Consider the following 57,671-nt stretch of genomic DNA (forward strand, 5'->3'; position numbering starts at 1 on the left):
AGCACACGTTGTGTTTAATGTGCTATTAGCGCTTCTGCTTGGGCTGCCTGAATTGCAGTTAAGGCGATTGTATATACAATATCATCCACTAATGCACCACGGCTCAAGTCGTTTACGGGTTTGCGCATACCTTGAAGCATAGGGCCGATACTTATTAAGTCGGCACTGCGTTGTACTGCTTTATATGTTGTATTACCTGTATTTAAATCTGGGAATATAAATACAGTCGCTTTACCAGCTACAGGGCTGTTAGGTGCTTTTTTAAGTGCTACATTTTCCATTATAGCGGCATCGTATTGTAGTGGGCCGTCGATAATTAAATCAGGACGTTTTTGTTTTGCTATTTTTGTGGCTTCACGTACCTTTTCAACATCGGCACCCGTACCTGATGTACCCGTGCTATAGCTTATCATTGCTACACGTGGCTCTATGCCAAATGCAGCTGCAGAGTCGGCAGATTGAATCGCTATATCAGCAAGTTGTTCAGCATTAGGGTCGGGGTTTATAGCACAGTCACCGTAAACTAACACTTGGTCAGGTAGCAGCATAAAAAATACGGAAGATACCAGCGATGATCCTGGCGCTGTTTTAATTAACTGCAGGGGCGGGCGAATTGTATTGGCAGTGGTATTAACCGCGCCCGATACTAAACCATCTACTTTACCTTGCTCAAGCATCATTGTGCCAAGTACGACGTTATCTTGTAGTTGCTCTTGTGCTACTACAGCAGTTAGGCCTTTGCTTTTACGAATTTCGACCATAGGCGCAATATAATCATTTATAATACTTTTTGGCTCGATGATACTTACATGTTCGTTTAGCTCAATACCTTGCTGCTGTGCAATACGCATTATTTCTTCGCGATCGCCAAGCAATATAGTTTTAGCAATGCCACGTTGACCACAAATAGCAGCCGCTTTAATTGTACGAGGTTCATTCCCTTCTGGTAATACTACGGTTTTATCTGCTTTACGTGCTTTATCGGTTAATAAATAACGAAATGCAGGTGGTGATAACTTACGCGTTTTGCCTACACTTTGAGCTAGAGTATCGAGCCAGCTTGAATTGATATGTTCTGCGTTGTGATCTTTTACTTTTTCAATGCGTTGGTCATCATCATTTGGTACTTCCATATTAAAGTTATGCAGTAATAGTGATGTGCGCCATGTGTCAGCATCGGTTGCGAGTATTGGTAAACCGGTTTGCATAGCTTGTTCACACAAAGCCATAATACGTGGCTCTGGCTCAAAGCCACCGGTGAGTAATATAGCGCCAAGTTTAGTGCCGTTCATAGCAGATAAACACGCAGCAACAAGTATGTCAGAGCGATCGCCCGGTGTTACTAATAAAGCACCTGGCGTAAAATAATTTAAAATATTAGAAACCGTACGAGCGCAAAAAGTGATACGACGCAGGCGACGATGAAGCATATCGCCTTCGTTAATTATTGTTGCTTTTAAATACGCGCTTAAGTCTTTTACGCGTGGCGCTACTAAGTCAAAATCCCACGGGATTGCGCCAAGCAACATAAACGGATTTTTTTTAAAAATAGGTAAAGACGCTAAACGATTTAACTCGTTTTCAAGCTCTTCGGGTTTGTAAGCGTCGACTAAATCGGCGCGTGCACGGCCTTCTTCATCAAGTGGCGCATTTACTTTATTAAAAATACAGCCCAGTACACGAGGATGATCGATTCCACCGTAATTACCTGCTGCAATTTCTAGGCGGTCTTCTATTTGAGTAATGGTGTAATTACCAGGGGTAAGTACAAATACAATTTCAGCGCCGAGTGTTTGCGCAATTTCGCGGTTTACACGCCCAGCATAAGGTTGGCGACGAGTAGGCACCATACCTTCAATAATAGCTACTTCATCGTCGTTTATTTTACTTTCAAAGCGTTCAACAATTTCCTCTAGTAGATCATCACCTTTACCGTCGCCAATCATTTGCTCAGCATAATCAAGAGCAAAAGGGGTGGGTGGGTTAATAGGTGAACCTTGAGTGACTATTTGTGTTGATTTTTCAGGACCTGTTTCGCCTGAACGAGGCTGAGCGATGGGTTTAAAAAAGTTAACTTTAACTGTTTTTTGCTCAAGAGCGCGAACTAAACCAACTGATACCGACGTTAAACCCACACCGGTAGACACAGGAATTAACATAATACGACGTGCCATATTAAAGCTCCTTTACGATGTTAGCGGCATCAAGTGCAATAACCCACTCTTCGTTGGTCGGCATTACTACCACTTTGGATGAAGTATTGGCTGAACTAATAATACCTTGATTACCAAAACGTGCATCAAGATTGCTCTTCTGGTCACAACTGAACCCTAAAAAAGCTAATTGATTAATGACATTTTCACGTATGATATCGGAGTTTTCGCCAATGCCGCCAGTGAATATAAGTGCATCTAAACGTTGTAATGGTACCATGTAAGCTGCAATTTGTTTGGCTAGTCGGTAGCAAAAAATATCCAGCGCTAAACGTGCTTGTTTATGTCCGGCAACAGCGGCTTCTTCAATCGTTCGACAATCGTTAGAGAGTTCGCTAATACCTAGTAGGCCGCTTTCTTGGTTTAATAAATTATCTATTTGCTGAGCGTTGTAACTAAGCTGTGTGGTTAAAAAATTAAATAAACCGGGGTCAATATCTCCACTGCGAGTACCCATAACAATACCAGCCAATGGCGTTAAACCCATACTGGTATCAACACTTTTACCATTCTTTATTGCAGTAACAGAGCAGCCATTACCTAAATGAGCACTAATGAAATTACTCTTCTCTATAGGCTGATTTAATAATTTAGCAGTTTGTCCTGCTACATAGTAATGACTTGTGCCGTGCATACCATAGCGTCTTACACCGTAGCCTGTATAAAGCTTATAGGGTAGGGCGTAAAGGTAGGCAACTTCATCCATAGTTTGATGAAATGCTGTGTCAAATACTGCTACTTGGGGTAAACCTATAAATGAAGCTTGTGCAGATGAAATACCTAACAAGTTCGCATGACCATGTAGCGGCGCTAAAGAAGACGCTTTAGTAATACCGTTAATTACATCTTCATCAATTAAGACTGACTTTGTGAAATGCTCTCCGCCATGAACAACACGGTGCCCAACAGCAATAAGGTGCTCATCAAGGTTATGATCCTTTATTAAGCTTACAAGCGTATTTATAGCCTCAGCATGTGCTTGATTAGCCGCTAAGTCGATAACCGTCTTAGTTCCATTAAATTTGTATTTAATGGAGGGGGCTTTGGCGCCCAAGCGTTCAGCAAGGCCTGATATAATTTCGTGACCGTCGTTTGCATCAATAATGGCAAACTTTAAACTAGAGCTACCACAGTTTAAAACTAAAACATGTTGGGATTCAGGGGAGGTTGTTGGCATAGATTCAATTTCCATAAACAAATTTAGTAAGTGAACGTTAATACGTGATAGTTACACTTACGGTATTAAATAAAGCTAAAACAATTAAATGTTCAACTGCAAAGTGGTTAACTCAATGTTAAATATTTTACCTTATTTATGATGTTTAAGTTAGGATTGTTCGCCATTAAAGGGGAAATTTAAGCTCTTTTACTGAGAAAGTGTAACTCCCTCATTTTGTGTTACACTTTGGGTATAGCTCGTTTTCTATTGTATTTAAAAGCAGTATCTGTGAGGAGTCATGATGCAAAAAAGTGTGATGTCACAACTACAAACAGGCCGTTTGTATGGTAAAAAATGGCCAATGCGTAAAGAGCTTGCGCCTTTGTTTTTAGAGTTTAGAGTGATTAGAGCGACTGAGCTTGCCATTACAGTAATGCCAATCTTGGCTATGCTAACGTTGTTTTTTCAGCTTAATTACTTAGGTTCTGATTTTTTACCGCAAGCTATTGCGAGTGCATTATTTTTTATATCGTTACCTTTACAAGGTTTATTTTGGTTAGGCAAACGAGCGCAAACGCCTTTAGATCCTGCAATGCAAAAATGGTACAACGAGCTGTACACTAAAATGGCGGCTAATGGATATCAAACGCAGTTAAGTGAGAACAAGCCCCGTTATATGGAGCTTGCTAACTTACTTAAAGATATGTTTGAAAAAATGGATAGAGCATTTACTAAAGAGCAGTTTTAGCGGGTTATACCATTATCTATTTTGGTAAACTGAGTAATATAAAATGATAAGGTGACATTGTGTTCACCTTTTTGTTCGAGTGCTGTCCAGTGCTCGGGTCTAAATTTCCATGCAAATGGCGTCATCATTATTAAATTTTTAATATCAGTAAAGCTAAGCGCTACATGCTCTGTTAAAAGAGTCTGTTCTGATTTTTGAAACCCTTTTGGCGTGGCTATTTCAGTATGTTCGTTTACTTCTGAATATATATACGATTTTAGCTCTTTTAAATGATAAGGGCCTGGGCTTGCTACCACTAATGTTGCGTTTTTATTAGCTAGACGTTCAAGTTCTTCCTCAAACAAAGGCGCAAATACACTAATAAGTACATCAGCAAATTGGCTTTCAAAAGGCGCTTGGCTAATTGATGCAACACTAAAATGGCACTTAGGATAGCGCTTTGCTGCATATTTAACGGCAGATTTTGAAATATCGACACCGTACACTATAGCGTCTGTTTTACTTGCTATTGCCTGGGTATAAAAACCTTCACCGCATCCTAAATCAATAACCGTATTCGCGCTTATTCGACCGACTAACTCGCTAAGATTTTGTTGTAAAAAGCGGTAGTACCCACGCTCTAAAAATGCGCGTCTAGCTTGCACCATTTCAAGGGAGTCGCCCGGTTGTTTTGAATTTTTTTGTTGTACTGGCAGTAAATTAACATAGCCTTCTTTGGCAAAATCAAAGCTGTGGTTGTTAGCACAACGAAGTGTTGAATCAGCTTTCAAAAGTGCGAGGTTACATAGCGGGCATTGATATTGTAGACTCATGAGTCTAGGTAGTCCTTATCGTAAAAAGTTTTTACCCAATGCGGGCGATAGGTGATCATAATTGTTATAGCCATGCCGTTGAGCATTGCTTCAGGAAACCAAATTATGGCACTTAAATAAACGTAGTTATCTGCAAGTTCTTGCCAATTGTATTGCCCTATAGCTAAGTAAAATAAAGCACCTAGGCTTATTTTTATACAGGCTATAAACCCTGCAGTTATAAACGCACAAACAAATATATAAACAAAAAAATGACGAGGTAAATACTGGTAACTAATTATAAAGCCAAGGTAGCTTAGTAAAATAGGAATAAACGCACCAATAAGCAGTTGTACTGGTAACAGTTCAAGTTCAATTTGACCAAATGCAGTTAGTAGCGCTGTGGCAAGTAGGCTACTTAAAATCGTTAATCGCCAGCCTAAAATTAATGTAGCGGCGGTAACACCTAGTATGTGTAAATCAAGGCCCGTTAAAATTCCTGCTTTTATTCGCCAAAGCACTGCAAACACTAACGCACATGCAAGAACTCCAGTTTGACGGGCTGGCGTATTAAGCAATGTTTTATATGTTTTTTTATCAAAGCTTAGTAGGGCAATAATAATTACAAGGGCCCAAAGTAGCCCTTGTATTGTTATGCTGAGCATAGTAATTACTTAAATGTTGACCATATAGGGGCATGATCTGAGGGTTTTTCAATACCGCGCAGTTCGTAGTCAATACCAGTATCTATACAGCGTGCTGCAAGCTCATTAGTTGCAAGTACTACATCTATTCGAAGCCCTCGGTTATCTACAAACCCTTTAGAGCGATAGTCAAACCACGAATATTGATCGTCTGTTACTGGGTTTTGTTCTCTAAAGGTGTCTTTAAAGCCCCAATTAAGTAATGTTGCAAGCCATTCACGCTCTACCGGTTGGAAAGAACATTTACCCGTTTTTAACCAACGCTTTGCATTAACTTCGCCAATACCAATATCTAAATCGGTGGGTGATATGTTGATATCGCCCATAACAATGACGTCTTGATCGGGGGTGTGGTTGGTTTCAAGGTGTGTCATTAAATCTTTATAAAATTGTCGTTTATAAGGGAATTTAGTTTCGTGATTAATATTATCACCTTGTGGGAAATAGCCATTCATGACTGTAAGGTCGCGACCGTTATCTTGTTCAACAGTGACGCTTATCATGCGTTTTTGCGATTCCTCTGTATCGGTAGCAAAGCCTTTTAAGACCGATTTAGGCTCTTTTTTGCATAACATAGCTACGCCATAATGGGCTTTTTGGCCATGAAAGTAGACGTGATATCCCATTTTTTGTACATCTTCTAGTGGGAATGCTTCGTCATGAACTTTAATCTCTTGCAAGCCAATAACGTCTGGTTGATGTTTGTCGATAATTGCTTGTAATTGGTGGAGACGAGCACGCAGACCATTGATATTGAAAGAAATCACTTTCATAAAATTTACCTTAAAATTGGATCTATTTAATGAATTAAATTGTATCAGTAAATACGCGTACATAACATGACTGAAATGAGAAAATAGCTGCACAAATGTTGATCAATTGGTGAGTAAAGTTTAAACATTGTAAATGCAGTATTAATTTTTTAAATAAATAAAAAATTCAATTGAACTTAACTTTATTGAATATATAATGCGCGAAATTCACTTGTTTAGCTCGTTCAAATAGGATCTCTCATGAAAACACAACTACTTTTAGCTACTGCTTTATTAGCATCTGCAACTGCTTCAGCACAAAGCAATACTTACTTCAGTCAAGATAATAAAATTGAGTCTAAGTTATGTGTACTAAGCGCAAACGAAGGCTTTAGTGTTGCTCGTAAAGAAGCTGCTCAGCACGGTGTTTACTTATCTCGTTTTTCTAAAAGCATTTTATGTAATGGTGAAGATATTCGCGATATTGCTAAAAAAACGACATTAAGCAACGTATCAGTTGAGAAAGTAGAAGTATTTGCAAAAGACGCTCAACAAGAAACTCAATTATGTATGACGGCTTTAAAACAAGGTTTAGCACCTGTTCGTCAAAAAATTGGTAACTTAAACTCATTAAAATGTAATGGTCAAAACGTTACTGAGTTTGTTAAACGCTACCAAAACGCAGCAATCTAATTATTAGCTGAACTATATAACTAAAATTGAGATACCTGGTTTTTTACCGGGTATTTTTTTGCAAAAATTACAAGGTTGTTTGCAAAGCTTGCAAGCTTAACTTATTGAAACTGTTCAATAAATGCACCAATCAAGATTAAGTTGTTGATTCTTATAAGTTAACTATTATTGGCATTGGATTTGTATTAGTTAAAGTGACATTTAATTAATTACGAAGGATACGTCTTATGAAAAAGTTAACATTAGCAGCCACTATTTTAGCATCATTAAGCCTAGCGGCTTGTTCATCTAATCAGGGTCTTGAAAGAATAGACAGTGACTTTGCAAGTTTAGATAATGACAGCGATGGCTACATCTCAAAAGTTGAAGCTGATGACGATAGCATTTGGGGCCATTTTTCAAATATTGATACCAATATGGATAACGAAATTAGCCGCAAAGAATTCAACACTTACATGAAGTTAAACAATGGTAAAGTAGCCACTGATTCTGAAGTAAGTGAGTCGGCATTTAAAGCTGAAATCGCTAAATTCGATAAAATTGAAAGCAGCTTTTCAAGCTTAGATAACGACAGTAATGGCTATATTTCGGTAGTTGAAGGTAACGATGATGATATTTCAAATCACTTTGGTTACATGGATAAAAACCAAGATAAGCGCATCAGTAAAAGCGAGTTTATGGGTTACATTAAAAAATACGGTAACGCAGTAGCTGAAGATGATGCATTAGAAGCCATTAAACACAGCTAATATTTGTTGTTTTAAAGAGTAAATTAGAAGCCAGTGATAATCACTGGCTTTTTTGTGTTTAAAATCTAGTTATTTAGTAGATATATTTTCCTAGTTTGGCGTTGTTCTGTCATAATAGATGGCTGTGTATTTTTATTTGTTAAGGGTGTGTATGGCGGGTCGGCGAATTAGTGATGAACAACTAGTTGAGATCATTGAAGCAGCTATTTTTGTTGCAGATAAGCCTGTGAGTAAACGCCACCTTAAAGATACTGTATTAATAGATTTAGCTATTTCTATGGCGCGAATAAACGACGCAATAGATACAATACAAGAACATTTTCAAACTCGTGGTATTCGCTTAGTTGAAGTTGGTAGTGGGTATCGTTTTCAGGCATGTAGTAGTTTAAGCCCTTGGTTAAATAACTTGTGGCAAGAACGCGCACCAAAATACTCACGTGCTTTACTGGAAACATTATCACTTATTGCATATAGGCAGCCCATTACGCGCGGTGAAATTGAGCAAGTAAGGGGTGTTACTACGGGTTCGAATATTATTAAAACCCTGCTCGAAAGAGAGTGGGTTAAAGTGGTAGGGCATAAAGAGGTGCCGGGTAAGCCGGCTTTATATGCAACTACTAAACAATTTTTAGATTATTTTTCGTTAACTGGACTTGAAAACTTACCTGCGCTGCCAACAGAGCAGCAAAGTAAAATTAACCAGTTATTGAGCGATCCTTCTGTGAGAGAACCATCCGAATGAGTATTATACAAGGTGAAAAGTTACAAAAAGTCTTAGCCCGTGCAGGCGTAGGCTCACGCCGTGAAATGGAAAAATACATTGATGCTAACCGCGTTAGTGTAAACGGTAAAGTGGCAAAGTTAGGTGACCGTGTTGAAGAAACCGATTTGATTCGTGTTGACGGGCACACTGTAAAGATTGAAGAAAAAGCAGATAGAATCTGTCGTGTGATTATGTATAACAAACCCGAAGGTGAGTTAAGCACACGTAAAGATCCAGAAGGGCGTCGTACAGTATTTGACCGACTTCCTCGTATTGATGGTGAGCGTTGGATTGCGGTTGGCCGATTAGACGTTAATACTTCGGGTTTGATGCTCTTTACTAATGATGGTGAATTAGCTAACCGCTTGATGCACCCGAGCTATGAAGTAGAGCGTGAATACTCTGCGCGTGTATTTGGTGAAGTAACCAATGAAACGGTTAAAAACTTACTACGTGGTGTTGAGCTTGAAGATGGTCCAGCCAAATTCACGACTGTAACCCCTATGGGTGGCGAAGGCGTTAACCGCTGGTTTAACGTAACGTTAAATGAAGGACGTAACCGTGAAGTACGTCGTTTATGGCAGTCTCAAGATGCTGAAGTATCTCGTCTTATTCGTATTCGTTACGGTAAACTAGAGCTTGATAAGCGCGTGCCACAAGGTGGTTGGATGGAGTATGATTTAGAAACAGTAAACTACTTACGCAAAACCGTTAAATTAGGGCGCGAGACACAAACTAAGCTTTCTGTTATGCCTGAAAAACGCAAAGATAAACGCGCTAAAATCAACCAGATCCGCAAAGCAGTTAAAAAACACAATCAACGTGTTAAGCCTACCAAACGTAAATAATAAATTAGTTATTTATTGCACACATTAAAAAAGCCGCTAATTGCGGCTTTTTTAATGTGTGTTGTATAAATTTTTTAAACTCTAAATTACTTTTTTACTTGAGCATCTAACGATTCGCCATTCACTTTACTAGAATCATCGCTCATCAAGTATAAGTAGGTTGGCATTAAATCTTCTGGTGTAGCAAGCGCGTCTCTATCTTCTCCTGGGTATGCAGCAGCGCGCATAGAAGTGCGAGTAGCGCCTGGATTAATACAGTTTATACGAATATTCGTTTTGCCTACTTCACATGCCCATGTTTGCATCATGCCTTCTACAGCAAATTTTGAGATGGCGTATGGCCCCCAAAACTCACGGCCTTTGCGGCCTACACCTGATGACGTAAATACTATCGATGCATTATCAGACTTACGAAGAACAGGAAAAAGCGCTTTAGTGATCATCGCTTGCGCGGTCACGTTTACTTTCATTATGTTTTCGAACGTAGATGAGCAAAAATGTTCAAGTGGACCAAGTGACCCTAAAATACCTGCATTATTAAGCAAGCCATCAAGGCGGCCAAATTGATATTCAATTGTTGCAGCAAGGTCACGGTAGTTTTGTTTAGTTGCGCCTTTTAAGTCCATGGGCACAATTGCAGGTTTAGGGTAACCCGCATTAACAATTTCATCGTAAACACATTCAAGTTTATTAGTTGTTTTTCCTAATAAGATAACTGTAGCGCCGTATTTTGCATACGTAATTGCTGCTACTCGGCCAATACCATCACCGGCGCCTGTTATTAAAATAATTTTATCTTTAAGTGCGTTTTCAGCCGCTTGATATGTGTGCATAAAAGTACCCATTCATCTATTTTTTTTGATTTTAACATAGCGAAACGTGAAGTAATCGAATTTATTGTAAAATTAGGTGGCGAAAATAGAAACTTTACGTTAAGTTTAACTGGTCTAATGTCTCATTAATAACCTGATTACATTGTTTTAACTTAATACACTGATTAAACACACTATAAAAATAAAATATGTGCGGAGCCAACAATATGAAAAAAATGCTACTTTCACTCTCTGTTACAGCTGCCTTGGCAGGTTGTGGCGGCGGAGAAACGTTAGAAGATGTTAAGAACGACACAGCAACCGTTATTCCAACAGCAACGGTTACATTTGACCCTGCTGCAGGTATCTTATCGGTACCTAATGATTTATTAATGAGTGGAACCCAAGACGGTACACTTAATATTCCAGGAGAATTAGATGACGACAATGTGTCTATTTCTCGAGCAGCTTATGCTGACCCTCAGCTTGCATTAGGTGCACTTGATGGTTGGTCTTCGCAGGTTCCTTATAAAATCGATTTAACATTTCCGCCAAATGTTAGCTTAGATGAAACGTCTGCTGGGACACCAGGTACAGTTCGCATTTTTGAAGTAGTAATGGGTGCAAGTTTAACTGACGCAGAATGTTCAGTTGTTGCTGCCGGTACAGCTTGTAAATTGGTCGGTGAGCTTACTTTTGGTGTTGATTTTGTTACTCAAGCTTCTGGTGATGCCGTTGCAATTATTCCTTTAAAACCATTTACGGCAGGTAGCTCATACATCAATGTACTAACTACTGGTCTTAAAGATTCATTAGGGCGTTCTATCGAGCCTTCTTCTACTTATGGGCTGGTTAAACAAGAAGCGCCATTAATTACAGAAGCCCAACTTGGTTTGCAGGGCGCTGTTAACAGTTACGAAAATGTAGTTGTAAGTTCAGGAAATATAACAAAAGAAGATATTATTTTTTCTAGCGCAATGACTATTCAGTCTGCGGGGCCAGTACTTGGGACAATTAAAAAATTGCTAGCTGCAAGTTTGCAACAGCCTGCGATGCCAACGCCTGCGCTTCAAGTTCCTGAACAACCGATGGTAAATGTACAACAGGTATTTGCTTCTCAGGGTGTAGAAGTGTCTGCTGCTTTCTCTGGTGTGCAATATCAAAAAGGTAGCATTATGCTACCAATGTATTTAGGTACACCAACGGGTACTGATATTAGTGATTTAAGTGATACATATTGGCAAGGTATGTGTGATAACGCGGTGGCAATAATCGGTTACAAGGCCGTTGCTGGTGATGCATTTCCGACAGATCCTATTAGTGAAAATGATGGTTTATGTTCTGCATTAAGTGACGGGCAATTACGTGACTTAGGACTAGATAGCACACGTCATTTAACAAAATATAACTCCATTCCAAAAGTACAAAGCATGGCAAATGTGCCAGTGCAAGTTACTAAGCCTATTTTACCAATAATTAATGGTGTACGTGCGCAGTTACAATTAGATCCTATCGCAATGCCTGATAGCGGATGGCCAGTTGTTATTATGCAACACGGTATTACAACACAAAAAGAAAGTATGCTTGCTTTAACGGCGCAGCTTTCTATTCAAGGCTTTGCAACAGTTGCTATTGACCATCCAAGACATGGTGAGCGTGGAATAGATGTTGATGGTGATGGAACAGACGACTTTAATGCAACAACGGGTTCTGTGCTTAGTTACATGAACTTAAGTTCATTACTTGTTGCGCGTGATAGCTTACGTCAATCAGCGGCTGATTTATTGGGTTTACGTTTAGGTCTAAACTTTATTAATGATGCAACGATTAATGCGCAAGATGTAACTTACATTGGTCATTCATTAGGCTCTATTGTAGCCCCTGCATTTATTGCACAAGCTAATAACCCATTAGCGCCAACCGTTGACCCATTATTTAATGTAAACACAGTAGCACTTGCAAGCGGCGGCGGCGGTATAGCTAGCTTCTTACTAGAATCAGCTGCATTTGGTCCATTTATCCAAGGTTCAGTACTTTCACAAGCAGGTACAACAGAAGCTGATGAGTTTAACGCGTATTTACAAGTTGATGCAGTGTCTAACTGTGGTGCAGTATTACCAGATATGGAAGCATATTTAACTTGTGGTTATAACGAGTATGTAGCTTCGTTAACTACAGCTGGTGAAACAAGTAAGCTTACTAATATTCAAGGAGTGTTTACTCAATTTGCATTTGCGGCGCAAACAGCGTTAGATAGCGGCGATCCAACTAATTACGCAGCCACTGTAAAAGCATTAGGTACTCCTGTTTATACTAATGTTGTTGTGGGCGATGGTGTTGATAACAAGCCTGACCAAGTGATACCACCAATGGCAGCAAATAATCCTATTTCAGGCACAATTCCATTAGCTAACTTGATGGGTCTTGAAACAGTAAGTACTTCGCAAGCATTGACTGAAACACCAACAAGCTACTTAGTTAAATTTACTAAAGGGCATCATGGTTCTATATTAACGCCAGCTCAAGATGATGCACAAGCTGCAACTGTTGAAGGCAGTGCTGCCGCTAATACAGAAATGCAGTTGCAAGTAGCTACTTACTTAGCTGCTCGCGGTCGAATGTTATTAGTTTCCAACCCTGAGGTTGTGACTGATTAATAGCCAATAAAATAATTAACCTTTAAAAGCCACTGAAAAGTGGCTTTTTTTTGCTTTAAAGCATGCTAAATTAGCTGAAATTTATAAATGGAGAAACCAGTTGGAATTTTTATACGAATACGGTTTGTTTTTTGCTAAAACAATTACTTTTGTTATCGCTATAGCAGTTATTCTAATGCTAATAGTTGGCGCTGCAGTTAAGCCTAAAGCCAAAAAAGGTGAAATACAAATTGACGACATATCAGAGCAATTAGTCGATCTTAAAGAAAGTTTTCTACAAAATACGCTGGGTAAAAAAGAGCTTAAAGCACACCAAAAGCAGCTTAAATCGCAAAGTAAAAAAGCAGATAAAGATGAGCTTAAACCTCGTTTATATGTAATTGACTTTGTGGGTAGTATGGACGCTCACGAAGTAGAAAGCTTACGAGAAGAAATAACAGCCATTATCTCTATTGCTAACCCAAGTAAAGACAAAGTACTTATTCGTTTAGAAAGTGGCGGCGGAGTAGTGCATGGCTATGGACTTGCTGCATCTCAGCTACAGCGTATTAAAAATGCCGGTATTCCTTTGAGTGTTGCAATTGATAAAGTAGCAGCGAGCGGTGGTTACATGATGGCGTGTGTAGCCGATGAGATACTAGCAGCCCCTTTTGCCATAGTTGGATCTATTGGTGTGATAGCTCAAATACCTAACTTTAATAAAATATTAAAGAAAAATGATGTGGAATTTGAGCAAATTACTGCAGGTGAGTTTAAACGTACGCTTACTTTATTTGGTGAAAACACAGATAAGGCCCGTGAAAAATTTCGTGAAGAAATTGAACAAACACATGATTTATTTAAAACGTTTGTAAGCACTCAACGCCCAAGCTTAGATATAAACTTAGTTGCGACAGGCGAGCATTGGTTTGCAACTCAAGCGATTGATAAAGGTTTGGTAGATGTTATAAAGACAAGTGATGATGCATTGCTGGAGCAGCAACATGAGCGCCAAATTTATAAGATTAAATACAAAATTAAAAAGGGATTAAGCGATAAGCTAGCTCTTGGCCTGAGTAGTGGTGTAAATAAAGTGGGGATAAACTTACTCTCTAAATTTAAATCCCTAAATCCTTAGATTAGAATTTTTTTACGATTCAGTTTAATTCTTTCTACTCGAAAAAAAACCTTGATGTATTGCATCAAGGTTTTTTTATAGCTGTATAAATGTAGCTTATGAGTCAATAGACTTATGATAATCTTCTAAGTCTTTAGCTGCATTAGGGTCGTTAAAGATGCTCTCATCAAGTTCACCTTCAGACTTGGCAACAACACAGGTAACCATACAATCACCGGTTACATTAACTGCTGTACGTGTCATATCAAGTAATCTATCTACACCGATAATAATTGCAATCCCTTCTACAGGTAAGCCAACTTGGTTAAGTACCATCGCGAGCATTATTAAGCCAACACCTGGTACGCCTGCTGTACCTACAGAGGCAAGTGTTGCTGTTAGTATAACCATTAGATAATCAGAAATTGTTAAATCTACACTAAACACTTGTGCAATGAATACGGTAGCCACACCTTGCATGATGGCAGTGCCATCCATGTTAATGGTAGCACCCAGTGGGATAGTAAATGAGGCAACCGAGTTATTAGCACCTAGTTTTTTAGTAGCAGTTTCAAGTGTAATAGGCATAGTTGCGCTTGAGCTCGAGGTACTAAATGCAAATAAGCATGTGTGCTTCATTTTTGCTAAGAAAATAAGCGGGTTTAAGCCCGTTAATATTTTTAAAAGCAATGTGTAGTTTACGAAAGCATGTAATAACAGTGCAAGCACTACAACGCCAAAGTATTTGGCTAGGCTAACAATTAAGTTAAGCTCAATTGTTGTAAATAGTTTTGCCATTAAAAAGAACACGCCATAAGGTGCAATGTTCATTAACAGCGTAACTAGTTTTAAGATTACTGTGTTTAAATCTTCAAAAACACTTGCTACGCGTTTGCCTGTTTTACCACTTAATGCCATTGCTACACCAAATAATAGTGCAAACACTATAACTTGAAGCATATTACCCTTGGCCATGGCTTCAAATGGGTTAGTAGGAAACATATCTATAATTACACGTGCAAGGGTAGGCGCTTCTTTGGCATCATAAGTTGCATTAGATGGCAAGCTTATACCTTCACCAGGGCTAAATAATAAGGCAAGTGTAATAGCCACCGTTATAGCAATAGCCGTAGTTAATAAATATAAACCAATAGATTTACCACCTAGGCGGCCTAGTTTTTTAGGGTCACTTAAGCTACAGGTACCACAAACGAGCGATACAAAAACAAGAGGCACAACTAACATTTTTAAGCTGGCAATAAATATTTGGCCACCAACATGGAAAATACCATCAACAAAAAAGGCTTTAATTGGCAAAGAGAATAACCCAAGTGGTATTAGATAATCGTCTTCACCAGCTAATATAGCCTGAAATATAAAACCTACTGCAACCCCAAGCGCCATACCAATCATGATGCGAGTGGTTAAACTCATTGAACGGATTTTTGACATATTCCCTGATCTACATTTTATAAATTTGCCATAGACTACCAGCAAGGAAATATTTACTACAGAAAAAATTAGTATTTATTTAAAATTATTTTGCGCAAAAAAGTAATAAAAAACTGAGATTTTAGACTAAGTTATAGGTTAATATTAAGTGAAAATTAATTTTGATTATAATAACAACGCTAGGGAGAGGTTCATGCCTTTAATGCGACTGCTCGGCATTTCATTGCTAAGTTTTTTACTCACAGCCTGTGGTGGCGGTGGGTCACTTGAAAAAGACGGCTCTATTAGTGATGGTGATTCCACGACGGAAACATCAACCTATACAATAAGTTTGAAAGGTTATTTGAAAGCGAGTGATACTGAGTCGAATAGTGTGACTGCTGATGCTCCTTTAGAATTAAGAGCTAGTTTAGTTAATGAAGATGGTGATGCAGTGTCTGGCGAGCGTATTACATTCACGTTAGCAGACTCTATTGGTTTACTTGACCCAGTCTCTGGCACGGTTTTAACTAACGCTGATGGTGTAGCATCGATCACTCTTACGGCAGGCGATACTGCGGGGGCGGGTATTATTACTGCTACCCATATTAACGGTGAAGACACCTACAGTGATTCGTTTGGATTTGCATCAGATGGTTCTGAGAATGATGACTCAAGTGTGAGTGGAAGTATTGAACTAGATATTTCAATTTTAGATATTACTGGTTCGCCATTTACAGCTGAAAATCCAGTCAGTAAAGATAATAAAGGGACGGTTACCGCTACCTTGTTAGATGAAGATGAACCTTTACAAGGCCAGCTAATTTCTTTTACAACTAACTACACAGGTAAAATCACACCTGTGTTAGGTACGGCATTAACAGACGCGAGTGGTAAAGCTTCCGTAACGCTCAGTAGCGGTGATTCAAAAGGTGCGGGTCAAGTCGTTGCCATCTATACGGATGATAGCGGTAATAGCATCACTAAAGTTGCAGGCTTTATTTCAAATGGTGATGATGCACCTGTGGAAAGTGCTGAAGCAGAGCTTGATATCAAGTTATTACAAGGCTGTGCAAGTGATTGGGATGCTAATCGCAACACAACATCCCTCGAAAGCACATATCTAGCATCTGGTTGTAATGTTGTAAATCAATTCTCTTCTGATGAACTTATTGACGTTATGATTAAAGTCACAGATACAAGTTCAGGTGATGGTATTGATGGCATTATAGCTGAGTTATCTACAGACCTTGGTGCCTTGTTACCAGAATCAGGTAAAGCACTAACAGATAACTTTGGTTTTGCAATTTTAAAATTACAGCCAGGGGCAAGCAGTGGTGCGGGAGAAGTATCTGTTACTGCTAAATCAGTTACTGCTTCAAAAGCATTTGAAATCGCTACAGCAGAATTAAGTGTTGAAATTTCAAATGGTTTATATAATAAATTAGATGATGCTGGCAATGTGATTGATAACGAATTTGTGCCGCTAGCAGCTGGAGCTACAACGGTTATTTCAGTAAATATTTATGATGCAAATGGAGATTTGTTTGTAACTCCACTAGATGTTGAATTTACATCTGGTTGTGTTGAATCTGATCTTGCGGTAATGGATGATACTGCAACGAGTATTAGTGGTATTGCAACAGCGACATACCGAAGTAATGGCTGTAACATATCACAAGGCGATACGGTTACAGCGACAGTGCTTACTGGTGGTACACCAAAAGTTGTTACAGTTAATGTACCTGTATCGGCTGCCGCAGTAAGCTCGATTGAATTTGTTGAAGCATCAGAAAATGTAATTGCACTAAAAGGGACTGGTGGAGTTTCTCGTAAAGAAATCAGCCAACTTACATTCAAATTAACAGATGAAATAGGTAATACTGCTAAGCAAAAGCGCTTAGACTTTCGTTTAAGCTCGACTAATGGTGGCATATCACTTTCTGAAGTTACAGATGCAACCGGTTATTCGCATGCTAGTGTTTCAACAGACTCTGAAGGTTTAGCACGTATTCAAGTGAACTCTGGTTTTGTTCCTAAGGCTGTGCGTGTGCAAGCTTGCTACATCCCAGATGAACTTATTCCAGCTGACCAAAACGACAACGTTACATGCTGGAAAGAACTTTATGATGAGTGTCTTCTTGATGATGCTGAGCGTGATGCCAATGTTTCATGTCCAACCGGAGAGCTTTCATTAGTTTCATTAGATGAGCAAGTAATTACAGTATCTGATTTAGTTTCGATTAGTTCGGGTTTACCAGATGGCAATAGTTTCACTGCTGCACCAACTAACTTCAATATTGAAGCGTTAAGTTATACCGGTGATATTGAAGAAGTTAATGTTTATTTAGCTGATCATTTTAACAACCCTGTTCCTGATGGTACATCGGTATACTTAACAACTGAAGGTGGTGCTATTGGTACCATTGATGGTACAGAGTTTAATCCGCAGCTTGAGTGTAATACAGTCGACGGTCAATGCGTTGCTCAATGGCGTTCACAAAACCCAAAACCATTCACAGATGCAAAATGGGGCAATAAGATTAACAGCATTAACCCTAAAAGTGAAACTAATGAACTTAACTGTGATCTTTACTTTGGTTCTGCAGCACCTTGTATGGCCGGTATTTTAAATGCTGCTTTCAATGAAAATGGCGTCCCGCTTGGTGGTCGTGCAACAGTGCTTGTTACCGCTAAAGGTCAAGAATCGTTCATTGACATTAACGGAAATGGGCGTTTTGATACCAACGAATATTATAGTGGCTATGATCTAACAGAAGCATTTATCGATCACAATGAAAACGGTGTTTATGATGGCTTAGCTGGTATTTATGATCCTGATACAGCGACAGTGATAAAAGCCGCTGATAACTGTCAAGAAGGCGATAGTGATGATCCATGTAGCCCAGAGAATACAAATGCTGGACATTTTGAAGAAAACTGGGATATTGACCTCAATGGTATGCACACGCTAGCTGATGGAAAATATAATGGTTTAGTATGTAAAGCGGAAGCAACAACACCAACTGATGGTGACACATTTGAAAGCCTTTGTACTAAAGAATTAGTTGATATTCGAGATTCGTTTGAAATTATTATGTCTGGCAGTACTGCTTACAGCCGATTTGTAGTAACAAAAGATGAGCTACGTAATCGATTCGCTGATGCACTAGCTGAAACCACTGAGGATGATCCTGACGTTTTCACAGAGAATGCTATGCAACTTGCTAGAGATATTGAGGAATGTAATTTAATCCGACGTTTTCCTGCAGCTGAAGAAAATTTAAAAGGTCCGCGTGTACTAGACCTAGAGGAAACAGCTGATACTAGTTATTGTGACGTGAGAAATATAAATCTTACAACTGCTGATTCTGGTGTTGAATTAGCCGCCTTAACTTTCGCTGTTTATTACTCTGATATATATAATAACCCAATGCCTGCAGGTACCAGCGTAGCTATATCTGCTGATAATGGTGAATACAGCGGTACAGACGGTTTTGATATTCGCAATTCAAATGCAACGTTTGCATTTGGTGAAGCTCTATCAATTAGCCGCGAAGCAGAAGGAAATGATAAAACGGAAGGCTTCTTAACCGTTGAGTTTACGACTGGTAAAGGCAACATTTCAACAGCTCAAATTGCAATAAGTGATGATAGTTGATTGCTAATGAGTAGTTTAAAATAAAAAATGCCAACCTTTAGGTTGGCATTTTTGTTTCTGTTCTATATATTCCACATCAATTAATCTAAAAACACCTGTTTGTTTAATTTAACGACAAAAATTGTTCGTTTATTCAGTAAATACTGAAAAGTTTGTATTAAAAGCTTGTAACAACTAGTGTTTGTAGATATACCTATAAATATTCGCGCCGCTTATGTCGGCAAAACACATTTTTAATATTTGGTTAGAAATAGGCAACTATGGGCAAATCGCTAGTAATTGTAGAGTCACCTGCTAAGGCTAAAACAATTAATAAATATTTAGGTAATGACTTCATCGTAAAGTCCAGTATTGGGCATGTACGTGATTTACCTACTTCAGGTTCGAGCAAAGCTAAAGTGCCGGCAACTAAAACGCCAGCAGAAGTTCGCAAAATGGAGCCTGAAGAGAAAGCAGCGTATAAAAAGCAACGAGATTATACTAACCTGGTCGCGCGTATGGGTATTGATCCTGAGCAAGGTTGGGAGCCGCATTATGAAATCCTGCCAGGTAAAGAGAAGGTTGTTCAAGAATTACAAAAGCTGGCTGAAAATGCAGATCAAATATACCTCGCAACGGATTTGGATAGAGAAGGGGAAGCAATTGCTTGGCACCTTCAAGAAATCATTGGCGGTGAACCTGAAAAGTATAAGCGCGTAGTTTTTAACGAGATTACCAAAAACGCAATACAACAAGCCTTCGAAACGCCAGGTGAGCTCAATACAGACATGGTTTACGCTCAGCAAACACGACGCTTTTTAGACCGTGTTGTAGGCTTTATGGTTTCTCCTTTGTTGTGGGCAAAAGTTGCACGTGGTCTATCTGCAGGACGAGTTCAGTCTGTTGCGGTACGCTTATTAGTTGAGCGTGAACGTGAAATTAAGGCATTTATCCCTGAAGAGTTTTGGGATATTCACGCTGATGTTAAGAATACTGAGTCTGAGTTACGCTTAGAAGTAACCAAACAAGCAGGAAAGGCATTTAAGCCTGTAAATGAAGCTCAGGCTAGCGCAGCTGTTAAAAGCCTTGAGAATGCAGAATACAAAGTAATTAGCGTTGAAGAAAAACCAAGTAAAAGTCGCCCAAGTGCGCCATTAATTACTTCAACCATGCAACAAGCGGCAAGTACACGCCTAGGTTATGGCGTTAAAAAGACTATGATGCTCGCTCAGCGTTTGTATGAAGGCGGTTATATTACTTATATGCGTACCGATTCAACCAATCTTTCAAAAGATGCGGTTGAAATGTGTCGTGAGTATGTAACGAACGAGTTTGGTGCTAAATATTTACCAAAAGATCCAATTAACTATAGCTCTAAAGGCAATGCACAAGAAGCGCATGAGGCAATTCGTCCTTCAAGCGTTACAGTGTTGTCTGGTCATATCGAAGGCGTAGATGCCGATGCTAAAAAGCTGTATGAGCTAATTTGGCGTCAGTTTGTAGCGTGTCAAATGGTACCTGCTGAATACGACTTAACAACACTGACTGTTGCAGCTAACGATTTCCAGCTCAAAGCAAAAGGCCGCGTGCTTCGCTTTGATGGTTGGACAAAAGTACAACCTGCGGTGCGTAAAAAGAACGAAGAAGATCAATCACTGCCAGCTGTTAAAGAAGGTGAAATACTTACTTTAATAGAACTTGATCCTAAGCAGCATTTTACCAAGCCGCCAGCTCGCTTTAGTGAAGCTAGTTTAGTAAAAGAGCTTGAAAAGCGTGGTATTGGTCGTCCATCTACTTATGCGTCGATTATATCAACAATTCAAGATCGTGGTTATGTACGTGTAGAAAATCGCCGTTTCTTTGCTGAAAAAATGGGTGAAATTGTTACTGACCGCTTAGTTGAAAACTTCACTGATTTAATGAACTTTGATTTTACAGCTAAAATGGAAGGCCGTTTAGATGACATTGCTGAAGGCGAGCGTGTATGGACTCAAGTTTTAGATAAGTTTTATGCTGATTTTTCAACGCAATTAACTGTCGCTAAAGACGAGCCTGAGAATGGCGGCATGCGTCTTAATGAGATGGTTGAAACCGATATAGAATGTCCTACATGTAGCCGCAAAATGGGCATACGTACGGCTTCAACCGGTGTTTTCTTAGGGTGTACTGGTTACAGCCTTCCGCCAAAAGAGCGTTGTACTACAACAATGAACTTAGTGTCGGGCGATGAAGCGGTTGCTGCTGATGTCGAAGACGTAGAAACCGAAAAATTAATGCAGATGAAGCGTTGTCCTATTTGTGAAACTGCAATGGACTCATACCTAATTGACGAAACCCGTAAACTACATGTGTGTGGTAATAACCCAGCATGTAAAGGGCATATAGTTGAAGAAGGTACCTTTAAAATTAAAGGCTACGACGGACCAATTATCGAATGTGATAAGTGCGGTTCTGACATGGAGCTTAAATCGGGTCGCTTTGGTAAGTACTTTGGTTGCAATAACGAAGAGTGTAAGAACACACGTAAGTTACTTAAAAATGGTGAGGCTGCTCCACCAAAAGAAGATCCTGTTCACATTACTGAATTAGAGTGTGAGAAGTCAGATGCGTATTTTGTTTTACGTGATGGCGCTGCGGGTATATTTTTAGCCGCAAATACTTTTCCTAAGTCACGTGAAACACGTGCACCTAAGGTTGAAGAACTAAAACGCTTTAGAGACCGCATTTCGCCTAAGTTTTATTATTTAGCAGATGCACCAGCTAAAGATCCTGATGGTAATCTTGCTGTTGTACGCTATAGCCGTAAAAATAAATCTCAGTATGTTATGACTGAAGTTGACGGTAAAGCTACCGGCTGGACTGCTCATTATGAGGCAGGTAAATGGACAGAAGAAGCGAAGAAAAAAGCAGCGCCTAAAAAGAAAGCAGCTGCAAAAAAGGCACCAGCTAAAGCTAAGCCTAAAGCGAAAGCTAAAAAAGATGATGAATAAGCTCGTTATTGCTTATTCATAGCTTTTGTAGATTTAAAAAGTCATAAAAAAACCGGAATGCACAGCTTGTGTCTATTCCGGTTTTTTTGTGCCTAGTTGAATGCTTTCGCAACGGCTTTATTAGCAGTACATTCACCTAAGCGTGTTACCAATTTGATTAAAAACATGGTCATTTTAGCGTATTAAATAACTCAGTTACTGCGTTAAAAACTATTCATATATGACTGCATAGATGCAGACAGTAGGCATTGCAGGGAGCAGCTGCCGAGAACAAATATATGTCATGCTTTTTCGCTTAGCTATTGAGCTTTATTCTTAGCGCTATAATTGATCACTAATTAAATGTAATTGGTATAATTAAATCTTAACAGAAGATACTTTTTTATAGCCTTCAGATTCAAGCTCATCATTTACGCATTTTAATACGTAGGCATTTAGCTCTTCATTGCTTACGTCATCATCTTTAGCCCAGTTAACACACATTTCTGTGTATTCTTTTATCATTTCGGCTGAAGCTGTTGGCGCATCGTCTGCAACCGCGTAAGTCGCAGATACTGCAAATAGTGGTGCTACGATTAGTGCTAGCAATGCTTTTTTCATTCGTTTATTCCTAAAAAAATGGTGTGATGACTGATTTATCCAGTTTAAAGTTAGGTATAAATCAGTAGTGCCCAATCCAGAACAACTCTGTTGGTATGTTGATTTTTAATCGAAATTGAAATAAAAGATAACGAAATTTTTTTATCGTGAGGATGAGTAATTTACTTGTCGGTTTTTAAACTTTAGTAAGTACAGCATTATCAGCTGGAGTAATATATTTAGTAGCTAAGAAAACTTGATTCTGCGCTTTATATTAATAACCTTTAGATTGTTTTAGGAAAAGTGATTTTTTAGGTTCAAAAATGAAATGGATAAGCGCCATTGTATATTTCTGCTATGAGGATATTTTAAATTTGTAATATCAGCCGTATTATTTGCTTTAACTGAATGTCTAAATGTTGAAACTAAAAGTCACTAGAATGCGTTAAATAAAAAAAGCCCAAGTGAATAGCTTGGGCTTTTTCGTGTGTAACGCGCTTACGTATACACTAAACGTAACTTTTGAGTCATTAACACTGAGCGTAAAAACATGCGTAAGGCTCAAGTATTGTGGTGCCTCGGTCTAACTTTGCGCTGTGGTGGCTAAGCTCGGTGTATTCTTTAACGATTGATGTTGGCATATCAATACTTGTTTGCTTAGCGCTGAGATTGAACATACAAAGCATTCTTTGCTTTCCAAGCGTTCTATAAAAAGCAAGCACAGGCTCTGGCGTTTCTATAAATTCAATATCACCTTCAAGTAAAACTGTTTGGCTTTTTCGCCATGCCATAAACTCACGGTAGGCATTTAAAATTGAGTTGTTATCATCTGTTTGTATAGCTACTGATTGCTGCTTATGTGCATTATCAACGGGTAGCCAAGGTTTTACTTCACTAAAACCTGCATGAGATGAATCAGCTAGATCCCAAGGCATTGGTGTTCTACAGCCATCACGCCCTTTAAAATTAGGCCAAAATGTAATGCCGTATGGGTCTTGTAAATCTTCAAATGCCACACTTGCTTCACCTAAACCTAGCTCTTCACCTTGATACATACACACGCTGCCGCGAAGAGAAGCTAATAGGGCGGTTAGCATTTTACATTGTTGAGGGTTTACTTCGCCATTTTCGCTCCAGCGGCTCGCTACGCGCTCTACATCATGATTACTAAATGCCCAGCATGGCCAGCCTTCAGTCATACGTTGTTCTAGAGTTTGAACCGTAGTTCTAATATATTCACTTGAGTAATCATTTGTTAATAGCTCAAAGCTATAACCCATGTGCAGTTTGTCGCCACCTTGGGTGTACTGCGCCATTGTAGCTAATGAATCTTCTGATGAGATTTCGCCAAGCGATACAGTACCTGGGTATTTATTAAGTAATGTGCGAATATCTTGCATAAACTCAATATTTTCAGGCTGAGTATTATTGTAGTAATGGTACTGAAATGCATACGGATTATCTTCACTAAAACCACGACCCTGGCGCTTATCTTTTGGTTTAGCCGGATTATCACGTAATTGCGCGTCGTGATAGCAAAAATTAATTGCATCAAGCCTAAAACCATCAACGCCTTTTTTAAGCCAAAACTCAACATTATCAAGCACAGCTTTTCGAACATCTGGGTTATGAAAGTTAAGATCCGGTTGTTCGGTTAAAAAATTATGTAGGTAGTATTGCCCGCGACGAGGCTCCCACTGCCAAGCACCACCACCAAAAATAGATAGCCAGTTGTTTGGGGCTGTTCCATCATCTTTTGCGTCAGCCCAAACATACCAGTCGGCTTTACTGTTATTTTGATTTTCACGGCTATCAGTAAACCATTGGTGTTGATCTGATGTATGGCTTAACACCTGATCAATAATTATTTTAATATTACGAGTGTGGGCTTCGCTTATTAGCTCATCAAAATCATTTAGGTCACCAAAAAGCGGGTCAATGTCACGATAGTCGCTAATATCATAGCCAAAGTCTTTCATTGGCGATTTGAAAAAAGGTGAAATCCAAATAGCATCAACGCCTAAGCTTTTAATGTAATCAATACGATTAATAATCCCTCTTAAATCACCAATGCCATCGTTGTTGCTATCTTGAAAGCTACGCGGATAAACTTGATAAATAACCGCACCTTTATACCACTGCTTTTGGGTCATGCTTTTCTCCGTCATTCCACACAGTATTTAGACTATTTTTATTTGTGATTACGATTAATCACGTTATTTGCAAAAAGCATACGTGAAGCCTTGTACACTGTAAAAAGTCTGCATACGTATGCACTAAAATTAACGCAATTAAATTATTAAAAATAAGTACTTATAGCTAGCTTAAAGGTGTTTTATTTATGTGTTGGATTTTTACCAATTATGGTGCTCACTTACTTTCTGACTTTTATTAAACATAACAGTTTGTCATACAAGAGAAAATATATTTTATGTTTTGAATTTAATGGTCTGACCAATTAAACATTTGAATTGTGTCTAATATTTCTTATTTTGAATAGCGATACTAATTAGTTTCACTTTGTTTACATTGCGTCCTGTTAACTTTTAGTTTTTGATACAGTAGATTTTACATGTAATGTTGATTGCGTCATTTTCAATAATTTTATTTACAACAAAATCAATAGTTTAATGTTTGTTTGGCAAGGTTTTTATTAATCTGAAGTCGTGCTATAACTGTTGAATACGTATGCATAAAGTTGTTAATAAAATAAAGCTGGCGTTAATATTCATCCTGACAACAAAATTAGCTCGCCTGTTTGACTATCACTCAAATAAAGAAGCGAGTATCACAATATGGGTAACGGGAAAAACATCATGTCTATGTTCAAACCAAGTATATTAACGTTGGCAATGGCTACTGCAGGATTAGCAAGCTTTGCCTCTGTAGCAGCACAAGAAGATACAGCTAAAAATGATGACGTTGAGGTTATCGAAGTAAAAGGCTTTCGTGGCAGTGTTGTAGAATCAATCAACACAAAGCGTTTTTCTACTCAAGTCGTTGAGTCAATTTCAGCAGAAGATATAGGTAAGCTACCTGATTCATCTATTGCTGAGTCTATTGCACGTTTACCAGGTTTAACAGCGCAACGCCTAGATGGTCGCGCAAGTAGAGTATCAATTCGTGGTTTTGGTGAAAACGAAAGTGGCACCACATTTAATGGCCGCGAGCAAGTATCTATTAGTGATAACCGCGGCGTAGAATTTGACCTTTACCCATCAGAAATTATGAGCGGTGTAACTGTTTATAAAACACCAAGTGCAAATTTAGATGCAGAGGGTATTGCGGGCATAATTAACATGCAAACAGTTCGCCCACTAAGTAAAGGTGAACGTGTTGTTCAAGTAAATGGACAGTATGAGCAAACAAGCTTTGATAAATTAAACCCTGACGGCAACGACGACGGTTACCGTGGCACTTTCTCATACATCGACCAGTTTGCTGATGACACCATTGGTATTGCATTTGCACTAAACACCATGAGCTCGCCAAACCAAGAAAAACGTTGGAATTCATGGGGGTACCCTGAATTCACTGCTGAAGATGGTAACTCGTATTCAATTTTAGGCGGTGCTAAACCATATGTTCGTTCATCAACGCTTGAACGTGATTCAGCAATGCTTGTTCTAGAGGCTGCGCCTACAGATAAACTAAATATGACGTTTGATGCGTTGTATGTAGACTTTACAGACGAGCAAATTTTGCGCGGCATTGAAGTTCCTTTTGCTTGGGGTCAAGGTAGCATTGATGCAAGCAGTGCTATAGTAGATGCAGAAAGTGGATTTATAACAAGTGCTGTAACACAAGGCCAACGTGTTGTTGTGCGTAACGATTACCAAGAGCGTGATGCTGAACTAACTGCATTTGGATTTAACACTAAATACGATATTGATGATTCATGGTCAGTAGAATTTGACGCAAGCTACTCGCAAGTTGACCGTAAAATTTGGAGTATAGAAAGCTACTCAGGTACAGGGCGTGGTGATTCTCGCGGTGTTGCAGATAACTTAGGTTATGCTTTTAATGGTGGCAATACTGGCGCTACTTTTTCACATGACTTAGATTACAGCGATTATGATCTAATTCAATTAGGTGGGCCGCTTTCGTGGGGTGCAAGTTCTGCACTAAATGATGCATATGGATTAACTGGCACAGAGTATGAGAACCAAGCTCAAGACGGTTTTATTAATGCTCCAACTATTGAAGATGAATTAGTTACATTAAAACTTGCAGCGTCTAAAGTACTAGAAAACGAATACATTAGTTCAATTGAACTTGGCTTAGGTTATAAAGAGCGTGAAAAGTCTAAATCTTCGCAAGGTTACTTCTTGACTTTAACTGATTTTTCTCTTGAAAACCCAGGAATGTTTAGTGTACCTGAGCAATACCGTTTAGGCAGTGTTGGCCTTGACTTTATTGGGCTAGGCGACATGATAGCCTACGATGTAAATGGTTTAGTTAATGATGGTTACTATGAAACCCTTGACGAAAGTTTAACTAGCTCAACTCATGCAACTAAGTCGTGGACAGTAAAAGAAGAAATCACCTCAGCATTTGCACAAGCTAATATTAATGCAGAGGTAAGTGGTCTTCCATTAACTGGTAATGTTGGGGTGCGCTATGTTCATACAGATCAATCCTCTCAAGGTAATGCTTTTGGTGTAGATGGGAATACTGGTCTAGTCATTACTTCACCTACAGATATTGGTCACGATTATTCTCACGTTTTACCAAGCTTAAATTTATCACTTGCGATTGATGAGCAGCAAACAATACGTTTTGGCGCAGCTAAAACAATCTCACGTGCGCGTATAGATGAAATGAACGCCTCTGTTAATGCATCATATAATGATACACCGGATGAAAACGGTAACTTTTGGTCTGTATCGGGTGGTAACCCTAATCTAGAACCTAAAGAAGCAACAGGCTACGATTTATCTTATGAAAACTACTTTAGTGATGAAGGTTACTTCTCTGCTGCATTTTTCTATAAAGACTTAACCCAGTGGATTTTTGACGGTACTTACGCGATTGATATGTCGGGTGTTGCGGACCCATCAACAGGTGAAGTCCCAGCTACGTCAGAAGGTACTGGCAGTGGCAAAGTAAATGGCGGCGGCGGTGACCTATACGGTTACGAGATATCTCTAGCGTTACCATTTAAAATTTTCCACCCGTCTCTTGAAGGCTTTGGCTTAATTGCTAGTCATACAGGTATTGAATCTGATATTGAAGATGGAAATGGCAATGAGTACGAACTACCGGGTCTATCAGATAAAATTCAAAGCTTAACGGTTTACTACGAGATGAATGGCATGCAATTACGAACCAGCATGCGTAAGCGTAGTGACTTCAAAGGTGATGTTTACGGATTAGGCTTTAATACAGAGCAAGTGAATATTATCGGCGAAACAATTTGGGATATTCAGGCAGGTTATGACTTCTCTGAAGCAGGGGTTGAGAGCCTTGAAGGTTTATCAATTCAGTTCCAAGTTCAAAACTTAACAGAAGAGCCGTTCACATCGCTTTCTGGCAATAACGCGCTACAAGTTCGTGACTACCAAGATTACGGTCGCACTTACTTGTTAGGCTTTAGCTACCAGCTATAATAAAGGTTGTGTGTAGGAGCCCTTGTAATTTGTTTTACAAGGGCTTTTTTATAGCTACTTTATCAAACTTAACAAAGCTTTAAACTGTAAACGTGGACAATAATATGAAACCAATAAAACACGTCGTAATCGCAGGCGGGGGCACAGCAGGGTGGATAACAGCCGCCTTGCTTAATAAAGTGTTAGGTAAAGTAATCAAAATAACCCTTATTGAGTCAAGTGCTATTGGCACTATAGGCGTGGGTGAAGCAACAATTCCGCCTATTATTCAGCTTAATAACGCACTGGGTATAAACGAGCAAGAGTTTATAAACGCTACTAATGCATCTATAAAACTAGGAATTGAGTTCGAAAATTGGAAAACCACCTCTCATAGCTACATGCATGCTTTTGGCTCATTTGGAAAAGACTTCCCCTTTTGCGATTTTTACAATTTTTGGGTAAAAGGGCACATTAGCGGTACAGAAGAAAGCTTATGGGATTTTTCTCTTAACTTCCAAGCAGCTAAACAGCATAAGTTTGCACCATTAAATACCATACCTAACACGCAATTACCTGGCTTAAGCTATGCGTACCATTTTGACGCAACTTTATATGCCGAGTTTTTAAAAAAGCTCGCAATGTCACGCGGTGTTGATCATATTGATGCCAAAATAGAGCAGGTTGAACAATGCCCTCTATCAGGGAATATAAAATCATTAACCCTTGATAACACACAGCAGATAAATGGCGATCTTTTTATTGACGCTACAGGGCAGCGCGCCTTACTCATAGAGCAAACCCTTAATACAGGTTTTGTAGATTGGTCTCATTACTTACCATGCGACAGCGCCGTTGCAGTGCAATCTCAAGGTACTAGCGAGCTAAAACCTTATACGCGTTCAATTGCACACAGCGCAGGGTGGCAGTGGCAAATACCGCTGCAAAGCCGAATAGGTAATGGCTTGGTGTACCGTAGCCGTTATTTATCTGACGATGCAGCAACGCAGTTATTATTAAATAATTTACCCGCTGAGCCCATTACGGCGCCACGTGTTATAAAATTTAAAACAGGACGGCGCTTAAAGCAGTGGCATAAAAACGTGGTGTCGGTTGGTCTTGCTAGTGGCTTTTTAGAGCCGTTAGAGTCAACTAGTATCCACTTAATACAAAGTGCAGTAACCCGTTTAATAAAGCTGTTTCCACACAATGGCATAAGCGAAACTTTAGTTACTGAATTTAATAAGCAAAGCGTGATAGAAATAGAGCACATACGCGATTTTATTATTTTGCATTACAAACTGACGGAGCGAGAAGATTCTGCTTTTTGGCGACAATGCAAGCAAATGGACATTCCTCACTCATTGGCCCACAAGCTCAAATTATTTAAGGAAACTGGCAAAGTAGTGCGCGAAAACGATGAACTATTTGCCGAAGTTGCTTGGCAACAGGTATTTATTGGCCAAGGCCTCATCCCCGATGATTACAACAGTATTGTTGACTCATTAAGCAGTGAACAACTAAACGACTTATTTTCTACATTAAAAACGCTTATTACCTCAACAGTAGATCAATTACCCACTCATAAAGATTTTTTAGCAAAAATTAAAAAGGCCTGATGATGCGATTTTTAAACACACTTTTACTTGTAAGTGCCTGTACTTTACCAACCATTAGCTACGCACTTAACGTTGAGCCTGCTAATTGGTGGGTTGGCATGAACAAAAATACCATAACCATCATGGTGCATGAGCAAAATATTGCAAACGAGCAAATTAAATTAGCTAAATACAATGGTGTTAAGTTAAATAAAGTAACCCGTACAGATAACCCAAATTATGTATTTTTAAATATTACTATTACTGATACCGCTAAAGCAGGAACGCTTGTGTTTAACAGCAGCGAAGCGAGTCAAAATTTTGAGTTTTCACTACTTGAACGTAATAAAAACAGCGCAAACCGCCAAGGGTTTACATCAGCTGATACGCTTTATTTAATTAACCCAGATCGCTTTGCTAATGGTGATGAGCAAAACGATACTGTCCCTAGCATGCTAGAAGTCGCTGATCCTACTACAAAGGGCGGGCGCCACGGTGGTGATATACAAGGCGTTATAAACGCACTTCCATATTTAAACGATTTAGGCGTAACACAGCTTTGGCTAACCCCAGTGCTTGAAAACAATATGCCTAATTATTCTTACCATGGTTATGCAATTACTGATTTTTATAAGGTTGACCCACGTATGGGCTCAAACCAGTTATATAAAACGCTCTCGGTAAAAGCAAAAGAGCAGGGCATAGGCCTGGTAATGGATATGGTTCTTAACCATTTTGGCTCTGAGCATACTTGGGTTAAAGATAAGCCAACTAAAGATTGGATTAACTTTAATGGCGAGTTTAAAAAAGGTAAAAACGCCACAAGCCATGCGCGCCAAACTATACAAGACCCACACGCGAGTGAATACGACAAGCGCCAGTTTAACGATGGTTGGTTTGTAGAAACCATGCCCGATTTAAATCAGCGCCAGCCACTGTTAAGTGAATACTTAATTCAAAATGCTACTTGGTGGATAGAATACGCCGATTTAAGTGGTATTCGTGTTGATACCTACTCTTACTCAGATAAAGCATTTTTGAGTGATTGGACAAAAGCCATAATGCAAGAGTACCCAAATTTTAATATTGTTGGAGAAGAGTGGACGTCTAACCCTGCTATTGCCTCTTACTGGCAACGTGGCAAACATAACCAAGATGGCTATACATCAAGCTTACCAAGCGTGATGGACTTTTCGTTGCAAGAGTCGGTAATTCAAGCACTAAATGAAGATGAAAGCTGGAATACCGGTTGGGTTAAAGTATATGAATCGTTAGCTAATGACTTTTTATACCCAGATACAGATAACATTATGGTATTTGCAGATAACCACGATATGAGCCGTGTTTATACTGAACTTGGCCAAGACGTAGCTAAAACAAAAATGGCGATGACGTTATTTTTAACCACACGTGGTATAGCCCAAATGTACTACGGTACGGAAGTGCTATTAGATAACACCCCAAGTAAAGACCATGGCGATATTAGAATAGACTTCCCTGGTGGATTTAAAGGCCAAACTCGGAACGCCTTTACGGGCGAGGGGCTAACAAAACAGCAAAAAGTGATGCATAACACCATCAGTACCTTGCTTAATTTTAGAAAAAGCAGCCCAGCACTTGATAAAGGAAAACTTGTGCACTTTACGCCTCAACAAGGCGTGTATAGTTACGCGCGTATTAGCGACGAGCAAACTGTGTTGGTATTTATGAATAAAAACACAAAAGAGCTAACTAAGAATATTGAGTATATGCAGGAAGTAATACCAAAAAATACCAAAGCACTTAACTTATTCACCCACAAAACACAGGTGTTGGGTAATACAGTTGCTTTACCGGCAATGAGTGCAACGGTATTAATTATAAATACCTCTCAATAGTTTACCTGAATACGTATGCAGCAACTGTATGGTTGCTGCAGTAATCTTTAGTATAAAGTTAATAACAATACTGACAAAAAAGACACACAATGAAAAAATCAGTTTATGTACCCGCAGTACTTTGTAGTGCACTTATTGCTACAGGGTGTTCAGAAAATAACAAACCTGAACAACAGCAACCACCTGCACACACGCAAAATGAGCTTACCAAGCCGGTTGTATATCAAGTATTTACTCGCTTGTTTGGTAATACCGAAACAGCCAATGTTTCATGGGGCACTAAAGAGCAAAACGGCGTAGGTAAATTTGCCGACTTTAACGATGCAGCCCTAAAAGGCATTAAAGAGTTAGGCACCACACATGTTTGGTATACCGGTGTGTTACACCATGCGTTAGTGGGCGATTATACCGACTACGGCATTTCGCAAGATGACCCCGATGTAGTAAAAGGCCGTGCAGGTTCACCGTACTCAATTAAGGATTACTACGATGTTAACCCCGACTTAGCCGTTAATGTGACGAACCGCATGGGAGAGTTTAGCCAGCTTATTGAACGTACACATAGCCACGGCATGAAAGTCATTATTGATATAGTGCCTAACCATGTTGCCCGCAATTATCAATCACTTGGAAAGCCTAAAGGCGTTAAAGACTTTGGCGCACAAGACGACACGACTAAAGCGTACGATAAAAACAATAACTTTTACTACGTACCAGGGCAGTCTTTTCAGGTGCCAACATCGCCAGAGTACAAAGTATTAGGGGGTAATGAAAGCCCATTAGCTGATGGCTTTTTTGATGAAACACCCGCTAAATGGACAGGTAACGGTGCCCGTGCACCAAAACCCGATATAAACGATTGGTACGAAACAGTAAAAGTAAATTATGGCGTAAAGCCAGATGGTAGCTACGATTTTGTTCAATTGCCAAGTGAATACAAAAATAAAGACTACCGTGCTCATTATGCATTTTGGCAAGATAAAGAACTTCCTAACAGCTGGTACAAATTTAGAGACATAGCACTTTTTTGGCTCGATAAAGGCGTTGATGGCTTTAGATACGACATGGCCGAAATGGTGCCAGTAGAGTTTTGGAGTTTTTTAAATTCGTCGATAAAAATGCAAAAAAGCGACGCCTTTTTGTTAGCCGAAGTGTATAACCCGCTAATGTACCGTGCGTATATTCACCAAGGTAAAATGGACTACCTTTACGACAAAGTCGGCTTTTACGATACCTTAAAAGCGATAATGCAACTTAAACAACCTGCCAATAGTATTTTTGATGCGCATCAAAGTGTGCTCGATATAGAGCAACACATGTTGCATTTTTTAGAAAATCACGACGAGCAACGAATCGCAAGCCCGGATTTTGCGGGTAATGCCCAGTGGGGTAAACCTGCTTTAGTTGTTTCTAATTTAATTAGCCGCGCGCCAACACTTTTATATTTTGCTCAAGATGTGGGAGAAGATGGCTCAGAAAACGCAGGATTTGGCACAGCTACACGCACCAGTATTTTTGACTACATTGGCGTGCCAGCGCACCAAGCATGGATGAATAATGGCAAGTTTGACGGTGCTAATTTAACACAAGAGCAAGTAGCACTTCGTGACTACTACAAAGCGATTATGTCACTAAATAGTTTACCTGCTGTGGTAGGCGGTGAAATGACTGAGCTTAGCGTTACAGGAAGTGAGCGAGTTGTAGGTTTTACGCGCAAACTTGGCCAACAAGCGCTGTACGTATTAAGTAACTTTAGTGAACAACCTCAAACAATTACGGTTAATTTATCAAAGGCACAATTAGGAGCAATGAGTGAAAATACGCTATTAAATGATTTACTTGAAAATCACACCACCCAGCTTAAAGCTCACCCGCAAGGCGCTACATTTAACCTCACACTTGATGCATTTAGCAGCGCAGTTTTAACTAATAAGGCTAATCATGAATAATCAAAATAATAATTATGACAGCAACAAACCAAACCTGAGTTTTTGGCAAATATGGAATATGTGCTTTGGTTTTTTAGGTATTCAATTTGGCTTTGCACTACAAAACGGCAATGTGAGCCGAATATTTCAAACATTAGGCGCACAAGTTGATGATATTCCCATTTTATGGGTTGCAGCCCCACTTACAGGCTTAATTGTTCAGCCTATTATAGGTTATTGGAGCGATAAAACGTGGGGGCGCTTTGGCCGTCGTCGTCCGTTCTTTTTTATAGGCGCAGTGTTAACAACGCTTTCACTATTTATTATGCCGCATTCACCAACGCTTTGGATTGCCGCGGGTATGTTATGGATCATGGATGCGTCAATCAACGTAACCATGGAACCGTTTAGAGCACTTGTTGGTGATAACTTGCCAGAAAAACAACGCGCGACAGGTTACGGTTTACAAAGCTTTTTTATTGGTATTGGTGCTGTACTAGCCTCAGCATTACCATGGATGATGACTAATTGGTTTGATGTAAGCAATACCGCAGCCCCAGGGCAAATTCCTGAATCTGTTAAATACTCATTTTATTGGGGCGGGGTGGTGTTACTTGTTGCCGTGCTTTGGACCGTGGCACGTACTAAAGAATATAGCCCTGAGCAATTAGCGGCTTTTGAAAAGCAAAGCGCTCAACCTACTACAAGCAAACTGGTTAATATTAACTTTAATAAAGGTGCCATTATTTTGGTGGTACTGGGTTTAGCAACTCTTGCATTAGTCATGGGCTTATCCCTTGAAAAAGAATTATACCTACTTGCTGGTGGTTTATTAGCGTTTGGTATTGTGCAGTGGATTGCAGCGGCGCTTAAAAGTGCGAATAAAACCCAAGGTGGTTTTTACCAAGTAGTACAAGATGTATTTACTATGCCAGAGGCCATGAAGCAGCTTGCTTGGGTGCAGTTTTTTAGCTGGTTTACTTTATTTGCTATGTGGATTTATACCACCGCTGCAGTAACAAGCTTTCATTATGGTAGTAGCGATGCAACCTCTAAAGCATTTAACGATGGTGCTGACTGGGTGGGTATTTTATTTGCCGCCTACAATGGATTTGCCGCAATTGCAGCTATGTGTATTCCATTTTTAGTAAAAAAAATGGGATTAAAAAGCGCGCATTGCTTTAATTTATTGCTGGGCGCGTTAGGTCTTGCAAGCTTTATGTTTATTCGAGACCCTAAAATGTTACTTATACCTATGATAGGCGTAGGGTTTGCGTGGGCGTCTATTTTATCACTCCCGTATGCCATGTTAAGTAACGCACTACCGAGTAACAAAATGGGCGTTTATATGGGGATTTTTAATTTTTTTATAGTTATACCTCAGTTACTTGCCGCCAGCATTTTAGGGCTCATTTTACGCCACGTATTTTCTAATCAGCCTATTTACGCATTGTTAATTGGTGCAGCCTCGTTCGTTGTCGCTGCCGTTGCGGTAATGCGCGTTAAAAATTCAAATTAAGGACACACAATGAAAAAATATAACCTTATAACCGCCTCACTTTTAACGTTAGGTTTAACGGCTTGCGGCGCTCAAAACACAAGCACAACTAACGAAAGTACCACAGCACTGGTTACATCAGCCCCAGGCGCCCCAGGCGCAGAGCCTTTTTGGGCTTATGCGGGTAAAACAGGTATTGGCACGTCATACGAGCAATACCAAAACGGCCAATACAGTGATTCAGCTGCAACGGGCGATGTATCTAAGGTGTGGTTTTCAATTGCTAAAGGTATGATCACCGAAACCATGTTTGGGCTTATTCACCAAGCTCAAATAAAAGACATGCAATTTATAGTAACAGGTAAAGACTTTACCGTTAGTGAAGCTGATGATTTAGATGTCACCATTGATTACTTACATAAAGATGCACAAGGTCGCCCGTTATCGCTGGCTTATAAAGTAACAAGCACTGATAAACAAGGCCGCTTTAGCCTAGAAAAACACATATTTACTGACCCAGGTGGGCAAACCCTGTTTGTACGCAGTGTATTTAACACTGAGCTTGAAGGGCTAAAAGCATATGTGTCTGTTAATCCGTATATTAATAATAACGGGCTAGGTGACTTCGCTAAAACGACTGAGCAAGGCCTTGTCGCATGGGAAGACGATAACTATTTATCACTTCAATCAGCGACCTCATTTAAAGATAAAACAGTGGGCTTTACCGGTGAAAGCGATGGTATTAACGCACTTAAAACTACGCAATCTATAAATACACAATACACAAATACCGGCGATACAGCAGGTAATGTAAGCATGCTTGCAGAGCTTGGCGACATAAGCGCGAATACCACCTTTGATTTAGCACTTAGTTTTGGTAAAACGCAGCAGCAAAGTATAAAGCAAGGCGAAAAAAGCTTAGCAAAAGGGTACCAAGCGGTGCTTGATCACTATAACGGTAAAGGTGAAGCGCTAGGCTGGGAAGATTACCTACAAAGTCTCAAACCGCTCAATAAAATGATTGAACAAACAGCCGATAACGGTAAGCTTTTATACACCAGCGCCATGGTTCTAAAAGCACAAGAAGATAAAACACACGCAGGGGCATTAATTGCTTCTCTATCTAATCCATGGGGCGAAACGGTTTCGGCTAAAGAGGGCTCTACTGGCTATAAAGCAGTATGGGTGCGCGACTTTTATCAAGTAGCCATGGCCTTTATGGCACTCGGCGATACAGCCACAGCAAAAACAGCGTTTGAATACCTTGAAAAAGTGCAAGTAAATAGCAAAACACCAGGTAATAAAGGCGATACAGGCTGGTTTTTACAAAAAACGCACGTAGATGGTGAGCTTGAATGGGTCGGCGTACAGCTTGACCAAACAGCTATGCCTATTATGCTTGCTTGGAAGTTACATAAAGCCAATGTACTTAGTGATGAAGAGCTAAAAAGCTGGTACGGAAAAATGTTAAAACCCGCGGCTGATTTTTTGGTTGATGGCGGCCTTGCTAAAATTTTATGGAACGACACGCAAATTACACCACCGGCAACCCAACAAGAGCGTTGGGAAGAGCAAAGCGGTTATTCGCCTTCGACTACTGCAGCAATAGTAGCTGGCCTTATTACAGCCAGTGATATTGCAACACTAAGTGGCGATGATACAAACGCAAAGCGCTACTTAGATACAGCTAAAAAATACAGCAGCGATATTGAATCGCAAATGTTTACCACTAAAGGTAACTTAAAAGGCGAGAATAGCGATGGCGAATACTTTATTCGTATAGGCCAAGATACCGATGCAAACTCAAACACTAAAATTAACGCTAATAATGGCCGCGAAGGGTTTAATAAAAAGCAAATTTTAGATGGCGGTTTTTTAGAGCTAGTACGCTATGGCGTACGCGGTGCAAATGATGAAAGCATCGTTAAAACACTACCTGAGTACGATGACGAAACACTAGAAGATAACCTACAAGTTAAATACAGCTTTAGCTTTGACGACGGCAGCGGCACATTTGCAGGCTACCGCCGCTATGGTAATGATGGCTACGGCGAAGATGAAGTAACGGGCACAAACTATGCCGAGGGTGGCAGTAATACACCAGGCCAACGTGGTCGTGTATGGCCGTTTTTCACAGGTGAACGTGGCCACTATGAAATAGCAGCAGCTAACGCAAACAACGCCTTTGATGATGCTAAACAAGCGCAAATTAAAAATAGTTATGTTAAAGGTTTGGAGCAATTTGCCAATAAAGGGCTAATGCTACCAGAGCAAGTATGGGATGGTGTAGGTGTAAATAAAGCTGGTCATGCGTTAGGCGAGGGCACAAACTCAGCAACGCCACTTGCATGGACACATGCAGAATACATTAAGCTTGTACGCTCACTCAGTGATAAACAAGTATGGGATTATTATCCAGTGGTTGGCGAGTCACTTAAAGACTAATATAAAGCAAGCTGCAGTTATTAAAAAGGCTTCTAAATAAATTTAGAAGCCTTTTTTACTATTCAGTTATTCTGTATTTAAACTAATATGAATCAGCAATAATACTTAATTATTTGTTGGTAATAACTAGATAACGAAATTTTTATCTTGTTATCAGTACGATTTTCTTACCTCAAAATAGATCACCTAATTAGGCGATTTGATATGAAGGGTGCTCTTCATATGAAATGAATGCCACCCTTTTATTACATTATTTGAGGCCACATTTATTATCAAACCAAGATAACAACTCTGTATAAAACTCTTTTTTATGATCGTAGAAAAGCGTATCAGAAAAGTGATCAGCATCTTCTAGCTCAATATATTTAAAGTCTTTTTTGTACTTTTCAAGCTCAGATACAAAGTCTCTACTGTGTTTTACTGGAACACGACTGTCGATATCGCCATGTACAACCAGTATAGGAATATTTACTTTATTTACTTGCTCTACAGGAGAGACACCAGTAATAGTAGGGCGTTGTAAGATACTTAAAAAGCGATTTTCGTTAAGAGTTGCATTGATACGACTTAAATCACTTACACCCGCACCGGCAACAACACATTTATATATGTTGTTTTCACGCATAGATGCAGCAAATGCAGCATAACCACCATAACTCCAACCAAATAAAGCAAGCTTATCTTTTGTTGCTAAACCTTTATCTATTAAATATTGTGCGGCGTCATCTAAATCATCTTGTTTTTTCAAGCCCCAGTTATTATCACCGGCTACCCAATGCTCCAAACCGTAACCTGTAGAACCTCGGTAGTTTGGTTGAATAACTACGTAACCATGATAGGCGAGTAACTGTGCCCAGTCATCAAATACAACAGAGTCACGAACCCAAGGACCACCGTGAGGGAGTACTATTGCGGGGTAAGGACCTTTAGTTGCAGGAATAGTTACGTATGCTTTTATTTTACGTCCATCTCTTGCTTTATAAGAGATATATTTAACGGTTCCTAATTTACTTTTATCAATAAACGGAAGGCGATCACCAATCTTAGTTAACTTCTGTTTATTAGTAACAATGTAATAGCTGCCAGGGTTATCGTCAGCAGATACTCTCACTACTAATACATTATCGTTATCAGAGCTACTGATGATTTGTACAAATTTACCTTTAAATAAAGACGCAACAGATTCGTTAAGTGCTTGTAGGTTAGGATCTGTGAAATAAAACTTAGGTTGCTTAGTTGTATAGCGAAAGCCTTGTAAGGTGCCGTCGGTATCAAGTATAACACCATCGGTATCTACAGACTTAAGACCAAATTGACGTTCAGAATACTGACCTGTTTTAATATTATAAATATAAATGCCAGTCGTATTTTCGCCTAAGTTGGCATTAACATAAACTTCGTTAGGGTTACCTTTCGCAAACCCTAAAATCTCAAAGTTTTCACGCTTTTTAGGACTAACTTGCTTAATTACTTTCCAATCATCATTACCTTTATCTCGGGCATAATAATCGATTGCGTTATCAGACTTATTCCAACCTTGGGCTATTCTTATTTCACCGTCGTAGTCAGAAACGAATGAGCCTGATACTTTTTCATTTCCGCGCATTACAGTAACGCTTCGTCCAGTATTAATATTAAAGCGCACTACATCTGGAATGTAGTTATTATTAATATCAACCTCTACTAATACTTCATCTTTTTTGTCAGGAAGTATATTTATTATATTAAATTGAACATTTCGTTTTTTCTTAAATGGTAATAGCCAGTCGCCTTTACCATCTGCATCGGTTATTGCAAACTTATTAACCCAGTATTTGCGACTTCCATCTTCTAATATTTGCCTAAACATAACGCCAAGTTTTTCATCGTTTAACCAGACGATTGAAGATATCAGCATTTTATCAGCGCCTAATCTTACAGGCTCTGCATCTAGGTTATTTGGATCTCTTATCTCAATTATATAGTCACCATTTTTAGTAGTCGCTCTTAAAATAGCAAGCTTCTTACCATCAGGTGATGCTACAACACTGCGTATAGCAGATGACATTGAGAAAGCATCAATACTGCTTACTTGTGCCGCATCTTCAGTTTCGCTATTAGCAAAAGAAGATAGGCCTAGTAGGGTTAATCCTACTAATATTCTTTTTTTAAATTTCATTTTTATTCCCTCAAAAAAAATGGCCTAAAATTTTAGGCCATCTGGATTGAATATTTACTCAGCCAATTCTAATTAAAAAGAAGCTGTAAAACTGATGTATGGGCTACGACCTGAAGTGTCATAACCAACACCTAGAGGGATATTAGTGTTTGAAAAAGAACCACTTGGATCTACTTTAGGAGGAGCTTCATTAAACACGTTACGAACACCAAAGTTCACTTTATAAGCATCGTTAGACCAAGTCATACCGATATTATGTACAAAGTAATCATCGGTGAAGCCAACTGGGCGACATTTAAGTGCTTCACCGTTAGCGTCAGTTAAACCACGACAACCTGCAGTGCCTTCTTCAAATTCACCTAAATCATCCTCATCTTCACGACCTTTACCGATGAAACGCGTTTCCCAGTTAAATCTAAAATCAGAGTATTTAAGTTGTAAGCGAGCGGTACCACGCCATTCCGGAGAATCTGGCTCGCCCATATTGTCATCAATAGTACCAAGCACGTCAAAAACTTGCTCTGTCATGCGAGTAGCTTGAAGATCTAGTGTAATACCTAGGTTTTCTTCTGCGATTACTGTATCTGTTTCAAAGTAGATATTGTAATCAAAACCTTTAGATGAGATTAAACCAATATTGATAAAGCTAGCATCAACTAAATCAATTTGACCATTTTCGTCACGTCCGATACGGCTACAGAAAGCATCATTACCATCAGCAGAATAACACTGACCAATACTGTAACCAGCGCTTGGCTCTGCAATACTATTCGTTACTTCAATATCAAAGCGGGTTAATGACATTGTTAAATCAAATGCATCAGTGAACGGTTGTTCAAAGATAAAACCGTATGTTTTAGCCACTGATGTTTCAGCACTAAGCTCAGTTGTACCGCCAGTTTCAATCTCAGCGCTGTAAGCTGCAGTGTATGAGTCAGTTCCATTTTGACCTAAACCAAGAGTAGTTGGATCAATACCTGATGCTTGACAAGCGTTTAGTACAGCTGTATCACGTGTTTCTTCTGCTGCATTATATGTAGCTGCTGAACCTGGGTTCAATGGGTCGATATTACGAGCATCTTCCGGAACAACACATGGATCGGCAACTGTATTAAAACCAGACGTACCGTTTAAGAAACGCTCGCGTAGGTTAGGTGCTCTGTACGAAGTACCTTTTGTTGCACGTAGAGTAAACCACTCAACAGGACGGTAAATTGTTTTAAGACTATAAGTTGATTCTGCATCGTAGAAAGATTCTTCAGAAACACGGCCAGAAGCTGTAAATGTAAGTTCTTCAGCGCCTTTAACACCTTTAAGTAAAGGGAATTCAACTTCTGTGAATATTTCCTTTAAGTTACGTGAGCCATCAGCGCCTTGGTCAGCAAAATAGCCCCATAGTAAGCCTTGAGATGCAGCAGCATTTGGATTTGATTCAATTTCATCACGACGATATTCAACCCCAACGATACCTGCAACAGTTTCGTTGTTCCATGGTAATGCGAAGAAATCACCACCCATGAATGCATTGAAAACAAACTGGTTTACTTTAGTTTCGATATCGCGGTCGATAAACAAGTAAGCAGCTTCTTCAGGTGAAAGCGTACCGCCACCTTCTTGATAAATACTATCTGCAAATAAATTAACAGGAACACATCCATCAGAACCGGTACCACAGGTAACAGTACCATCATCATTAAGAACAGCGGTTTCTAATGAGTTAATTAAGCGCTCTTCATCAATACCAACACGGTGGTCAGTACCTTTTGATGCGCTGTACGATACAGATGCGTCGTAGTACCAATTGTCTAAGCCGATGTTTTCAAACATACCAAGATTACCAGTAACACCAGTAACTAAGCGATATTGTGAAACTTCAACCTCAGTTTGATCACGGTCACCACGAATATTGATGATTGGCTGAACGGCTTCTGGTCCACCAGGGCCCACACCTAACACGCCAAAACAGTCAATACCGTTTGTTCCACAAGGGTTATATGGGTTTGATGCCGCTACTTGTTGGAATATCTGTGCACCTGGACTAAAAATTGGTGATTTACGACTAGCGTATAAACCTTCGTAGTAGAAAGTTGTATCGTTATCATCTTGGAAGTTATATTCACCATTAAGCATTAGTGAAATACGTTCATTTTTACTTCTGTAATCACCGCTTTTGTAGTAATCAGATTGTTGGAAAGCGTATAGAGGGTCTTGGAAATCAACGTCACGGAAACCATCGCCGTTACCATCTACAAATACACCATCGTTGATACCATCGCCATCAAAATCGCCCGCTACCCATGAAGGTAAAAATCCTTCAAGACTTGATGGTACAGTTGATTCACTGAAGTTTGGAATACCAGTGTTTGTAAAGTCAGGTGTATAATAAACACTACCAAAGAAAGATGGTACGCTAATACGGTTTGTTAGAGGGAAAATGTCACATGAATCTTCACCGCTTGCTACAGGACCATAGCCACTGTTTCGGGTTACGATACTGCCATCTTCAGCTTCCCAAATACGCTCTTCACACCCTTTAACAAAAGGGTTGCCAGCTAAAGATTGAGATTTCTGTTCTGAATATTCAACACCAACGGTGATAAAACCATTATCCATGGTTTTGCCCCACATACCCGAAAGTACAGTTTCTTCACCGCCTTCACCTTTAGGTTGACGGTAAGATGCATCAAAAATAAAGCCTTCAACATCTTTTTTTAATATTACGTTAGCTACACCCGCTACCGCATCAGAACCATAAACGGTTGATGCGCCATCAAATAAATTCTCTACACGCTCAATCATTACACCTGGTATCAAGTTCAAATCAGGTGAAGTTGGCGCACCACCTACACCTGCGGGAGCCATTCTTCGACCGTTGATAAGTACAAGAGTACGCTCAGCACCTAAACCACGAAATCCGATTGTTGCGGCGCCTGGACCGTTATCTAGTACAAAACCACCAAATGTATTATCTATTTGAGCACCAGCCGCTTGGCTGGTTGACTGGAGCATTGAACCTGCATCAAATAAACCCATTTCACGAGATAAGTCACCGTTGATAATTTGAATTGGCGATGCATTTGAAAATTCAGCTTTTCTTATACGCGAACCTGTTACAACAATTCGCTCTGGCGCTTCTTCTTCTAGTTCAACGTCTGAGTTTAAGTCATTTTCCTGGGCTAGCGCGTTAGGCGCTAAGGCTACAGATCCTAGCAATAAAGAATATCTTATTGCATTTGATAGTGCTTTAGTTTTAAACATATGTAAATCCCTGAGATATTATTGTTATTTAAGCTATAAATCATAAATTAAACAAAGTGAAATATAGCATCACAATAAATTTACATTATTGAAACTAAATAGTAAATGCGGTTAATGGTGAGTAACTACGCAATAGGTGCTGAAACAGTCAGTTTTGGGCCTTAAAAGTGATTTTTTTCGCTAATTTTTTTTTAATTGTCTGTTTTTAAATGGTTTTCTTGTTTGTAAACGAATGTGAATGGATGTAATCGGCATATACATGGAAAGAGAAGGCTCAGCTTGACTTTCTAGGAATGAGAATAGGAGGCAACAGGGTGCTTTGAACTTCTTCACCACGTATCAGTTTTAATAGGTTCTCTACTAACATTTGCCCAGCAATAGTGGTGTTTTGTTCTATTGTAGTTAGGGGGGGGTTTACATAACTTGCAATGGCTATATTATCAAAGCCGACTACCGCAACATCTTTCGGCACGTTGATATTTGCTTCTTTAAGTGCGCGTATAGCCCCAATAGCAATTAAGTCACTTGCAGCAAATAAGGCGTTAAATTTAATATTATTAGCAATTAGTGAGCGTGTTGCGTGATAGCCAGATTCTTCAGTAGAGATAGCATTAGCCATTTTACGCTCATTTATTTTAACGTTGTTAGCCAATAGCTCATCTTTAAAACCCTGAAAACGACTAAAAAATTCGGGGCTGTGATCAGAGGCGTCACCAATAAAAGCGCAATCAGTTCTGCTATGCGCAATAAAGTGCTCAGCGGCGAGCTTACCGCCACCGTAGTTATCACAACAAACAGTTAAATCGGGACGGTTATCTACCGTTGCACCCCAGCAAACAAACTTAGTATTTTGTTCAAGTAAGGTGTTAAATTTTGGTTGGTAATCAATGTAATCGCCATACCCGAGTAAAATAATGCCATCAGCTCTGTGGCTATCTTCATAGTCTGCTTGCCAATCAGCACTGGCCGATTGAAATGAAACTAATAAATCGTAACCTTCTTTAGCGCAAGCACGGGTAATACTGCCAAGCATGGCTAAAAAGAAAGGATTTATTTGGGACTCGTCAGAAGTAGGATCTTCAAACAACAATAATGCAAGCGTACTACTTTGTTGAGTGCGAAGGTTACTCGCATTTTTATCAACTTTATAATTAAGCTTTTTGGCTATATCGAAAACACGCTTGCGTGTTTCTTCATTAACAAGGTGGCTGTTACGTAAAGCGCGAGATACAGTCGATTGAGATACCCCTGCATAGTGGGCAATATCAAATGAGGTAGCTTTACCTTTCATTGTTACAACTTAATTAAATTGATAAATAATTGTGTCATTTTCGTTTATTGATGAATAATTTCAAGCTTTTTGTGAATTAACGTATATTTTTATTGATAAATTCCTGACACCGGTGTCATAATGTCAGTGTTTTATCATTTTGTTGTCAAAACGTATTCGCTGTCTATATCTTTATAGGCAGCATTTTTTACTGTGATAGCTACTTTGAGGTGATAGCTCAAAGTATAAATAACAATGGTACACCATTGTAAAATAATAAGCATGAGTCGCTTAACAAAAGAGATAATACTATGAGCCCAAACGCTTCTGCCCAATTTGATCCCATCTTAGTTGCTGATGTCGGCGGCACTAATGCCCGCTTTGCTTTAATAACTGCTTTTAATGAACAGACTAACCAATTTATAATAGAGCACATTAATATTTTTCCTAGTGCCAATTTTGGTTCTCTTGAAAGTGCGCTCGAGCAATACTTACAAACAGTCCCACATATTGCACCCAAACGCGCATGTTTAGCCGTTGCAGGGCCAATAAAAGCCGGGCAAGTGCATTTAACCAATTTAGGTTGGCATTTTAGCGTCAGTGAATTTAAAACTCATTTTGATTTACAACAACTTGAAGTCATTAATGATTTTGCTGCCTTTGCTTACGCTGCCCCTTACTTAGATCCTAAACAAAATGTCATTGTTAAATCAGGTCAAGCTGATGATAACGCAAACATTGGTGTTATAGGTCCAGGTACTGGTTTTGGTGCCGCGTGCTTAGTTAGAACGTCTCAATCTACCGCAGTGCTAAGTTCAGAAGGGGGGCATATATCACTTGCACCTGTTAATGAACTCGATACTTTATTATTAAATGAGTTACGTAAAGATCATCCCCATGTTTCTATCGAAACAGTTTTTTCAGGTCCTGGCATAACGCATTTATACAAAGCAATGTCTGCGGTTAAGGGTGTAACAGCTAAAAATTTAGATGCCGCACAAATTAGCAGCCTTGCAAATAGTGGTGAATGTGATGTGTGTGATGCAACCTTAAACCAGTTTTGTGATTGGATTGGCAGTGTTGCCGGTGATTTAGCGGTTGTTTATGGCGCGTTAGGTGGATTATTTATTGGCGGTGGAATACTACCTCGAATGCAAGCGAGACTTCTTGAGAGTCGTTTTGTTGAACGATTTTCGCAAAAGGGTATTATGTCGCAGTACGCAGGACAAATCCCTGTAACACTCGTAACACAAGACAACATACCGCTTATTGGCGCTGCTGCGTGTTTACACAATAGCAAATAGGGCTTTGGTCTTACAGGTTGTATTTGGATAATGGACAGATGAAAAAAGTAACCATAAATAGTGTAGCAAGCCATGCAGGGGTTTCTAAAAAAACCGTCTCACGCGTGTTAAACAATGAGCCTAATGTAAGTGCCGCCACCCGAGAAAAGGTGCTTGCGGTATTTAAAGAGCTTGATTACACCCCAAATCCAATTGCACGAGGTCTTGCTCAAAATCGTAGCTTTATTATTGGCTGTTTATACGATAACCCAAGTAAAAGTTATATTACCCGAGTGCAAACGGGCGCCTTAGAAGCGTGTAAAGAAAACAACTATAATTTATTGATACACCCTTGTGAGTTTCGTGGTGAAGCACTTATAAATAATATTGAGCAATTACTACAAACTTCTCGATTAGATGGCATTGTGCTAACACCTCCTTTTGGTGATTTTGCTGAGCTTGCTTCTTTTTTAAAATCTAAAAAAATTCCTTATGCAAGAGTTGCTTCAGCTTTACTACAAGATGATTCAATTTCAGTGCGTAGTAACGACGAGCAAGGCGCATTTGAGATTACCGAGCATTTAATTAACCTCGGTCATAAATCTATAGCCTTTATTAAAGGGCACCCGGATCACAGTGCCACGCAACAACGTTTTAAAGGTTACAGGCGTTCACTTGCAAGCCATGGTATAGAATTTGATGAGCGCTTAGTCGAGGAGGGTAACTTTAGTTATCACTCAGGTGTAGATAGTGCACGCAGCATATTAGATTTATCCCCTAGGCCAACCGCTGTATTTGCATCAAACGATTACATGGCGGCTGCCGTACTTAAATTAGCAACTCAGCGCCAATTAAAAGTGCCTGATGACATTTCAATAGCTGGGTTTGATAATGCGCCCATTGCACGTCATATTTGGCCTGGGTTAACAACGATTGCACAGCCCGTTGAAGAAATGACTAAACAAGCCGTAACGCAACTTATTTCACACATAGCTCAACCACAAGAGCAGCCGTATCAGGTAACGCTTGAGTCGCGCTTGATTACACGCGAGTCTACCTCAGCAATAAAATAGTGAGTTTAAAACACTTTCACAGTAGCCCGAATATGAGTGACGCTTATTCGGGCTTTTTTTACTCTGAACTTGCTAAAACATGGTTTGTGCCTAAAAATCAATTAGGTCATTATTCGGTCATGTTAAAATATTAAACTATTTTTGTTACCCGGGGTTGACACCGGTGTCATTGCTATGCGTTAATACAGTGACACCGGTGTCAGGGTTGTTGTGAGAGGCTCCCTGGTAGCGTACCTTTGAACGGGTAAATCAAAGATGCTCAGTACAGTTATTTACGTGGAGTCTGTAGTTGCTACTGAGCCTTTATCCTCTAACTAATAGAGATGAGTTAAATTATGTTACATCCTCGTATTCAAGAAGTTACCCAGCGCGTTATCGAACGCAGTAAAAATACCCGTCAAGATTATTTAGATCGCATTTCGCACGCAAAAAAACAAACAAGAGTTCGTGCCGGTTTAGGTTGCGGAAATATAGCCCATGTTATGGCTGCATGTAGCAGTGATGACAAAGCGCGCTTAAAGGCTGATGAGCAACCAAATCTTGCTATTATCAACTCATACAACGACATGTTATCGGCTCATGTGCCATACAAAGACTACCCAGATTTAATTAAAGACATTGCAACAAAATACGATGCTACAGCTCAAGTTGCTGGTGGCGTGCCTGCAATGTGTGATGGTGTTACGCAAGGGCGTGACGGCATGGAACTTTCACTTTTTTCTCGCGATGTAATTGCTATGTCTACGGCAATTTCCCTTTCGCACGATGTGTTTGATGGCGTTTTTTGTTTAGGCGTTTGCGACAAAATCGTCCCGGGTTTATTAATTGGTGCATTGTCGTTTGGTCATTTACCTGTGTTCTTTTTACCAGCAGGTCCAATGCAATCAGGTATTCCAAATAAAGAAAAAGCACGTATTCGCCAAAAGTTTGCACAAGGTTTAGTGAGCCGCGAAGACTTACTCGAAGCTGAAAGTGCGTCTTATCACAGCGCTGGTACATGTACGTTCTACGGTACTGCCAATTCAAACCAAATGTTAATGGAAATAATGGGCTTACACCTTCCAGGTAGCTCGTTTATTAACCCTTACACTGAGCTTCGCGATGGCCTTACAGGTAATGCTGTAGAGACAATGCTTAAGCAGCTTACGGATGATAAAGAAAGCCCGTGTTTAGCCGATGTGATCAGCGAAAAAACGATTATAAACGGTTTAGTAGGCCTGCTTTCTACAGGTGGTTCTACTAATCATGCAATCCATATTGTTGCGATAGCAAAAGCTGCCGGCATTCAGGTTACGTGGAAAGATATGTCTGACTTATCAGAAGTTGTACCACTTCTTACACGTATTTACCCTAACGGCTCAGCTGATGTAAACCACTTTCAAGCAGCAGGCGGTATGGGTTTCTTAATGCGAGAACTAGCAAGCGCTGGTTACTTACATACAGACGTTAAAACAATGCTTGGCGATGGTTTAGCACCATACATGACAGAGCCTCGTTTGGATAAAGACGATAGCTTGATCATGAGCGACTCAACTGGCCCAACTAAAGTTAAATGGGTAGATTGCCCAGCAAACTCGCACGATGAAGAAGTACTTCGCCCAGTGAGTAACCCATTTAGTAAGCAAGGTGGTCTGCAACTTCTAACTGGCAACTTAGGTAAAGCTGTTATCAAAGTGTCAGCTGTTGCTGAAGAACATCAAACCGTTACTGCTCCTGCAAAAGTATTTAGTTCACAAAGTGCTCTGCAAGATGCATACACTCGTGGCGAATTAAACCAAGACTTTATTGCCGTGCTAAAAGAGCAAGGCCCTAAAGCGAAAGGTATGCCAGAGCTACACAAGTTAACGCCAGTAATGGCAACGCTTCAAGATGAAGGCTTTAAAGTAGCCATTGTTACTGACGGTCGTATGTCGGGTGCATCAGGTAAAGTACCTGCTGCTATTCACTTAGCACCAGAGGCAGTAGAAGGCGGCATTATTGCTAAAATCCGAGAAGGCGATTTAGTGACGCTTGATGCGCCAAACGGAATATTAAAAGTACACGTTAGCGACGAAGAACTTGCTAAGCGTGAAGCAGAGCTTAGCCTGCCAAGTGCAACATTTGGTACAGGTCGTGAATTATTTACTGGATTTAGAAATATCGTAAGCAGTGCCGATTTAGGCGCGAGTGCTTTTGGGCTTGAATAAATATTAGCCATACTGGGTAATGAGGAACAAGTAATGAGTATTGAAAAAATCTTAGCATCGGCACCCGTAGTGCCAGTGGTTGTAATCGAAAAATTAGAAGATGCAGCACCACTTGCAAGAGCTTTATACAACGGTGGCTTAAAAGCCTTAGAAATAACACTACGTACACCCATTGCTGCAGAAGCTGTAAAGCTAATGAAAGCAGAAGTACCTGAAGCCTATGTAGGTACTGGTACGGTAGTAGATAAGGCAAGTTTTGATCTTTCGGTTGCCGCTGGTGCTGATTTTATGGTGAGTCCAGGTGTTAGTGATGAGCTTATTGCTTTAGCTAAAACATCAGATATACCATTTTTACCAGGCGCTGCAACTGCAAGTGAAGTTATGCAACTTGCGTCGCATGGTTTTAAGTATTTAAAATTCTTCCCAGCAGAAGCTGCAGGCGGAACAGCTATGCTTAAATCAATCGGTGGCCCATTACCACATATTACTTTTTGCCCAACTGGCGGCATTAGCCTAGCAACTGCTCCTAATTATTTAGCGCTTAACAACGTTATTTGTGTTGGTGGTACGTGGATGCTAGATAAACAACTAATTGAAAATAAAGACTGGCAAGCAATTGAAGCGCTTGCTCGCCAAGCAAGTGAACTTAAATAGGAGTCTAAAATGATTAATGTAGCAATTAACGGTTACGGCCGTATCGGTAGAAATGTTTTACGTGCACTTTATGAGTCAGCTCAAAACAGCGAAATTAAAATTGTAGCAATTAACGATTTAGCACCAGCTAACGTAAATGCACATTTAACGCAATATGACTCAGTTCATGGTCAATTTTCAAAAAAAGTAACACTTGAAAACAACACTATGCTAATTGGGGATGACGTAATTACGTTAACGCAAGAGCGTGACCCTGCAAACTTACCGTGGAAAGAGCTAAACGTAGATATCGTTTTAGAATGTACTGGTTTTTTCACTAAACGTGATGACGCTGCTAAGCACATTACTGCAGGCGCGAAAAAAGTAATCGTATCTGCTCCAGGTACTGGTTTAGATGCAACAGTAGTGCATGGTGTAAACAGCGACGTAATTAATGCTGATAGCAATATCATTTCTAACGCTTCTTGTACAACTAACTGTTTAGCGCCAATTGCAAAAGCAATTAACGACACAGTAGGTATTGAGCAAGGTAGCATGACGACTATTCACGCTTACACCAACGATCAAAACTTATCTGACGTTTACCACCCAGATTTATACCGTGCGCGTAGTGCAACTCAATCTATGATCCCAACTAAAACAGGAGCTGCGGCAGCTGTAGGTTTAGTATTACCAGAACTTGCTGGTAAATTAGATGGTATGTCGGTACGTGTACCTACAATCAATGTTTCTTTAGTTGATTTTACGTTTATCACTAAGCGTGATACGACTGCAGAAGAAATCAATGCAATCATGAAAGAAGCATCAACGGGTTCAATGAAGAGTATTTTAGAATATAACGAGCTTCCGCTTGTTTCTATCGACTTTAACCATAACCCAGCGTCGTCTATCTTTGATGCAACGCAAACTAAAGCCAATGGCAAACTAGTTAAAGTAATGGCTTGGTACGACAATGAGTGGGGTTTCTCAAACCGCATGTTAGACCAAGTTAAAGCATTAGGTCAGTACTTATAATTGACCTTGTAAAAGTTTAGCTTTATCCAACCAAGCCACGCATTGCGTGGCTTTTTTGCGTTTAGTTTATCTGTATATTTGCAATTCAAAATTAGAAGGGAACTATTTGTATTTTTTATACCCTAAATTTTGTTAATATGTGGGTGTGTAAATCAATGGAATTTCGTTGTATTTAATCAACTCAACGACGCAAGGAATAATAAAAATGATCAGAGCTCTATCGCGAAAAGTATTTCGCACAAATCATCTTCAGATAGGTGAGGGCAACATAAGTGGCTACATAGCCTGCTTTTTAGCAATACTGAGTTGCTTAGGCGTATTAGCGTTTCACTTTCCTGAATATTTAACCACACCAGAGCTGAGAAAAAGCTACAGCGTCGACTTTTTACGTCAGCTTATGTTTGCATCATTATTGGTCTCGGGCAGTTTAGGATTACTTAACTTTGTACGTAATACCAATAAGCGTTTAGGGGCTACAGCGTGGTTTTTTATTTTACTCGCTATTATGTTTGGCGGACCAAACGTTGAAGTAAACGAATTTGCTTCTGATACACCTTATATAGGGCTTGATTGGTTTATTTTAGATTTACTCGGCTCAACACTTATATTTATTGTGATTGAAAAGTTATTACCTCATCGTAAAGAGCAAAAAATATTACGTAGCGAATGGCGAGGCGATTTAAACCACTTTTTTGTAAATCATTTAATTATTGGTTTTGTATTACTCGTTACTAACCACTTTGTGCATTATGGCTTTGGCTGGGCTGTATCATCTACAGTACAAAGTTATATAGAGCAAACACCCTTTATAGTGCAGTTGTTTTTAATAATACTCGTGGCTGATTTAATGCAGTATTGGGTGCATCGTGCTTATCACGAAGTCCCTTTATTATGGCGCTTTCATGGCGTACATCACAGTGCTAAAGAAATGGATTGGTTAGCGGGCTCTCGCCAGCATATTCTTGAAATACTCGTAACGCGCAGCTTAGTGCTCACGCCTATATTTGTGCTTGGTTTTTCACAGCAAATAATTAGTTTGTACGTAATAATTGTGGGTTTGCAGGCTGTGTTTAACCATGCAAATGTGCGTGTGAAATTTGGTTGGCTAAAATATTTTATGGTTACACCGCAGTTTCACCATTGGCATCATGCGTCAGATAAAGCCGCGATTGACCGAAATTACGCTGCACATTTTTCGTTTTTAGATTATGTGTTTGGTACTGCTGTTAAAGGCCAAAAAGAGTGGCCACAAGCGTATGGTGTAGTCGGGGATTACATGCCCGTAGGTATGCTTAAACAACAGGTTTACCCGTTTAAGCGCACTAAATAAGTACGGAAAATCCGAATAAACATAAAATAAAAGCGAGTAAGATGTTACATTTTGCTCGCTTATATTATTAATATTAAATTTATTTTAGCTCTGCTAATAACTCAGTAAATGTAGGTCTTTGATTTAATGTAGGTTGCATGGCACATTTTGCCATATTGGACATTTTAACAAAGAGCTCACTTTGTTTATCATCGCCAGTTACCGTGCCTAATAAGTCTTCAATTAAACACCCTAATGCACGTACTTCAATTAACTCGATTTGCTTTTGTTGATAATCACTTAACATGGCTAAGTTTGTGGCTGCACCAAAATCACCAAATAATACATCAGCATCTTTGTTTATCATGGTGTTATGCGCATACACGTCGCCATGGCTTACTTTACAAATATGCAAGTGATGTAAGGTACTTACCATTTGCTGTGCAATTTTTAAAATAGCGTGAGTTGAGTAATGGCAATCATCATTAAAGGTATCACGCGTACAGGTTTCAAGGCTTGGAGGCAGGCCTAAATTAGCAAAGTTTTTATCTATTAGCTCCATTACTAAACCTAGCTGATCACTTTGCTCAATGTAGGCAAGTACTTTAATTAAATTAGCGTGATCGCCTGCTTGTAAGCAGCAATTTACTTCATCAAGCGGGTAGCCGTCGCTGGTAATTGCGCCTTTGAATAATTTAATCGCTACAGCACTTTCAATAGCTTGTGCTAAATGAATAACGCCCGATGCACCTTGGCCAATAACATGACTAAGTGTGTAATCGTTAAGAGGCTTATTTTCTAAGCTACACTTTGTAAGGCATTGGGCTTTATTAAAATCGTTACCGGCAAACGCAAGCCAAGCAAGTTTTGGTAATTCAAACAGCCAGTCGTCTACGTGTGTTAAGTTATTAGCAGAGAGCCTAACAAGCTCAAGGTTTTTACACTGCGCCATGCTACTTGGTAGTTGCTTAAGTTGATTGCCTGCAAGCGCAAGCTTTTTAAGCTGGGTGTAATTACCAAAATCTTCAGGTAATTCGCTTAACGTATTATCGGTGAGTATTAGCCACTCAATATTTTTTGGCAGGCTGTTTAAAGCAAATTCAGAAATTTGGTTACCTTTAAACGCGATCATAATTAAAGCAGGGCATTTAGCGAGCACTTTAGGAATATGCTTAAACTGGTTAAACGATAAAAACACACGCTTCAGGTGTGTTAAACAGGCAAATTCATCAGGTAGTGTTGATAAGTTATTATTTGATAAATCGAGAACTTCAAGCGTGTCAGCTAAGCTAAATATTTCTTCAGGGAATATTGTTAGCTCTTCTACTAATTGCAGGCGAGTAGCACCAACAAGTTTGCCACTTTTAAGCTCTTTAAGGGAGTTCATATTAATACCATGTTCTAAAAATGAAAAAGCCAACATAGCTGTTGGCTTAAAGTCGTTCTAACTTACTAAATTGCTATTTAGAATTGCGCGTTATGGTAAACGTTTTGTACGTCGTCGCAATCTTCTAACATTGCTAAAAAGCGTTCCATAACTTCAACGTCTTCACCTTCAATCGGCGTTTCAATTTGTGGAACAAAGCTAATTAGGTCTTCGTCAAATTCAGTCACGCCCATTTCTTCAAGCGCTGTACGTGTATTGTTGTACTCTGTGTGAGGAGCAAAAACAGTAACTTTACCGTCATCTACTTCTACGTCAGTTACATCAACATCAGCCATCATAAGAGCTTCAAGTACTGCTTCGTCGTCAGCACCGTCAAATACAAAAATAGCAAGGTGATCAAATAAATGTGAAACAGAGTTTTGAGCGCCAATTTTAGCATTTGCTTTGGTAAAACAAACACGTACATCAGCAAAGGTACGCTTGTTGTTGTCTGTTAAACAGTCAACAATAATCATACAGTTACCAGGGCCGTAACCTTCGTAACGTGTTGCTGCGTAGTCTTCACCGCCGCCGCCTTTTGCTTTGTCTATTGCGCGGTCAATAACGTGTGCTGGTACTTGGTCTTTTTTAGCGCGTTCAATTAAACGACGCAATGATAAGTTACCATCTGGATCTACACCGCCGTTTTTTGCACAAATATAAATTTCTTTGCCGTACTTAGAATAAACTTTAGTTTTAGCACCCGCAGTCTTAGCCATTGAATCTTTTTTGTTTTGGTAAGCTCTTCCCATCTGCGTTTCGCCTTAATATATGTAAATAATAGAATAAAATTATAATGCGTATTCTAAAGGTAAATGCATTCAAGGGCTAGTAAGTATTAAAACAGATTAAAACGGTAACGTTTAAAAGCCATGTAAACTGTATTTTATTAATGGGATCATCGAGGGTTCTAGACGTTGGAATTATATCTATTATGTGTAAATTTAATTCAATAAAAAAGCAACCTGTATAACAGGTTGCCTTACTAAGTAATAAAAAGTAAGTGTTACTTACCAAATACGTACACGCTCATCTTCAGGAAGGTATAACGCATCGCCTGGTTTTACATCAAACGCTTTGTACCATGCATCGTGGTTACGCGGCGCTTGTGCTCTAAAGCGACCAGGGGCATGTGTGCCACCACGCAGTTGGTTAAGCATGCTTTGCTCAGTACGTTTTTCTTTCCATACTTGTGCCCACGCAAGGAAGAAACGCTGATCGCCAGTAACGCCGTCAATAACAGGCGCTTCTTTACCATTTAAACTGAGCTTGTACGCGTGATAAGCCATTGATAGCCCACCTACATCACCAATGTTTTCGCCAAGGCTATTTCGACCATTAACAAAGTTACCTTCTATTGGCTCGTATTTACTGTACTGCGCAGCCAGTTGATCGGCTTTTTTGTCAAATGCAGCGCGGTCAGCATCAGTCCACCAGTTACGTTGCACACCGTTTTCGTCAGATTTTGAACCTTGATCGTCAAATCCATGACCCATTTCATGACCAATGACAGCGCCAATACCGCCATAGTTTACAGCCGGATCGGCATTTGGATCGAAAAACGGCGGTTGTAATATCGCAGCCGGAAATACAATTTCATTAAACGAGCTATTGTAGTAAGCGTTTACGCGTTGTGGCGTCATGCCCCAGCGGTTACGGTCTGTTTTTTGTAGCTCTTTTTCAACACTTTCTGCATGAAAAAATTCACGCATGTTTTTCACATTACCAATCAAATCGTTTTTAGTAATGCTTAAACCTTCATAAGACTGCCAAACATCGGGGTAACCAATTTTTGGTACAAATGCAGCCAGTTTAGCGCGCGCATTTACTTTAGTTTCATCGCCCATCCACTCTAGGTTATCAATACGTTCACCAAGAGCTGTACGTAGGTTTTCAACCAGCTCAGACATTTGTTGTTTTGACGACTCAGGGAAGTAACGCGCTACGTATATCTTACCAATAGCAAAACCAAGCGAACTTGTGCCTGACATTTCACTTATTGCACGTTTCCAACGAGGGCGAGGCTCTTGCTGTCCGTTTAGTTCTTTACCAAAAAAAGCAAAATTAGTATTAAATACGTCCTCTGATAGTAAACCTGCGTTACCGCTAATAGCGTGATACGTTAGGTAGTCTTTCCATACTGCAATATCTTCTTGATTGATTAGCTCAATCATCGCTTTTATTGGCTCAGGCTGAGATACATTTAACTGAGGTACTTTATAACCTGTTTGCGCAAAGTATAAATCCCAGTTAAAGCCAGGGTAAGCAGTGCTTAAATCGTCACGTTCAACTTGGTTTAGGGTTAAATCGCGATTACGGCGCTTTTCACGAGGCCAGTGACCTTGTGCAATTTTGGTTTCAAGGTCAAGAATAGCTTGAGCGCGCTCAGTTGCATTTTCAGTGCCTGCAAACTCAAGCATGTCAGCAATGTGAGCAACATAAGCTGTACGGGTTTTTACAAAGCGCTCAGCGTCTTCAAGGTAGTAAGAACGATCTGGTAAACCTAAACCACCAGCACCTAGTGACATTTCATATTTATTAGGGTCTAGGCGATTAAACCACATGCCGCCGCCAAAAGGGGCTTTATTACCGGTTAACCAAGACTTACCAAACATCTCAGCTAAATCGTCAGTTGACGCTATATCACTAATTTCACTTAACAATGGCTTAATAGGCGCTACACCGAGTTTATTAAGTGTTTCGGTATCCATATACGCATTGTAAAAATCAGCAACGAGTTTTTCTTCTGCGTTTAAATCTTTACGTGCGGCTATTTCTTCAATAATAGCTTTAACATCGTCTTCGCTTCGCTCAGCTAATCCAGAAAATGCACCATAGCGGGTTTTATCTGCAGGCATTTCGTAGTTGTCATACCACGTGCCGCTGGCATACATAAAAAAGTCATCGCCTGGTTTCACTGCTTCGTTACGAGCTGTTAGATCAACACCAAAACTACCTAACTCTGCTTTTTCTGTCACTGTTGCTGTAGTTACTTTAGGTTGTTGCTCGTCTATTTTTGTTGTTTGCGGCTCTGAACAACCTGTAATAAATGTGGCAGCTAATGCTGCGGCAATTAAACTCTTTTTCATTACTTACTCCTGAGTATCACTGATTGAATTAAAGCAGCAGTGAATCATTTTTATTGTTACGAATATTTAACTTATCGATTGTTATTGATATTAATCAGACAAACAAATCTTTTGAGGTGAATCACCACAGTGCTCGATAAAGCTAATATAGGAGAAAAGAGAAAGGCTAATAGGTTCTATAAACGCTTTATTTAGCTCGAATACTTAAAAGTATCCGAGCTAAGAGGGGGCACACACTATTTATTTTTTATGCTGAAGCTCCCACATACGGGCATATTCTCCGGCGAGTGTAAGTAACTCATCGTGCTTACCTTGCTCAATAATTTGTCCGGCTTTGAGCACAATAATGGTGTCTGCATCGGTAATAGTAGATAACCGATGAGCAATAACAATACTCGTATGGTTACTGGCAACTTCACGCATTGCTGCGAGAATTGCTTGCTCAGAATGAGAGTCGAGTGCAGATGTTGCTTCATCAAAAATTAAAATAGGGGACTTTTTCAAAATGGCGCGGGCAATGGCAATACGCTGTTTTTCGCCGCCGGATACTTTTAAACCGCGCTCGCCAACCAGTGTTTTATCGCCTTTATCAAGTGTGCCTATAAAGTCTTTTAAATGCGCCATAGCAATGGCTTCGTCAATTTCAGCATCGCTTGCTGATGGTCTACCGTAAGCGATATTTTCACGAATGGTGGTGTTAAACAGCACGGTGTCTTGCGGCACTATTGCAATGGCTTTTCGTAAACTATTAAGTGTTACTGAGTTTATTGCTTGATTATCAATACTAATTTCACCGGCGCTTACATCATAAAAACGATAAAGCAGTCGCGCCAATGAGCTTTTACCAGCCCCACTGGCACCAACAATAGCTACTTTGCTGCCTGCTTTAACACTAAAGCTAAGATTATTAAGAATAGGGCGATGCGCATCGTAACTAAAACTTACATTATTAAATGTTATTTCACCTTGGCTAATATTGAGCTCTTTAGCATTAAGTGCATCGGTTATTTGTGGTTTTTTGTTAAGTAGCCCAAGCATGTTTTCAAGGTCGGTTAGCGCGCGTCTTATTTCGCGGTACACAAAGCCTAAAAAGTTAAGCGGTAAAAACAATTGAATCATATACGCGTTGATCATCACTAGTTCACCAATAGAAAGCGTACCTGCAACTACCTCGGTTGAGCCCAACCACATTAACGCGGTAATAGCACAAGCAATAATAAGTGCTTGGCCTGAGTTGAGGGCGAGCAACGACATTCTATTTTTTAAACGGGCTTTTTCCCAGTTTGCTAAAAAGGTGTCGTACGTTTTGGCTTCAAACTGCTCATTATTGAAATATTTTACAGTTTCATAATTAAGCAAGCTGTCTATTGCGCGGGTATTACTTTTATTGTC

General features: G+C 39.6%; 37 protein-coding genes (1 of these 37 cut by a window edge). 21 read left to right on the forward strand and 16 right to left on the reverse strand.

Annotated elements, in window-relative coordinates; translation table 11 throughout:
• Positions 1-14: 14 nt before the first annotated feature.
• Both pta and H5161_RS06560 read right to left on the reverse strand, forming a co-directional pair.
• Entirely contained in the window at positions 15-2,174 is a 2,160-nt protein-coding gene (pta, locus tag H5161_RS06555) for a phosphate acetyltransferase (RefSeq protein WP_002959697.1), read from the reverse strand.
• A gap of 1 nt (position 2,175) precedes the next feature.
• Positions 2,176-3,390, reverse strand: coding sequence for an acetate kinase (locus H5161_RS06560; RefSeq protein ID WP_024596542.1), 1,215 nt, complete (start codon positions 3,388-3,390; stop codon positions 2,176-2,178).
• Positions 3,391-3,673: 283 nt separating this feature from the next.
• Here H5161_RS06560 and yfbV point away from each other — a divergent pair, with 283 nt between their 5' ends.
• Positions 3,674-4,120 (forward strand): terminus macrodomain insulation protein YfbV, encoded by a 447-nt coding sequence (gene yfbV / locus H5161_RS06565; protein ID WP_024596543.1) that lies wholly within the window; start codon positions 3,674-3,676, stop codon positions 4,118-4,120.
• Here the strand turns inward: yfbV and H5161_RS06570 are convergent.
• From H5161_RS06570 to xthA, 3 genes are read right to left on the reverse strand one after another with little or no spacing between them, the layout of a single operon-like run.
• On the reverse strand, positions 4,117-4,932 hold the full coding sequence (locus H5161_RS06570; protein WP_182768962.1) for a putative RNA methyltransferase: 816 nt from the start codon (positions 4,930-4,932) through the stop codon (positions 4,117-4,119). The genes yfbV and H5161_RS06570 overlap by 4 nt on opposite strands.
• Entirely contained in the window at positions 4,929-5,576 is a 648-nt protein-coding gene (locus H5161_RS06575; RefSeq protein ID WP_182692884.1) for an energy-coupling factor ABC transporter permease, read from the reverse strand. The genes H5161_RS06570 and H5161_RS06575 overlap by 4 nt, the downstream gene beginning before the upstream one ends.
• Positions 5,577-5,581: 5 nt before the next feature.
• The gene (gene xthA / locus H5161_RS06580; protein WP_182768963.1) at positions 5,582-6,388 is read right to left on the reverse strand and encodes an exodeoxyribonuclease III; all 807 of its coding nucleotides are present in this window, start codon (positions 6,386-6,388) and stop codon (positions 5,582-5,584) included.
• A gap of 240 nt (positions 6,389-6,628) precedes the next feature.
• Here xthA and H5161_RS06585 point away from each other — a divergent pair, with 240 nt between their 5' ends.
• The 4 genes from H5161_RS06585 (at position 6,629) to rluB (ending at position 9,420) form a co-directional block, all read left to right on the forward strand.
• On the forward strand, positions 6,629-7,060 hold the full coding sequence (locus H5161_RS06585; protein WP_182768964.1) for an exonuclease III: 432 nt from the start codon (positions 6,629-6,631) through the stop codon (positions 7,058-7,060).
• A gap of 227 nt (positions 7,061-7,287) precedes the next feature.
• Positions 7,288-7,809 carry an EF-hand domain-containing protein gene (locus H5161_RS06590; RefSeq protein WP_002959711.1) on the forward strand — a complete coding sequence of 174 codons (522 nt, stop codon included), beginning with the start codon at positions 7,288-7,290 and terminating at the stop codon, positions 7,807-7,809.
• 151 nt (positions 7,810-7,960) lie between these two features.
• Positions 7,961-8,551: an SMC-Scp complex subunit ScpB gene (gene scpB, locus H5161_RS06595; protein WP_002959713.1), complete on the forward strand. Its 591-nt coding sequence runs from the start codon at positions 7,961-7,963 to the stop codon at positions 8,549-8,551.
• The gene (rluB, locus tag H5161_RS06600; RefSeq protein ID WP_024595359.1) at positions 8,548-9,420 is read left to right on the forward strand and encodes a 23S rRNA pseudouridine(2605) synthase RluB; all 873 of its coding nucleotides are present in this window, start codon (positions 8,548-8,550) and stop codon (positions 9,418-9,420) included. The genes scpB and rluB overlap by 4 nt, the downstream gene beginning before the upstream one ends.
• 86 nt (positions 9,421-9,506) lie before the next feature.
• On the opposite strand, the gene H5161_RS06605 is transcribed toward rluB, so the two are convergent.
• Positions 9,507-10,253: a YciK family oxidoreductase gene (locus H5161_RS06605; protein ID WP_002959717.1), complete on the reverse strand. Its 747-nt coding sequence runs from the start codon at positions 10,251-10,253 to the stop codon at positions 9,507-9,509.
• A 206-nt stretch (positions 10,254-10,459) separates the two neighbouring features.
• On the opposite strand from H5161_RS06605, the gene H5161_RS06610 reads away from it, so the two are divergent.
• A complete protein-coding gene (locus H5161_RS06610) occupies positions 10,460-12,889 on the forward strand; it encodes a VolA/Pla-1 family phospholipase (protein WP_182768965.1) in 2,430 nt (809 codons plus the stop codon).
• Between the two features lie 100 nt (positions 12,890-12,989).
• Positions 12,990-14,006: a protease SohB gene (gene sohB / locus H5161_RS06615; protein ID WP_002959723.1), complete on the forward strand. Its 1,017-nt coding sequence runs from the start codon at positions 12,990-12,992 to the stop codon at positions 14,004-14,006.
• A 96-nt stretch (positions 14,007-14,102) separates the two neighbouring features.
• Here sohB and H5161_RS06620 read toward each other — a convergent pair whose 3' ends face one another.
• The gene (locus H5161_RS06620; protein WP_024606768.1) at positions 14,103-15,437 is read right to left on the reverse strand and encodes a dicarboxylate/amino acid:cation symporter; all 1,335 of its coding nucleotides are present in this window, start codon (positions 15,435-15,437) and stop codon (positions 14,103-14,105) included.
• A gap of 193 nt (positions 15,438-15,630) precedes the next feature.
• Between H5161_RS06620 and H5161_RS06625 the strand changes: the two genes are divergently transcribed.
• Entirely contained in the window at positions 15,631-19,077 is a 3,447-nt protein-coding gene (locus tag H5161_RS06625; protein WP_182768966.1) for a hypothetical protein, read from the forward strand.
• A gap of 260 nt (positions 19,078-19,337) precedes the next feature.
• Complete coding sequence (gene topA, locus H5161_RS06630; RefSeq protein ID WP_182768967.1) at positions 19,338-22,046, forward strand: type I DNA topoisomerase; 2,709 nt, start codon at positions 19,338-19,340, stop codon at positions 22,044-22,046.
• Positions 22,047-22,403: 357 nt separating this feature from the next.
• Here topA and H5161_RS06635 read toward each other — a convergent pair whose 3' ends face one another.
• Positions 22,404-22,646 carry a hypothetical protein gene (locus H5161_RS06635; protein ID WP_002959734.1) on the reverse strand — a complete coding sequence of 81 codons (243 nt, stop codon included), beginning with the start codon at positions 22,644-22,646 and terminating at the stop codon, positions 22,404-22,406.
• A gap of 509 nt (positions 22,647-23,155) precedes the next feature.
• Positions 23,156-24,778, reverse strand: coding sequence for an alpha-glucosidase family protein (locus H5161_RS06640; RefSeq protein ID WP_182715325.1), 1,623 nt, complete (start codon positions 24,776-24,778; stop codon positions 23,156-23,158).
• 663 nt (positions 24,779-25,441) lie between these two features.
• Here H5161_RS06640 and H5161_RS06645 point away from each other — a divergent pair.
• The 6 genes from H5161_RS06645 to H5161_RS06670 all read left to right on the forward strand — a co-directional run bounded on the left by H5161_RS06645 (position 25,442) and on the right by H5161_RS06670 (position 37,559).
• Positions 25,442-28,234, forward strand: coding sequence for a TonB-dependent receptor (locus H5161_RS06645; protein WP_182768968.1), 2,793 nt, complete (start codon positions 25,442-25,444; stop codon positions 28,232-28,234).
• Between the two features lie 104 nt (positions 28,235-28,338).
• The gene (locus H5161_RS06650) at positions 28,339-29,832 is read left to right on the forward strand and encodes a tryptophan halogenase family protein (protein ID WP_182768969.1); all 1,494 of its coding nucleotides are present in this window, start codon (positions 28,339-28,341) and stop codon (positions 29,830-29,832) included.
• Positions 29,832-31,688, forward strand: a complete 1,857-nt coding sequence (locus H5161_RS06655) for a glycoside hydrolase family 13 protein (protein ID WP_182768970.1) — start codon at positions 29,832-29,834, stop codon at positions 31,686-31,688. Before H5161_RS06650 ends, H5161_RS06655 begins: the two co-directional genes overlap by 1 nt.
• Before the next feature lie 89 nt (positions 31,689-31,777).
• Entirely contained in the window at positions 31,778-33,637 is a 1,860-nt protein-coding gene (locus H5161_RS06660) for an alpha-amylase family glycosyl hydrolase (RefSeq protein WP_182768971.1), read from the forward strand.
• Positions 33,630-35,135 (forward strand): MFS transporter, encoded by a 1,506-nt coding sequence (locus H5161_RS06665; RefSeq protein WP_182768972.1) that lies wholly within the window; start codon positions 33,630-33,632, stop codon positions 35,133-35,135. The genes H5161_RS06660 and H5161_RS06665 overlap by 8 nt, the downstream gene beginning before the upstream one ends.
• A 9-nt stretch (positions 35,136-35,144) precedes the next feature.
• Entirely contained in the window at positions 35,145-37,559 is a 2,415-nt protein-coding gene (locus H5161_RS06670; protein WP_182768973.1) for a glycoside hydrolase family 15 protein, read from the forward strand.
• A gap of 250 nt (positions 37,560-37,809) precedes the next feature.
• Here the strand turns inward: H5161_RS06670 and H5161_RS06675 are convergent, their stop codons facing one another.
• The 3 genes from H5161_RS06675 to H5161_RS06685 form a co-directional block, all read right to left on the reverse strand.
• Positions 37,810-39,717, reverse strand: a complete 1,908-nt coding sequence (locus H5161_RS06675; RefSeq protein WP_182768974.1) for a S9 family peptidase — start codon at positions 39,715-39,717, stop codon at positions 37,810-37,812.
• A gap of 72 nt (positions 39,718-39,789) precedes the next feature.
• A complete protein-coding gene (locus H5161_RS06680; RefSeq protein WP_024596124.1) occupies positions 39,790-42,975 on the reverse strand; it encodes a TonB-dependent receptor in 3,186 nt (1,061 codons plus the stop codon).
• A gap of 274 nt (positions 42,976-43,249) precedes the next feature.
• Positions 43,250-44,266, reverse strand: a complete 1,017-nt coding sequence (locus H5161_RS06685; protein WP_024596123.1) for a LacI family DNA-binding transcriptional regulator — start codon at positions 44,264-44,266, stop codon at positions 43,250-43,252.
• A 290-nt stretch (positions 44,267-44,556) separates the two neighbouring features.
• Between H5161_RS06685 and glk the strand changes: the two genes are divergently transcribed.
• From glk to H5161_RS06715, 6 genes are all read left to right on the forward strand, one after another.
• Complete coding sequence (glk, locus tag H5161_RS06690) at positions 44,557-45,549, forward strand: glucokinase (RefSeq protein WP_002959751.1); 993 nt, start codon at positions 44,557-44,559, stop codon at positions 45,547-45,549.
• Between the two features lie 38 nt (positions 45,550-45,587).
• Entirely contained in the window at positions 45,588-46,601 is a 1,014-nt protein-coding gene (locus H5161_RS06695; protein WP_002959752.1) for a LacI family DNA-binding transcriptional regulator, read from the forward strand.
• A 335-nt stretch (positions 46,602-46,936) separates the two neighbouring features.
• Entirely contained in the window at positions 46,937-48,787 is a 1,851-nt protein-coding gene (gene edd / locus H5161_RS06700; protein ID WP_002959754.1) for a phosphogluconate dehydratase, read from the forward strand.
• Positions 48,788-48,820: 33 nt separating this feature from the next.
• Positions 48,821-49,441, forward strand: a complete 621-nt coding sequence (gene eda / locus H5161_RS06705) for a bifunctional 4-hydroxy-2-oxoglutarate aldolase/2-dehydro-3-deoxy-phosphogluconate aldolase (RefSeq protein WP_002959756.1) — start codon at positions 48,821-48,823, stop codon at positions 49,439-49,441.
• Positions 49,442-49,450: 9 nt separating this feature from the next.
• Entirely contained in the window at positions 49,451-50,455 is a 1,005-nt protein-coding gene (gene gap, locus H5161_RS06710; RefSeq protein ID WP_002959757.1) for a type I glyceraldehyde-3-phosphate dehydrogenase, read from the forward strand.
• Positions 50,456-50,660: 205 nt separating this feature from the next.
• Positions 50,661-51,785 (forward strand): sterol desaturase family protein, encoded by a 1,125-nt coding sequence (locus H5161_RS06715; RefSeq protein WP_182736076.1) that lies wholly within the window; start codon positions 50,661-50,663, stop codon positions 51,783-51,785.
• A 79-nt stretch (positions 51,786-51,864) separates the two neighbouring features.
• On the opposite strand, the gene H5161_RS06720 is transcribed toward H5161_RS06715, so the two are convergent.
• The 4 genes from H5161_RS06720 to H5161_RS06735 form a co-directional block, all read right to left on the reverse strand.
• Positions 51,865-53,187, reverse strand: a complete 1,323-nt coding sequence (locus H5161_RS06720; RefSeq protein ID WP_259398677.1) for a leucine-rich repeat-containing protein kinase family protein — start codon at positions 53,185-53,187, stop codon at positions 51,865-51,867.
• Between the two features lie 41 nt (positions 53,188-53,228).
• Entirely contained in the window at positions 53,229-53,942 is a 714-nt protein-coding gene (locus tag H5161_RS06725; protein ID WP_182736494.1) for a YebC/PmpR family DNA-binding transcriptional regulator, read from the reverse strand.
• 258 nt (positions 53,943-54,200) lie between these two features.
• Positions 54,201-56,279 carry a M13 family metallopeptidase gene (locus H5161_RS06730; RefSeq protein WP_182768975.1) on the reverse strand — a complete coding sequence of 693 codons (2,079 nt, stop codon included), beginning with the start codon at positions 56,277-56,279 and terminating at the stop codon, positions 54,201-54,203.
• Positions 56,280-56,519: 240 nt separating this feature from the next.
• Positions 56,520-57,671 carry the 3' portion of an ABC transporter ATP-binding protein/permease gene (locus H5161_RS06735; RefSeq protein WP_182715333.1) on the reverse strand. It continues 627 nt past the right edge of the window, so the window shows 1,152 of its 1,779 coding nt (coding positions 628-1,779); the start codon falls outside the window, past its right edge; the stop codon is at positions 56,520-56,522.

It is taken from the genome of Pseudoalteromonas sp. SG43-5 (assembly GCF_014164345.1).
Lineage (GTDB): Bacteria > Pseudomonadota > Gammaproteobacteria > Enterobacterales > Alteromonadaceae > Pseudoalteromonas > Pseudoalteromonas distincta.

Excerpts from the sequence above, each read along its gene's own strand:
- H5161_RS06590 (WP_002959711.1), top strand. The coding sequence starts at position 7,288 with ATGAAAAAGTTAACATTAGCAGCCACTATTTTAGCATCATTAAGCCTA.
- H5161_RS06675 (WP_182768974.1), bottom strand. The coding sequence starts at position 39,717 with ATGAAATTTAAAAAAAGAATATTAGTAGGATTAACCCTACTAGGCCTA.
- xthA (WP_182768963.1), bottom strand. The coding sequence starts at position 6,388 with ATGAAAGTGATTTCTTTCAATATCAATGGTCTGCGTGCTCGTCTCCAC.
- H5161_RS06685 (WP_024596123.1), bottom strand. The coding sequence starts at position 44,266 with ATGAAAGGTAAAGCTACCTCATTTGATATTGCCCACTATGCAGGGGTA.
- topA (WP_182768967.1), top strand. The coding sequence starts at position 19,338 with ATGGGCAAATCGCTAGTAATTGTAGAGTCACCTGCTAAGGCTAAAACA.
- H5161_RS06620 (WP_024606768.1), bottom strand. The coding sequence starts at position 15,437 with ATGTCAAAAATCCGTTCAATGAGTTTAACCACTCGCATCATGATTGGT.
- H5161_RS06730 (WP_182768975.1), bottom strand. The coding sequence starts at position 56,279 with ATGAAAAAGAGTTTAATTGCCGCAGCATTAGCTGCCACATTTATTACA.
- scpB (WP_002959713.1), top strand. The coding sequence starts at position 7,961 with ATGGCGGGTCGGCGAATTAGTGATGAACAACTAGTTGAGATCATTGAA.
- H5161_RS06715 (WP_182736076.1), top strand. The coding sequence starts at position 50,661 with ATGATCAGAGCTCTATCGCGAAAAGTATTTCGCACAAATCATCTTCAG.
- gap (WP_002959757.1), top strand. The coding sequence starts at position 49,451 with ATGATTAATGTAGCAATTAACGGTTACGGCCGTATCGGTAGAAATGTT.
- H5161_RS06660 (WP_182768971.1), top strand. The coding sequence starts at position 31,778 with ATGAAAAAATCAGTTTATGTACCCGCAGTACTTTGTAGTGCACTTATT.
- H5161_RS06680 (WP_024596124.1), bottom strand. The coding sequence starts at position 42,975 with ATGTTTAAAACTAAAGCACTATCAAATGCAATAAGATATTCTTTATTG.
- H5161_RS06625 (WP_182768966.1), top strand. The coding sequence starts at position 15,631 with ATGCCTTTAATGCGACTGCTCGGCATTTCATTGCTAAGTTTTTTACTC.
- H5161_RS06655 (WP_182768970.1), top strand. The coding sequence starts at position 29,832 with ATGATGCGATTTTTAAACACACTTTTACTTGTAAGTGCCTGTACTTTA.
- H5161_RS06605 (WP_002959717.1), bottom strand. The coding sequence starts at position 10,253 with ATGCACACATATCAAGCGGCTGAAAACGCACTTAAAGATAAAATTATT.
- H5161_RS06585 (WP_182768964.1), top strand. The coding sequence starts at position 6,629 with ATGAAAACACAACTACTTTTAGCTACTGCTTTATTAGCATCTGCAACT.
- H5161_RS06635 (WP_002959734.1), bottom strand. The coding sequence starts at position 22,646 with ATGAAAAAAGCATTGCTAGCACTAATCGTAGCACCACTATTTGCAGTA.
- yfbV (WP_024596543.1), top strand. The coding sequence starts at position 3,674 with ATGCAAAAAAGTGTGATGTCACAACTACAAACAGGCCGTTTGTATGGT.
- H5161_RS06720 (WP_259398677.1), bottom strand. The coding sequence starts at position 53,187 with ATGTTGGCTTTTTCATTTTTAGAACATGGTATTAATATGAACTCCCTT.
- H5161_RS06560 (WP_024596542.1), bottom strand. The coding sequence starts at position 3,390 with ATGCCAACAACCTCCCCTGAATCCCAACATGTTTTAGTTTTAAACTGT.
- H5161_RS06670 (WP_182768973.1), top strand. The coding sequence starts at position 35,145 with ATGAAAAAATATAACCTTATAACCGCCTCACTTTTAACGTTAGGTTTA.
- H5161_RS06665 (WP_182768972.1), top strand. The coding sequence starts at position 33,630 with ATGAATAATCAAAATAATAATTATGACAGCAACAAACCAAACCTGAGT.
- H5161_RS06570 (WP_182768962.1), bottom strand. The coding sequence starts at position 4,932 with ATGAGTCTACAATATCAATGCCCGCTATGTAACCTCGCACTTTTGAAA.
- H5161_RS06575 (WP_182692884.1), bottom strand. The coding sequence starts at position 5,576 with ATGCTCAGCATAACAATACAAGGGCTACTTTGGGCCCTTGTAATTATT.
- H5161_RS06645 (WP_182768968.1), top strand. The coding sequence starts at position 25,442 with ATGTCTATGTTCAAACCAAGTATATTAACGTTGGCAATGGCTACTGCA.
- pta (WP_002959697.1), bottom strand. The coding sequence starts at position 2,174 with ATGGCACGTCGTATTATGTTAATTCCTGTGTCTACCGGTGTGGGTTTA.
- H5161_RS06640 (WP_182715325.1), bottom strand. The coding sequence starts at position 24,778 with ATGACCCAAAAGCAGTGGTATAAAGGTGCGGTTATTTATCAAGTTTAT.
- H5161_RS06650 (WP_182768969.1), top strand. The coding sequence starts at position 28,339 with ATGAAACCAATAAAACACGTCGTAATCGCAGGCGGGGGCACAGCAGGG.
- edd (WP_002959754.1), top strand. The coding sequence starts at position 46,937 with ATGTTACATCCTCGTATTCAAGAAGTTACCCAGCGCGTTATCGAACGC.
- rluB (WP_024595359.1), top strand. The coding sequence starts at position 8,548 with ATGAGTATTATACAAGGTGAAAAGTTACAAAAAGTCTTAGCCCGTGCA.
- H5161_RS06610 (WP_182768965.1), top strand. The coding sequence starts at position 10,460 with ATGAAAAAAATGCTACTTTCACTCTCTGTTACAGCTGCCTTGGCAGGT.
- glk (WP_002959751.1), top strand. The coding sequence starts at position 44,557 with ATGAGCCCAAACGCTTCTGCCCAATTTGATCCCATCTTAGTTGCTGAT.
- H5161_RS06695 (WP_002959752.1), top strand. The coding sequence starts at position 45,588 with ATGAAAAAAGTAACCATAAATAGTGTAGCAAGCCATGCAGGGGTTTCT.
- eda (WP_002959756.1), top strand. The coding sequence starts at position 48,821 with ATGAGTATTGAAAAAATCTTAGCATCGGCACCCGTAGTGCCAGTGGTT.
- H5161_RS06725 (WP_182736494.1), bottom strand. The coding sequence starts at position 53,942 with ATGGGAAGAGCTTACCAAAACAAAAAAGATTCAATGGCTAAGACTGCG.